61 protein-coding genes (1 of these 61 only partly in view) are annotated in these 53,623 nt (G+C 64.4%); 29 read left to right on the top strand and 32 right to left on the bottom strand.

Annotated elements, in window-relative coordinates:
- Positions 1–257: 257 nt before the first annotated feature.
- From B015_RS0117645 to B015_RS0117635, 3 genes are read left to right on the top strand one after another with little or no spacing between them, the layout of a single operon-like run.
- On the top strand, positions 258–902 hold the full coding sequence (locus tag B015_RS0117645) for a DUF1285 domain-containing protein (protein ID WP_026227411.1): 645 nt from the start codon (positions 258–260) through the stop codon (positions 900–902).
- Positions 902–1,534, top strand: coding sequence for a CoA pyrophosphatase (locus tag B015_RS0117640; protein ID WP_018429054.1), 633 nt, complete (start codon positions 902–904; stop codon positions 1,532–1,534). Before B015_RS0117645 ends, B015_RS0117640 begins: the two co-directional genes overlap by 1 nt.
- Positions 1,531–2,796, top strand: a complete 1,266-nt coding sequence (locus B015_RS0117635; RefSeq protein ID WP_018429053.1) for a CCA tRNA nucleotidyltransferase — start codon at positions 1,531–1,533, stop codon at positions 2,794–2,796. The genes B015_RS0117640 and B015_RS0117635 overlap by 4 nt, the downstream gene beginning before the upstream one ends.
- Before the next feature lie 2 nt (positions 2,797–2,798).
- Here B015_RS0117635 and B015_RS0117630 read toward each other — a convergent pair whose 3' ends face one another.
- A complete protein-coding gene (locus tag B015_RS0117630; RefSeq protein WP_018429052.1) occupies positions 2,799–2,984 on the bottom strand; it encodes a DUF1059 domain-containing protein in 186 nt (61 codons plus the stop codon).
- Between the two features lie 115 nt (positions 2,985–3,099).
- Between B015_RS0117630 and B015_RS0117625 the strand changes: the two genes are divergently transcribed.
- Positions 3,100–3,987 carry an EamA family transporter gene (locus tag B015_RS0117625; protein ID WP_245262210.1) on the top strand — a complete coding sequence of 296 codons (888 nt, stop codon included), beginning with the start codon at positions 3,100–3,102 and terminating at the stop codon, positions 3,985–3,987.
- 223 nt (positions 3,988–4,210) lie between these two features.
- Positions 4,211–5,233 carry an SMP-30/gluconolactonase/LRE family protein gene (locus B015_RS0117620; protein ID WP_157632778.1) on the top strand — a complete coding sequence of 341 codons (1,023 nt, stop codon included), beginning with the start codon at positions 4,211–4,213 and terminating at the stop codon, positions 5,231–5,233.
- Positions 5,234–5,317: 84 nt separating this feature from the next.
- Here the strand turns inward: B015_RS0117620 and B015_RS0117615 are convergent, their stop codons facing one another.
- The 4 genes from B015_RS0117615 to hemF form a co-directional block, all read right to left on the bottom strand.
- The gene (locus tag B015_RS0117615; RefSeq protein ID WP_018429049.1) at positions 5,318–5,578 is read right to left on the bottom strand and encodes a DUF1344 domain-containing protein; all 261 of its coding nucleotides are present in this window, start codon (positions 5,576–5,578) and stop codon (positions 5,318–5,320) included.
- Positions 5,579–5,857: 279 nt separating this feature from the next.
- The gene (locus tag B015_RS0117605; RefSeq protein WP_018429048.1) at positions 5,858–7,678 is read right to left on the bottom strand and encodes a DEAD/DEAH box helicase; all 1,821 of its coding nucleotides are present in this window, start codon (positions 7,676–7,678) and stop codon (positions 5,858–5,860) included.
- A gap of 194 nt (positions 7,679–7,872) precedes the next feature.
- On the bottom strand, positions 7,873–8,559 hold the full coding sequence (locus tag B015_RS0117600) for an outer membrane protein (RefSeq protein ID WP_018429047.1): 687 nt from the start codon (positions 8,557–8,559) through the stop codon (positions 7,873–7,875).
- A gap of 139 nt (positions 8,560–8,698) precedes the next feature.
- A complete protein-coding gene (gene hemF / locus B015_RS0117595) occupies positions 8,699–9,613 on the bottom strand; it encodes an oxygen-dependent coproporphyrinogen oxidase (protein WP_018429046.1) in 915 nt (304 codons plus the stop codon).
- Positions 9,614–9,691: 78 nt separating this feature from the next.
- On the opposite strand from hemF, the gene B015_RS0117590 reads away from it, so the two are divergent.
- The gene (locus B015_RS0117590) at positions 9,692–9,949 is read left to right on the top strand and encodes a hypothetical protein (protein WP_018429045.1); all 258 of its coding nucleotides are present in this window, start codon (positions 9,692–9,694) and stop codon (positions 9,947–9,949) included.
- A gap of 287 nt (positions 9,950–10,236) precedes the next feature.
- Here B015_RS0117590 and soxR read toward each other — a convergent pair whose 3' ends face one another.
- Positions 10,237–10,677: a redox-sensitive transcriptional activator SoxR gene (gene soxR, locus B015_RS0117585; RefSeq protein WP_018429044.1), complete on the bottom strand. Its 441-nt coding sequence runs from the start codon at positions 10,675–10,677 to the stop codon at positions 10,237–10,239.
- A 103-nt stretch (positions 10,678–10,780) separates the two neighbouring features.
- Entirely contained in the window at positions 10,781–11,257 is a 477-nt protein-coding gene (locus B015_RS0117580; RefSeq protein WP_018429043.1) for a tRNA (cytidine(34)-2'-O)-methyltransferase, read from the bottom strand.
- A 281-nt stretch (positions 11,258–11,538) separates the two neighbouring features.
- Between B015_RS0117580 and B015_RS31165 the strand changes: the two genes are divergently transcribed.
- The 8 genes from B015_RS31165 (at position 11,539) to B015_RS0117535 (ending at position 20,298) form a co-directional block, all read left to right on the top strand.
- A complete protein-coding gene (locus B015_RS31165) occupies positions 11,539–11,856 on the top strand; it encodes a hypothetical protein (protein ID WP_018429042.1) in 318 nt (105 codons plus the stop codon).
- Between the two features lie 153 nt (positions 11,857–12,009).
- Positions 12,010–13,887: an ABC transporter ATP-binding protein gene (locus tag B015_RS0117570; RefSeq protein WP_018429041.1), complete on the top strand. Its 1,878-nt coding sequence runs from the start codon at positions 12,010–12,012 to the stop codon at positions 13,885–13,887.
- Positions 13,888–14,225: 338 nt separating this feature from the next.
- The gene (locus tag B015_RS0117565) at positions 14,226–16,103 is read left to right on the top strand and encodes an ABC transporter ATP-binding protein (RefSeq protein WP_018429040.1); all 1,878 of its coding nucleotides are present in this window, start codon (positions 14,226–14,228) and stop codon (positions 16,101–16,103) included.
- A 40-nt stretch (positions 16,104–16,143) separates the two neighbouring features.
- Positions 16,144–16,452 carry a DUF6665 family protein gene (locus B015_RS0117560; protein ID WP_018429039.1) on the top strand — a complete coding sequence of 103 codons (309 nt, stop codon included), beginning with the start codon at positions 16,144–16,146 and terminating at the stop codon, positions 16,450–16,452.
- Between the two features lie 330 nt (positions 16,453–16,782).
- Complete coding sequence (gene petA, locus B015_RS0117550) at positions 16,783–17,346, top strand: ubiquinol-cytochrome c reductase iron-sulfur subunit (protein WP_018429037.1); 564 nt, start codon at positions 16,783–16,785, stop codon at positions 17,344–17,346.
- A gap of 17 nt (positions 17,347–17,363) precedes the next feature.
- Positions 17,364–18,665 carry a cytochrome b/b6 gene (locus B015_RS0117545; protein WP_018429036.1) on the top strand — a complete coding sequence of 434 codons (1,302 nt, stop codon included), beginning with the start codon at positions 17,364–17,366 and terminating at the stop codon, positions 18,663–18,665.
- Between the two features lie 25 nt (positions 18,666–18,690).
- Positions 18,691–19,554: a cytochrome c1 gene (locus tag B015_RS0117540; RefSeq protein WP_018429035.1), complete on the top strand. Its 864-nt coding sequence runs from the start codon at positions 18,691–18,693 to the stop codon at positions 19,552–19,554.
- Between the two features lie 198 nt (positions 19,555–19,752).
- Positions 19,753–20,298 carry an adenine phosphoribosyltransferase gene (locus B015_RS0117535; protein ID WP_026227410.1) on the top strand — a complete coding sequence of 182 codons (546 nt, stop codon included), beginning with the start codon at positions 19,753–19,755 and terminating at the stop codon, positions 20,296–20,298.
- A gap of 278 nt (positions 20,299–20,576) precedes the next feature.
- Here the strand turns inward: B015_RS0117535 and B015_RS0117530 are convergent, their stop codons facing one another.
- From B015_RS0117530 to B015_RS0117515, 4 genes are all read right to left on the bottom strand, one after another.
- Positions 20,577–21,035: a MaoC family dehydratase gene (locus tag B015_RS0117530; protein ID WP_018429033.1), complete on the bottom strand. Its 459-nt coding sequence runs from the start codon at positions 21,033–21,035 to the stop codon at positions 20,577–20,579.
- Positions 21,032–21,493 carry a MaoC family dehydratase gene (locus B015_RS0117525; RefSeq protein WP_018429032.1) on the bottom strand — a complete coding sequence of 154 codons (462 nt, stop codon included), beginning with the start codon at positions 21,491–21,493 and terminating at the stop codon, positions 21,032–21,034. Before B015_RS0117525 ends, B015_RS0117530 begins: the two co-directional genes overlap by 4 nt.
- 82 nt (positions 21,494–21,575) lie before the next feature.
- Entirely contained in the window at positions 21,576–22,550 is a 975-nt protein-coding gene (gene corA, locus B015_RS0117520) for a magnesium/cobalt transporter CorA (RefSeq protein WP_018429031.1), read from the bottom strand.
- A 183-nt stretch (positions 22,551–22,733) separates the two neighbouring features.
- Positions 22,734–23,528 carry an APH(3')-II family aminoglycoside O-phosphotransferase gene (locus B015_RS0117515; RefSeq protein WP_018429030.1) on the bottom strand — a complete coding sequence of 265 codons (795 nt, stop codon included), beginning with the start codon at positions 23,526–23,528 and terminating at the stop codon, positions 22,734–22,736.
- Between the two features lie 490 nt (positions 23,529–24,018).
- Here B015_RS0117515 and B015_RS0117510 point away from each other — a divergent pair, with 490 nt between their 5' ends.
- On the top strand, positions 24,019–24,576 hold the full coding sequence (locus B015_RS0117510; protein ID WP_026227408.1) for a hypothetical protein: 558 nt from the start codon (positions 24,019–24,021) through the stop codon (positions 24,574–24,576).
- A gap of 177 nt (positions 24,577–24,753) precedes the next feature.
- Here B015_RS0117510 and ychF read toward each other — a convergent pair whose 3' ends face one another.
- The 6 genes from ychF to B015_RS0117480 form a co-directional block, all read right to left on the bottom strand.
- Positions 24,754–25,857 carry a redox-regulated ATPase YchF gene (gene ychF / locus B015_RS0117505; protein WP_018429028.1) on the bottom strand — a complete coding sequence of 368 codons (1,104 nt, stop codon included), beginning with the start codon at positions 25,855–25,857 and terminating at the stop codon, positions 24,754–24,756.
- Positions 25,858–25,931: 74 nt separating this feature from the next.
- Positions 25,932–26,474 (bottom strand): dihydrofolate reductase family protein, encoded by a 543-nt coding sequence (locus B015_RS0117500; RefSeq protein WP_018429027.1) that lies wholly within the window; start codon positions 26,472–26,474, stop codon positions 25,932–25,934.
- Between the two features lie 122 nt (positions 26,475–26,596).
- On the bottom strand, positions 26,597–27,004 hold the full coding sequence (locus B015_RS0117495; RefSeq protein WP_018429026.1) for a GFA family protein: 408 nt from the start codon (positions 27,002–27,004) through the stop codon (positions 26,597–26,599).
- Positions 27,005–27,227: 223 nt separating this feature from the next.
- Positions 27,228–27,650, bottom strand: a complete 423-nt coding sequence (locus B015_RS0117490; protein ID WP_018429025.1) for a hypothetical protein — start codon at positions 27,648–27,650, stop codon at positions 27,228–27,230.
- A gap of 54 nt (positions 27,651–27,704) precedes the next feature.
- Entirely contained in the window at positions 27,705–28,442 is a 738-nt protein-coding gene (gene pth / locus B015_RS0117485; protein ID WP_018429024.1) for an aminoacyl-tRNA hydrolase, read from the bottom strand.
- Between the two features lie 27 nt (positions 28,443–28,469).
- On the bottom strand, positions 28,470–29,081 hold the full coding sequence (locus B015_RS0117480; protein WP_018429023.1) for a 50S ribosomal protein L25/general stress protein Ctc: 612 nt from the start codon (positions 29,079–29,081) through the stop codon (positions 28,470–28,472).
- A 281-nt stretch (positions 29,082–29,362) separates the two neighbouring features.
- On the opposite strand from B015_RS0117480, the gene B015_RS0117475 reads away from it, so the two are divergent.
- From B015_RS0117475 to chrA, 3 genes are all read left to right on the top strand, one after another.
- Positions 29,363–30,127, top strand: coding sequence for a sulfite exporter TauE/SafE family protein (locus B015_RS0117475; RefSeq protein WP_018429022.1), 765 nt, complete (start codon positions 29,363–29,365; stop codon positions 30,125–30,127).
- 112 nt (positions 30,128–30,239) lie between these two features.
- Positions 30,240–31,052: a chromate resistance protein ChrB domain-containing protein gene (locus B015_RS0117470; RefSeq protein WP_026227405.1), complete on the top strand. Its 813-nt coding sequence runs from the start codon at positions 30,240–30,242 to the stop codon at positions 31,050–31,052.
- 1 nt (position 31,053) lies between these two features.
- Entirely contained in the window at positions 31,054–32,385 is a 1,332-nt protein-coding gene (chrA, locus tag B015_RS0117465; protein WP_018429020.1) for a chromate efflux transporter, read from the top strand.
- 67 nt (positions 32,386–32,452) lie between these two features.
- Here chrA and B015_RS0117460 read toward each other — a convergent pair whose 3' ends face one another.
- The 6 genes from B015_RS0117460 to lgt all read right to left on the bottom strand — a co-directional run bounded on the left by B015_RS0117460 (position 32,453) and on the right by lgt (position 38,352).
- Positions 32,453–33,388: a ribose-phosphate pyrophosphokinase gene (locus B015_RS0117460; protein ID WP_018429019.1), complete on the bottom strand. Its 936-nt coding sequence runs from the start codon at positions 33,386–33,388 to the stop codon at positions 32,453–32,455.
- A 245-nt stretch (positions 33,389–33,633) separates the two neighbouring features.
- Positions 33,634–34,194 (bottom strand): hypothetical protein, encoded by a 561-nt coding sequence (locus B015_RS0117455; RefSeq protein ID WP_026227404.1) that lies wholly within the window; start codon positions 34,192–34,194, stop codon positions 33,634–33,636.
- Positions 34,195–34,268: 74 nt separating this feature from the next.
- Positions 34,269–35,420, bottom strand: coding sequence for a Xaa-Pro peptidase family protein (locus B015_RS0117450; protein ID WP_018429017.1), 1,152 nt, complete (start codon positions 35,418–35,420; stop codon positions 34,269–34,271).
- Between the two features lie 4 nt (positions 35,421–35,424).
- A complete protein-coding gene (gene pgeF, locus B015_RS0117445) occupies positions 35,425–36,216 on the bottom strand; it encodes a peptidoglycan editing factor PgeF (RefSeq protein WP_018429016.1) in 792 nt (263 codons plus the stop codon).
- Positions 36,217–36,415: 199 nt separating this feature from the next.
- A complete protein-coding gene (locus B015_RS0117440) occupies positions 36,416–37,501 on the bottom strand; it encodes a class I SAM-dependent methyltransferase (RefSeq protein WP_018429015.1) in 1,086 nt (361 codons plus the stop codon).
- Positions 37,498–38,352: a prolipoprotein diacylglyceryl transferase gene (lgt, locus tag B015_RS0117435; RefSeq protein WP_018429014.1), complete on the bottom strand. Its 855-nt coding sequence runs from the start codon at positions 38,350–38,352 to the stop codon at positions 37,498–37,500. The genes B015_RS0117440 and lgt overlap by 4 nt, the downstream gene beginning before the upstream one ends.
- Before the next feature lie 225 nt (positions 38,353–38,577).
- On the opposite strand from lgt, the gene B015_RS0117430 reads away from it, so the two are divergent.
- The 3 genes from B015_RS0117430 to B015_RS0117420 all read left to right on the top strand — a co-directional run bounded on the left by B015_RS0117430 (position 38,578) and on the right by B015_RS0117420 (position 40,080).
- Positions 38,578–38,892, top strand: a complete 315-nt coding sequence (locus B015_RS0117430) for an accessory factor UbiK family protein (RefSeq protein ID WP_026227403.1) — start codon at positions 38,578–38,580, stop codon at positions 38,890–38,892.
- 317 nt (positions 38,893–39,209) lie between these two features.
- Complete coding sequence (locus B015_RS0117425) at positions 39,210–39,710, top strand: YbjN domain-containing protein (RefSeq protein ID WP_018429012.1); 501 nt, start codon at positions 39,210–39,212, stop codon at positions 39,708–39,710.
- A gap of 10 nt (positions 39,711–39,720) precedes the next feature.
- Positions 39,721–40,080 (top strand): tRNA-binding protein, encoded by a 360-nt coding sequence (locus B015_RS0117420; protein WP_018429011.1) that lies wholly within the window; start codon positions 39,721–39,723, stop codon positions 40,078–40,080.
- A gap of 154 nt (positions 40,081–40,234) precedes the next feature.
- Here the strand turns inward: B015_RS0117420 and B015_RS0117415 are convergent, their stop codons facing one another.
- Positions 40,235–41,239, bottom strand: coding sequence for a glycosyltransferase family 1 protein (locus tag B015_RS0117415; protein ID WP_026227402.1), 1,005 nt, complete (start codon positions 41,237–41,239; stop codon positions 40,235–40,237).
- 310 nt (positions 41,240–41,549) lie between these two features.
- On the opposite strand from B015_RS0117415, the gene B015_RS0117410 reads away from it, so the two are divergent.
- The 3 genes from B015_RS0117410 to B015_RS0117400 all read left to right on the top strand — a co-directional run bounded on the left by B015_RS0117410 (position 41,550) and on the right by B015_RS0117400 (position 44,286).
- Positions 41,550–42,395, top strand: a complete 846-nt coding sequence (locus B015_RS0117410) for a MetQ/NlpA family ABC transporter substrate-binding protein (RefSeq protein WP_018429009.1) — start codon at positions 41,550–41,552, stop codon at positions 42,393–42,395.
- Between the two features lie 177 nt (positions 42,396–42,572).
- Positions 42,573–43,649 (top strand): methionine ABC transporter ATP-binding protein, encoded by a 1,077-nt coding sequence (locus B015_RS0117405; RefSeq protein ID WP_018429008.1) that lies wholly within the window; start codon positions 42,573–42,575, stop codon positions 43,647–43,649.
- Positions 43,630–44,286, top strand: a complete 657-nt coding sequence (locus tag B015_RS0117400) for a methionine ABC transporter permease (protein ID WP_026227401.1) — start codon at positions 43,630–43,632, stop codon at positions 44,284–44,286. Before B015_RS0117405 ends, B015_RS0117400 begins: the two co-directional genes overlap by 20 nt.
- A gap of 13 nt (positions 44,287–44,299) precedes the next feature.
- Here the strand turns inward: B015_RS0117400 and B015_RS0117395 are convergent, their stop codons facing one another.
- Genes B015_RS0117395 through B015_RS0117385 form a run of 3 tightly spaced genes read right to left on the bottom strand, consistent with a single transcriptional unit; the run spans position 44,300 to position 47,004 of the window.
- Entirely contained in the window at positions 44,300–45,712 is a 1,413-nt protein-coding gene (locus B015_RS0117395) for an ATP-binding protein (RefSeq protein WP_018429006.1), read from the bottom strand.
- Between the two features lie 52 nt (positions 45,713–45,764).
- Complete coding sequence (locus B015_RS0117390; protein ID WP_018429005.1) at positions 45,765–46,484, bottom strand: response regulator transcription factor; 720 nt, start codon at positions 46,482–46,484, stop codon at positions 45,765–45,767.
- Positions 46,474–47,004, bottom strand: coding sequence for a MarR family winged helix-turn-helix transcriptional regulator (locus tag B015_RS0117385; protein ID WP_018429004.1), 531 nt, complete (start codon positions 47,002–47,004; stop codon positions 46,474–46,476). The genes B015_RS0117390 and B015_RS0117385 overlap by 11 nt, the downstream gene beginning before the upstream one ends.
- Before the next feature lie 240 nt (positions 47,005–47,244).
- Between B015_RS0117385 and B015_RS0117380 the strand changes: the two genes are divergently transcribed.
- The 3 genes from B015_RS0117380 (at position 47,245) to B015_RS0117370 (ending at position 49,370) form a co-directional block, all read left to right on the top strand.
- Positions 47,245–48,138, top strand: coding sequence for a branched-chain amino acid aminotransferase (locus B015_RS0117380; protein ID WP_018429003.1), 894 nt, complete (start codon positions 47,245–47,247; stop codon positions 48,136–48,138).
- Between the two features lie 150 nt (positions 48,139–48,288).
- Positions 48,289–48,582: a hypothetical protein gene (locus B015_RS0117375; protein ID WP_018429002.1), complete on the top strand. Its 294-nt coding sequence runs from the start codon at positions 48,289–48,291 to the stop codon at positions 48,580–48,582.
- Positions 48,583–48,731: 149 nt separating this feature from the next.
- Complete coding sequence (locus tag B015_RS0117370) at positions 48,732–49,370, top strand: MBL fold metallo-hydrolase (protein WP_018429001.1); 639 nt, start codon at positions 48,732–48,734, stop codon at positions 49,368–49,370.
- Positions 49,371–49,464: 94 nt separating this feature from the next.
- Here the strand turns inward: B015_RS0117370 and B015_RS0117365 are convergent, their stop codons facing one another.
- From B015_RS0117365 to B015_RS0117350, 4 genes are all read right to left on the bottom strand, one after another.
- A complete protein-coding gene (locus B015_RS0117365) occupies positions 49,465–49,917 on the bottom strand; it encodes a BA14K family protein (RefSeq protein ID WP_018429000.1) in 453 nt (150 codons plus the stop codon).
- Positions 49,918–50,123: 206 nt separating this feature from the next.
- Positions 50,124–50,336 (bottom strand): cold-shock protein, encoded by a 213-nt coding sequence (locus B015_RS0117360; protein WP_018428999.1) that lies wholly within the window; start codon positions 50,334–50,336, stop codon positions 50,124–50,126.
- A 269-nt stretch (positions 50,337–50,605) separates the two neighbouring features.
- On the bottom strand, positions 50,606–51,010 hold the full coding sequence (locus tag B015_RS0117355; RefSeq protein ID WP_018428998.1) for a hypothetical protein: 405 nt from the start codon (positions 51,008–51,010) through the stop codon (positions 50,606–50,608).
- A gap of 211 nt (positions 51,011–51,221) precedes the next feature.
- Positions 51,222–51,434: a cold-shock protein gene (locus B015_RS0117350; RefSeq protein ID WP_018428997.1), complete on the bottom strand. Its 213-nt coding sequence runs from the start codon at positions 51,432–51,434 to the stop codon at positions 51,222–51,224.
- 433 nt (positions 51,435–51,867) lie between these two features.
- Here B015_RS0117350 and B015_RS0117345 point away from each other — a divergent pair, with 433 nt between their 5' ends.
- A complete protein-coding gene (locus B015_RS0117345) occupies positions 51,868–52,290 on the top strand; it encodes a Kazal-type serine protease inhibitor domain-containing protein (RefSeq protein WP_018428996.1) in 423 nt (140 codons plus the stop codon).
- Positions 52,291–52,353: 63 nt separating this feature from the next.
- Here B015_RS0117345 and B015_RS0117340 read toward each other — a convergent pair whose 3' ends face one another.
- Positions 52,354–52,725 carry a hypothetical protein gene (locus B015_RS0117340; protein ID WP_018428995.1) on the bottom strand — a complete coding sequence of 124 codons (372 nt, stop codon included), beginning with the start codon at positions 52,723–52,725 and terminating at the stop codon, positions 52,354–52,356.
- A gap of 295 nt (positions 52,726–53,020) precedes the next feature.
- Here B015_RS0117340 and B015_RS31160 point away from each other — a divergent pair, with 295 nt between their 5' ends.
- Positions 53,021–53,623, top strand: partial view of a winged helix-turn-helix domain-containing protein gene (locus B015_RS31160; protein ID WP_018428994.1) — the 5' end (the start) only. 1,137 nt of this gene lie beyond the right edge of the window; 603 of the gene's 1,740 nt are visible here — the first part of the coding sequence; the start codon lies at positions 53,021–53,023; the stop codon falls past the right edge of the window.

Raw genomic sequence — 53,623 nt, 5'->3', positions numbered from 1 at the left:
CCTTGTTGCCAATATCGCTTCCGACATCGGCGCGAAGCAGGCGCCAACTCAAACTATCGAAGTGTTTGCCCTGAGACCATCCACCCGTCGGTCTGCTGCGCCGTCCGTATGGACGTTGCGCTTGCCGCCCAATCCCCGGAGGTCAGATGTTCCTGGGCGTCGCACTCTCCCGACTCGCACCTTGGCGAGGTCTTCGCGTTCAACTTAAATCACTCGCCTATGCTGACAAGCGCAACAACAGTGACTATTTCGTGACCATGACCGCGGAGCTCAACCATACAGACGAAGCGATGGCCCAGGCCGGGATGGCCCGCGCCGACGATGCCGCCGGGCTCGAGGCGCTGATTGCGCGCGCCGCCCGCGCCGGCAAGGGCCTGCCGCCGGTCGAGCGCTGGAATCCCGATTTCTGCGGCGACATCGACATGGAGATCCGCGCCGACGGCACCTGGTTCTATCTGGGCACGCCGATCGGCCGCGCGCCGCTGGTGCAGCTGTTCTCGACCGTGCTGCGCAAGGATGCCGACGGGCGGACCTATCTGGTCACGCCGGTCGAGCGCGTCGGCATCCGCGTCGTCGACGCCCCTTTCGTCGCCGTCGAGATGAATGTTGCGGGCGAGGGCACCGACCGGGTGCTGACCTTCCGCACCAATGTCGGCGATGTCGTCGAAGCCGGTCCGGAGCACCCCTTGCGTTTCGTCGACGAGCCCGAAACGGGCGGCCTCAAGCCCTATCTGCTCGTGCGCGGGCGGCTGGAAGCCCTGGTGGCGCGGCCGGTGATGTACGAGCTCGTCGAACATGGCGAGCAGATCGAGATCGACGGAAAGGTGATGTTTGCCGTCCGTTCGAAGGGCGAGGTCTATCCTGTGATGCCCTGGGACAGGCTGGAGCGGTTGAGCACGTGATGGTTCATGCCAAGCCAGCGCATTATTCGGCGCAGGATTTCCGCCAGCGCGCGGTGCAGGAGCATCTCAACGATGCCGCCGCAGACTATGGCGACCATGTGCTCAATCCCGGGCTGCGCGAAGTCTTCGTGCATGACCGCCTGCGCAATGCCGCGGTGCTGATCCCTGTCGTCGACCATGGCGATGCCTCGACCGTCATCCTCACCAAGCGCGCCGACAAGCTGAAGAACCATTCCGGCCAGATCGCCTTTCCCGGCGGCCGCATCGATCCCGGCGACGTGTCGCCGGAGGCTGCCGCCCTGCGCGAGACATCGGAGGAGATCGGGCTCGCCTCCGGCTACATCGACGTCATCGGCCGGTTGCCCGACTACGTCACCGGCAGCGGCTACCGCATCGCGCCGGTGCTCGGTGTGGTCCGTCCGGGTTTCCAGCTGACGGTCAATCCCGACGAGGTCGACGACATTTTCGAGGTGCCGCTCGGTTTCCTCATGGACCCCGCCAACCACAATCGCGCCAGCCGCACCTGGCAGGACCAGGAGCGCTTCTTCTACGCCATGCCCTATGAAGAGCGTTACATCTGGGGCGTGACCGCCGGGATCATCCGGGCGTTGTATGAAAGGCTTTACGCGTGAGCGTTTCGATTGCCGGCAAGGCCCCCTGGCTCGACGAGCCCGATCTCCAGACCCTGCTTGCGGCGCTGAACGCCAATGGCGAGCAGGCGCGCATCGCAGGTGGGGCGGTGCGCAACGCGTTGCTGGGCGAGCCGGTCGCCGATGTCGACATCGCCACCACCAACCTGCCTGACGAGACGGTGCGCCGCGCCGAGGCCGCCGGTTTCAAGACGGCGCCGACGGGCGCCGAGCACGGCACCATCACCGTGATTTCAGGCGGCAAGCCGTTCGAGGTCACGACGCTGCGCGCCGATGTCGAGACCGACGGTCGCCATGCCAAGGTCGTCTTCGGCCGTGACTGGAAGGCCGACGCCGAGCGGCGCGACTTCACCATCAACGCGCTCTATGCCGAGGGCGACGGCACGGTCATCGATCTTGTCGAAGGCATAACCGATCTCGACCGCCGCATGCTTCGTTTCATCGGCGATGCCGAAACCCGTATCCGCGAGGACTATTTGCGTATCCTGCGCTTCTTCCGCTTCTTCGCCTGGTATGGTTCGGGCCGGCCCGACGCCGAGGGGCTGAAGGCCTGCGCCCGCCTCAAGGACGGACTGCCGCGGCTGTCCGCCGAGCGCATCTGGTCGGAGATCAAGAAGCTTCTGTCGGCGCCCGATCCGTCGCGCTCGCTCTTGTGGATGCGCCAGGCAGGCGTGCTGACAACGGTGCTGCCCGAGACTGAAAAATGGGGCATCGACGCCATCCACGCGCTGGTCCGCACTGAAGCCGATCTCGGCTGGCCGGTCGACCCGCTTCTCCGTCTCGCCGCCATCGTGCCGCCGGATGCGGCACGCATGAAGGCGCTTGGCGACCGGCTCAGGCTGTCGAATGCCGAGGCCGACCGGCTGGTGCAATGGGCGGCGACGCCGAAGATAGAGCCCAAGGTTACCGAGGGCGAGCTGGCCAAGCGGCTCTACCGCGGCAATTTGCAGGGTCATCTCGACCGGCTGCGCCTCGACCTTGCGGCCGCGCGCGGCCGGGCCCAGCAGGACGATAAGGCGCTGGTCGAGGCCGGCGGCTATTTCCGTCTGCTGTCTCATGCGCAGAAGTGGCAGAAACCGCAGTTCCCGCTGCGCGGCGGCGATCTTGCGCCGCTCGGCGTCGAAGGCGCCAGGCTCGGCGCATTGCTCAAGGCGCTGGAAGCCGAATGGGTCGATAGCGGTTTTTCGCTGGAAAGCGACGCACTGCTCAAGCGCGCCGCCGATAGCCTTGACAGTCAGGCCTGACGTCAGGCGACGTCGCGTACCTTCTCGATGCGCGAGCGGATCGCTTCGATCATCGTCTCGCGGATGACGGTTTCGCCATGCGTCTCGCGCAGGTGCTCTGCGACACGGCGCATGATCTCAGCTTCGTCCTCGTGGCGCGTATGCCATTGGCAGCCGGGGACGAGCGACCCGCATTGAAACTCCTTCATCGGATGTCTCCTTTCCTCCCTCCTTGGGTGGGCAACTATAACACGTATCCCCTGAAATGGTTGCGCCACGCTGGCCCTGCCGTGTAAGGGCCGTACCAAACGGTGGGGCCAGCACGTGAATTCCATATCGGCGGCGCATTTCGGCCGGGCTATGATCGTGCTCGCCGTATTCCTCCAGGCAATCGGCAAGGTGATGTTCGGCACATGGCTGTCGAGCTTCCCGTCGCCCTTCTTCGTCCTCATCAGCTTTGCGCTCACCGCGGGCTTCTTTCTTGCATTGTCGCGCCAGGGCGTGGGCGAGAAAGCCTGGGGACCGCTGCTGCTGCTCAACGCCAGCACGGCTCTCACCTTCCTGTGCTTCTTCTACGCCCTGAAGCTGATCGAACCCGCCATCGTCGGCGCCGTCGAAATCGGCATCGGTCCGCTGCTGGCGGTCGGCATCGCCTTCATCCTGACCGGTGAACGCCCGACGCGCATGCGCGTTGCCGTCTGCGGCGGCATCCTTGTCGGCTGCGCCGTCCTAGGGCTTTCGGCCATGCAGGGAAGCGGCTTTGCCACCTTCGGCTGGAACGCCTTGCTCGGACTGTCGGCCAGCGCTGCTGCCGGTGTCGGTGCCGTGCTGATCACCATCGCGTCCAAGACCCTCCTGAACCGCGGCTGGAAGTTCGGCGCCGTCCTCGCCCATCGCTTCTATCTGATCCTGCCTGTCTCGCTGGCGATGACGTGGGGCGCAGATACCGCCGGGATCGAGTGGTCCAACCTGCTCCTCGTCCAGCTGCTGGTGGTGTCCGTCGTCAGCGTTCTCGCCCCGCTCTATCTTCTGCAAGTGGGTATCGGTCGGTGCGACGCCTACACGGTCATGGTGACAATGGCCGCTCTGCCTGTCCTGACATTCATCGTCGAAGGGTTCTCGCCGGTCTATTCATGGTCGTGGCTGACGGCTGCGGGGTTGGCGGTCGTGACGGCATTCCTGCTCGTCGATGTCCTTGCCAGGCGCTCGTAACCAGAGACAGCTGCACAACGCCGGTAGTTGATGCCGGCCAGGCGGCCTTGCCAAAAGTCCGAGTCATTCGAAGGCTTTGCCGCATGACCCTCGGGCGATGATTCCGCTGCTTCAGCCATCGCTGCATGTGGGGCTGCGGCTTAGTCCGAGCGGACGATGCCTGACATTTCAGGGTTGCGGACCTTCGATCCGAAGCAGGACGAACCTGCGGAGGAGGAAACCGATGCTACGCAGCGCAGCGACACTTGCACTTCTCTTGTCATCCGCGGTCTTGCCAACTCTGGCAGCACCGGCGTCCGCGTCCGACTGGCGCATCCTGGCGCAGTTCGACGACGCGCCGGAGGGCCTGGTCTCCGATGGCGCGGGCGGCTACTTCGTCAGCCTCTACCACTCCGGCCACATCATGCGCGTCGACAAGGACGGCAAAGCAAGCCGGATCGCCGATCTGCGCAGTGTCGTCGGCAATGCCGAAGGCAGCACCGTCGGCCTCGACTGGGACCGCAAGGACACGATCTACGTGGCGTTCTCGGAGTACTCCAGGCATTTCCCGTGGCCGGCCAAGGCCAACCTCGCGGTGGAGGCTTGCGGCGATGCCACCGTCACCAAATCGGGCCTCTACAAGGTCACGATCTCGACCGGCAAGGTCGAACCGGTGGTGACGCGCGCCGACGGCTATCCGTTCTGCTTCCCCGACGATCCGGCCGTCGCCGCCGACGGCAAGGTCTATGTCTCCGACCTCAGCCTGCAGGCGATCTGGAAGGTCGATCCTGCAAGCAGGTCGGCGGAGGTGTGGTCCAAGGATCCGCTGTTCAGCCCTGGTGACAGGTCGTTGAGCGGCTATCCCGTCGGCGTCAACGGCATTGCGCTATCTGGCGACGGCAAGTCGCTGTTCGGCGTCACCGGGGGCATTCCGATGCTGGTGAAAGTGCCGATCAACGCCGACGGCAGCGCCGGCAAGGCCGAGATGCTGGCCTATGGCTACGACAACATGGATGGCCTGGAAGTGGATGCCGAAGGCAATTTCTACCTCACGGAAACCGCGCGAAGCGAGGTCTGGAAGGTCAGCGCCGACACCAAGAAGCGCCAGCAGCTGGGCAACCCGCTTCAGGCGCCGCTGGGCGCGCCGGCCAGCATCGCCTTCGGCAATGGCGAGATCTGCGTCACCAACCTGAATTTCTTCGGCCACCTGCCAGCCGAGAAGGCGAACTCGATCGCCTGCGGTAAGCTTGTCGATCCATTGTGGTGAGCGGGCGCAAACCCGACATGCGGGAACTCTGATCGCAGAAACGGGCGGAGCACCGCTCCGCCCGGTTGCATGCCGGCAGAGCCGTCAGTGCATGATCTTGACGGTTTCGGCGACCTTGTTCTTGCCGCTCATGTCCCACATGACCGAAACCTTTTCACCCGCCTTCAGGCCCGGATCCTTGAATTTCTTCGGCAGCATGAAGGTCGTGCCGTCATCGAGGATGAGGCTCATCGCCTTGGAATCGAAGGTCTTGATGGTGCCGTCTGTGTGCTGGGCGGCGGCGAGGGCAAGTGCTGACGTGGCGAGGACCGCAGCAGCGGCTGCCGGGATGATAAGCTTGCGCATGGCGTGCTCTCCGACGAGGGCGGGCGCGCCAGCATGGCGATCCCGCTTCCTGGCAAAAGGGCCGTCCGGGCGCGTCGGGTCGCGGCTCGCCTCGGGCAAACCGCCGGCGTTTCCTCGGCCCCGACGATAGAAATAGACAGGCCGTTGCGCCCGCACATTAGACGAAAAACATATTGTTGATCGCAGCGGACGCCACATTCATCGCCACGATCAGGCGCTTTGTGGCGCGATCGTGCAAGGCCCGGACCTTACGAAAATGTATTCCGGGCCCGCGCGGGATTATTCGCCGAACTTCTTTTTCGGCTTGAACTTCTTGGCCGCGCCGTCTCCCTTGGGCTTGCCGCCCCAGGGCTTGTCGAAGCCCGGCTTGTCGCCCTTGGGCTTGTCGTAGGGCTTCTTCTCGAAGGCCTTTTTCTTGAAGGGCGGCTTGTCCGAAGGATCGTACTGGCCCTTGCGGTGCTGCTTCTTCGGCTTGGGGCTGGTGTTGCCAGCGCCGGGCGCGCCTTCAAGCCGCCTGATGTCGACGCCTTTTTCGCCCGATCCGTTCTGCTCGACCGTTCGTGCGTAGTTGTCGGCGCGGCTGGCCACCACTTCGAATTGCGTCTCGGTGTCGAAGATGCGGATCGAACCGATCTCGTTCTTGGTGACGTGGCCCGCCTTGCACAGCAGCGGCAGCAGCCAGCGCGGTTCGGCACGCTGCTTGCGGCCGACCGAGACGGAGAACCACACGCCGTCGGTGAAGCGGTTGTCGGGACGTTCGGCCTTGGCAGCGTCGAATGTCGGGATGGGGCGGTCCGACAGCTCTTCGGCTGCCGGGCGCGACGCCATCTGCTGGCGCAGCCAGGCCAGCGCGATCGCCTCGGGCGAGTGGGCGGCGAGGATCTCGGCGACCTGTGCCGCCTCGTCCTCGGCCGGAGCTTCGGCATTGGCAAGTTCGGCCAGCATGCGCTCGCGGTTGCGGGCGTCGATCTCGGCGGGGCCGGGGGCTGCCTGCGTGGTTGCCTCGAGTTTCGCCAGCTTGAGCAGGCGGGCAGCGCTGCCGCGACGGTGGAACGGCACGACCAGCACGCACACGCCCTTGCGGCCGGCACGCCCGGTGCGGCCCGAGCGGTGCAGCAGCGTGTCGGGATTGGTCGGCAGGTCGGCGTGGATCACGAGGTCGAGATTGGGCAGGTCGATGCCGCGGGCGGCGACGTCGGTCGCCACGCAGACGCGGGCGCGGCCGTCACGCATCGCCTGCAGCGCATTGTTGCGCTCGGCCTGGCTCAGCTCGCCCGACAGGGCCACGACCGCAAAGCCGCGATTGGCGAGACGCGCCGAGAAATGCTTCACCGCTTCGCGCGTTGCGCAGAACACCATCGTGCTCTGGGCGTCGAAATACAGCAGCGTGTTGATGATGGCGTTTTCGCGCTCCGGCGGCGCGACGAGAACCATGCGGTACTCGATGTCGTCATGCTGGCGGCTTTCGCCGGCGGCCGTGATGCGCAGGGCGTTGCGCTGGAAGCGCTTGGCCATCTGGGCGATCTGCGGCGGCACGGTGGCCGAGAACAGCAGCGTGCGGCGTTCCTGCGGCGCTGCGGCCAGGATGAACTCGAGATCCTCGCGGAAGCCGAGGTCGAGCATCTCGTCGGCCTCGTCGAGCACCACGGCGCGCAGGCCGGAGATGTCGAGCGAGCCGCGGGTGATGTGGTCGCGCAGGCGGCCCGGCGTGCCGACGACGATGTCGGCACCCTCATCGAGGGAGCGGCGTTCCTTGCGCATGTCCATGCCGCCGACACAGGAGGCGATGCGGGCACCGGTGCCGGCATAGAGCCATTCGAATTCGCGGCGCACCTGGATAGCCAGTTCGCGCGTCGGCGCGATGATCACGGCACTTGGCGCGGCTCCGGGCGCGAAGCGCTCGCGGCCGTCGAGAAGCGTCCGCGCAATGGCGATGCCGAAGGCCACCGTCTTGCCCGAGCCGGTCTGCGCCGAAACCAGAAGGTCGACGCCTTCGGCCTCGGGAGCCAGCACCGAGGTTTGCACCGGGGTCAGCGTTTCGTAGCCACGCGCGGCGAGCGCCCCGGCCAGTGCCGGAACCATGTTGTCGAAAATCGTCACGAAAGTCTTCCAATGAGAGCAAGGCCCGTCACATCGGGACGAGGGCCAAGGAAAACGCGCTCTCTAAAGGCTTGCTGCCCGCGCGTCAATGCGACGAGTGGGCAGATCAGCCATGCGGCCGATACATGCCGCCCGCATCGGACGGCGGCGTGCGCATCTGGGCGTGACGGTCTGAGCTCCGCAGCCCGAGCGGTCTAGAAGTGGTAGTTGACGCCCATCCGCACCGTGTCGAACGTCAGCTTCGACCCATCGAATTGGCCGGCGTCGTTCGGCACGATTCCCGGATTTCCCAGGTCTATCCGCAGATATTCGGCCTTGAACGACAGCTTGTCGTTCATTGCCCACTCGACACCGCCGCCGAGAGCCCAACCCGCCTTGGTCCTGTCGTAGCCACAAGACGACATGGAATCGCACGCTCCGAAATCGGCCGTACCTTTGATGCCGCCAATTGCCAAGCCGCCGGTTACATAAGGAAGCAGGTTGCCGAATTCGTAACCGGCACGTACGCGCGCAGTTCCATACCAGTTGAGTTCGCTTGAGCATGCTTGACCGAAGGTCAGGCATGGGGTCGTGTCGGTGAAAATGCCGCCATCGACGTTTGCGATGCTCAGATCGCCTTCGACACCCAGCACAATCCGATTGCGCTGCCAGTTGTAGCCGGCGGTCAAGCCGCCGATGAAGCCATCGCTGTCAAATTTCGTCGTGCTCTCAGCAAGATTGTAGTTGTAGGATGCATTGCCCCAGCCATATCCAACCTGGGCGCCCACATATGCGCCATTCCACCGTCCTGCATCGGTGGCTGATTGACCAACGGAGTCCGCAGCAAAGGCCTGCCCACCAAAGGCGGCAACGAGAGCCGCCGCCAAAAGCATCTTGCGCATGTGTTCCTCGCCTACATTAGCGATTCCAACTCTAGATGTGGCGCAGATGAGGGACAAGCGGTTGTCCGCGAGCAAGAACTGATCTCAATCCATAGTTGCAGCTCTGCAACAGCATATGAGTGCAGAGGCACAGCTTCGCTTACGGCCACCGAACTTCGGGCGGCATGCTCGACAGGATCGACGCGATATTGCCGCCGGTCTTCAGGCCGAAGATCGTGCCGCGATCGTAGAGCAGGTTGAATTCGACATAGCGGCCGCGGCGCACCAGCTGTTCGTCGCGATCACCATCGGTCCAGTTGGTGTTGAAGTTGTGGCGGACGAGATGCTGGTAGGCGACGAGGAAGGCGCGGCCGACATCCTGCACGAAACGGAAGTCGGCGTCCCAGCCGCCCTTTTCTTCCTGAGAATGCTGCCAGTCGAAGAAGATGCCGCCGGTGCCGCGCGGCTCGTTGCGGTGCGGCAGGAAGAAATATTCGTCGCACCAGTCCTTGTATTTGCCATAGTCGGCCACGCCGGGATGCTTGGCGCAGGCAAACTGCATCGCCTTGTGGAAGGCGACTGTATCGGCGTCTTCCTGGCTGCGGCGGCGGTCGAGCACCGGCGTCAGGTCGGCGCCGCCGCCGAACCACCAGCGCGACGTCGCCACCATGCGCGTGTTCATGTGCACGGCCGGCACGTTCGGGTTTTGCGGATGGGCGATCAGCGAGATGCCCGAAGCCCAGAAGCGTGGGTCTTCCTCTGCGCCCGGCATCTGCTTGCGGAATTCGGGCGAGAACTCGCCATGCACGGTCGAGGTGTGTACGCCGACCTTCTCGAAGACGCGGCCATGCATCATCGACATGATGCCGCCGCCGCCCTTGCCCTCGTCGCGCTGCCACGGCGTGCGTTCGAAGCGGCCCGGCGCCCAGCTTGCCAAGGGACCCTGGACCTCGTCCTCCAGCGCCTCGAAGGTCTGGCAGATGCGGTCGCGCAGTTCCTCGAACCATGCGCGGGCGCGCGCCTTCCTGTCTTCGATGTCGGCCGGCAGTCCGGCCGGAATTTCGGGACGCTGCAATTTAGGCTCCGCACAAATGACTCGTAATTTTCCGCGCGATCCCTAATCTCCCTGACGACAGGGTCAAGGAGTTCTTTGATGGGCACCCCGACCAGACCGCCGCTGGATGATCTCAGGAAGCGGCTGCATCGAAGCCGGGCCGAACGCGCCGACAAGCCGCGCGACGGGTTCCTGCGCGAGACCTTCGTGCTGCCGCGCAACGATGCCAGGGCCAAGGCGCAGGAATGGTTCGCGCGCTGGCCGAAGCAGGCCTACTGGACCGAAATCGAAAGCTGGTTCGAGCGTCCCGGCGACGTCATCGAGTTCACCATCCGCCGCCTGCCGACATCGGATTAGGGCCAATCCTGCATTGCCGTCCTGCCGTGAGCGCAAAAGCAAGGGCGCCGAAGCCGCTCCGCTGTCTCACCAGTTTCCGCTCTTGCCGATTCGACTGGCGATGTGGATGCCGGACGGCGGCGCGATGGCGAAGCCGCAAAAGAGCCGCATTAGCCGCCCCTTCGGCACCACCGGCCTGGTGAGGCCAGCGAGGTTGGCGAGCGTCCCGGCGACGGCGGACGCGATTGCAAGCAGCCGGGTCGTGGTGACCGCCGGCGGGCAGTTCCTGCTCCGCGGTCAGGGAGGGACTAATCCTTCACCAGCAACCTCTGCGGCCCCGGGCCCTGGCGCGCCAGCCTGTCTTCGCGGTTGCGCAGCGGGCATTTGTCGATCGACATGCAGCCGCAGCCGATGCAGTCGGTCAGCCCGTCGCGCAGCTTCTTCAGCTGTTCGATGCGGTGGTCGAGGTCGTGGCGCCAAGCTGTTGAAAGCAGACTCCAATCCTCCCGGTTGGGCGTGCGCCCGTCGGGCAGGGTGGCGAGGGCCGCGGCAATGTCGGCAAGCGAAATGCCGACATCTTGCGCGATCCTGATCACGGCCACCCGGCGCAGCACGTCGCGCCCATAGCGCCGCTGGTTGCCGGCTGTCCGGTGGCTCTGGATCAGCCCGCGCGTCTCATAGAAATGCAGCGCCGAAACAGCCACGCCGCTGCGCCGCGCCACCTCGCCGACGGTGAGTTCCTGAGCCATGAAAATTCCCGCTTGACCTCAATATTAGTTGAGGTTGTACGAGCTTGTCCGTGACATTGCAACGCAAGGAATTCAGGCCATGTTCGATGGACGCCGGATCGACCTAACCAGCCTCAGGCGCCTGGCCGAGCTGGCGCAGCGCCTCGCCGGTGACCATCGCCGCACTCAGAGCGACGTTGAGGCTGCGGCCGCCGCCGGGCATCGGGATGATCAGCCGCTCGAAGGCGAGATCGTGGACGTGGTCGGGCACGCCGGCCGATTCGCGGCCGACCATGACGATGTCGCCTGGTTCGAAGCGGAAATCCGTGTAGGGCAGGGCGGCTTTCGTCGACAGAAGCACCAGCCGTCGCGCTTCGCTGTGCCGCCAGTCCTCGAAACGATCGAAGTCGATATGCCGGGTCAGGGTCGCCATTTCGAGATAGTCCATGCCGGCGCGTTTGAGCGCCCGGTCGGAAATGTCGAAGCCGGCCGGCTCGATCAGGTCGACGGCGACGCCGAGACAGGCAGCCATGCGCAGGATCGTGCCGGTGTTGCCGGCGATATCTGGCTGGTAGAGGGCGATGCGCAGGCGATGGTCCATGTCGATGTCCTAATCTGTGGCTGCAAGGCAACAGCAAGTCGTGCCAAAGCAAAAAGTGCAGATGATGCTGTGGCGTTCTGCCGCGAAGGGGAGTATACGGCCGTCATTGTCAACTCGAACCGATGGAGGGGTACATGATGCTGCTTGACATTCACCGCCCCACCTGTGGGCGACGAACTGCCTGACGGCGGTACCGGTTCGACGATCTCCCTGACATCTTCAGGCCTATTCGTATCGCGGTCCGCCGAAGCCTACCCACGGTTTTTCGAAGGACAATTCCGATGTTTGTCAACATCCCCGGCGGGCACGATGCCCGCAACGAACACGACTCCGTATTTTTTGCTCACCGCAACGACATAGCCGACGCCAGGCACCACGCCATGATGCTGGCGCTCGGCGCGCATCAGCCCAAGGCGGACCCGGTCGCGCGGCAGCGTCCGCACCGCGGCATGCTGCCCGACGTCGACCTGACCAATGTCGTCGTCGATCCGAACCACCGGCCGCTGATCGGCCGCCTGGTTGCCCTGATCGGTCGGCTTGCCGGCCGGTCGGAGCAGGCCAAGCCTGCTGCCGGAACCATGTCAGGAGGCAGACGCTGAGGATTCGCCGAATCCTCAGCAGTCCCCTACATTCGGAAGGCCCCCGCAGCAGTTTACGACAAGGATCCGGCCAGCCATGGCCGTGCCAATGCCCACCAACATACGTCCCACGCGGAATTCGCCGCGTGCCGCATACCGAACTGAGAGACTGAGATGTTCCGCTGGTTTGAAAACAGACTGAATCCGTTCCCGTCGGAGGAACCGGTCGAGCCGCCCAAGACGCTTGTGGCGTTCTGCCTGCACTATACGAAAGGTGCATGGCTCTACATCATCGTCGCCGCGGTGCTGACGTCGCTGATCGCGCTCGCCGAAGTGTGGATGTTCGGTTTCCTCGGCAACATCGTCGACTGGCTGTCGGCCCAGAACCGCGAGACTTTCCTGCAGAATGAAGGCTGGAAGCTCGCCGGCATGGCCTTCATCGTCATGGTCGTCCTGCCGGGCATGGTGGTGCTGCAGTCGCTGGTCAACCAGCAGACGCTGATGGGCAATTATCCGATGCGCATCCGCTGGCAGGTGCACCGCTACCTGCTCAAGCAGTCGATGAGCTTCTACCAGGACGAATTCGCCGGCCGCATCGCCACCAAGCTGATGCAGACCGCGCTCGCCGTGCGTGAATGCGTGGTCAAGCTGATCGACGTGCTCAACTACGTCATCGTCTATTTCATCGGCGTGCTGATCATCGTCGGCTCCGCCGACCTGCGCCTTGCCGCGCCCCTGATCGTCTGGCTCGTCTGCTATGTTTTGTTGCTGCGCTATTTCGTGCCGCGTCTCGGCAAGCTCGCCGAGGAGCAGGCCGATGCACGCTCGACCATGACCGGCCGCGTCGTCGACAGCTACACCAACATCCAGACGGTCAAGCTGTTCTCGCATTCGCGCCGCGAGGCGTCGTTTGCCAAGGAAGGCATGTCGCTGTTCATGAACACCGTCTACCGGTCGATGCGGCTGGTGACCTCGCTCTACGGCGTCCTCTATCTGCTCAACTCGACGCTGCTGCTGTCGGTCGGCATCCTGTCGATCACGCTTTGGCTCAACGGTGCGGTTTCCATCGGCGCGGTCGCGGTCGTGCTCGGCCTGGTGCTGCGCCTGTGGGGCATGTCGCAATGGATCATGTGGGAGGTCTCGGGCCTGTTCGAGAGCATCGGCACCGTGCAGGACGGCATCACCTCGATCTCGATGCCGCGCGTGGTCGAAGACAGGACCGACGCCAAGGCAATCGTGGTCGGCAAGGGCGCGATCTCGTTCGACCAGATCGGCTTCCACTATGGCAAGCAGAAGGGCGTGATCGAGAACCTCACCCTCGACGTCAAGCCGGGCGAGAAGGTTGGCATCGTCGGCCGCTCGGGCGCGGGCAAGTCGACGCTGGTCAACCTGTTGCTGCGCTTCTACGACATCGAGAAGGGCCGCATCCTGATCGACGGGCAGGACATTTCTGCGGTGACGCAGGACAGTCTGCGCGCCCAGATCGGCATGGTCACGCAGGACACGTCGCTGCTCCACCGCTCGGTGGCCGACAACGTGCTCTATGGTCGCCCCGATGCATCGGAAGCGATGATGGTCGAAGCTGCGCGTCGCGCCGAGGCGCTCGACTTCATCGGCAATCTCGCCGATCCCAAGGGCCGCAAGGGCTTCGAGGCCCATGTCGGCGAGCGCGGCGTCAAGCTGTCGGGTGGCCAGCGCCAGCGCATCGCGATCGCGCGCGTCATGCTCAAGGACGCGCCGATCCTGATCCTCGACGAGGCGACCTCGGCGCTCGATTCCGAGGTCGAGGCGGCGATCCAGGAAAACCTCTATCGCCTGATGGAGGGCAAGACCGTGATCGCCATCGCCCACCGCCTGTCGACCATCGCTGCGATGGACCGGCTGGTCGTCATGGACAAGGGGCGCATCGTCGAACAGGGCAGCCATGACGAGCTGGTCGCCAAGGGTGGGCTCTACGCCTCGCTCTGGCAGCGCCAGTCCGGCGGCTTCCTGCCCGACGACATGACCGACGCCGCCAACGACGCCGAGGCCAAGGGCCAGGCGGCCGAGTAGGGCACGTCGCACGACCTGGATCGAGGCCTCCCTTGGGGAGGCCTCTTTCGTTTTCGGGGAGGTGCATTTCGGGGCAGGGGGGCGGGAGCCGTGCTGCGCGTTGCGATGGCGTCGGCGGCATTCGACAGGGACAGCGGCTATCAGGAGGTCGATGCCCGCATCGGCCTGTTCCCGCATCCTCCTGTTAATGTGAACGTACCGCCCAACAATCGCCCGGGTTGCAGGCAGGCTCCTGACAGGCGGCGGTTGCCTCGTCGCCCCGTTTGGGCCGACAATCGCGAGTCGGCGCCTCGGTCTTCTCGAGGCATCAGATCCATCTGGCTTGGTCCCGGGCGCGCATGAACAAGATCTACGACTGGTTCGAGAACTGGGTCTTTCCCTTCCGGGAGCCCAAAAACCTCAGGCCGCCGTCGTCGGTGTGGGGCTTCATCTGGCACTATGTCGGCCAGGCGCGGGTCGCCTTCTTCGCCATGCTGGTCATCGGCGGCATAGCTCCGCTGGTCGAGGCCGGGCTGTTCTATTTCGTCGGCCGCCTCGTCGACATCCTCGACCAGATGCCCGCCGACCGCAACTGGGCGTCGCTGTGGGCCCATGCCGGACCCGAGCTGCTGTTCATGGCGGTGACCGTCCTGGTCATCCGCACCATCGTCGTCGGCTTGTCGGCGCTGGTCGACGAGCAGACGATCACGCCCGGTTTCTACAATCTCGTGCGCTGGCAGGCCCACCGCCATGTCTCGCGCCAGTCCTATTCTTTCTTCCAGAACGATTTCGCCGGCCGCATCGCCACGAAGGTCTGGCAAGCGGGGCAGGCGACCGGCGACCTGATGGAAAGCTTCATCGAGGTGGTGTGGTTCATGATCGTCTATACGGTCACCACGCTTGCGGTCGTCGCCGGCCTCGACTGGCGGCTGGCCGCACTCGTCGTCGTCTGGATCGTCGCCTTCGGCTTCCTCGCCCGTCGCTACCTGCCCACCATCCGCAAGCATGCCGAGGCAACCGCCGAGGCCGGCTCGATGATCAACGGCCGCATCGTCGACAGCTATTCCAATGTCCAGACGCTGAAGCTCTTCGCCTCCGACGGCGACGACCGCTACATCCGCTCGGGCTTCGACATCTATCTCGGTGCGCTCCGGCCCTTCACCCGCAAGCTGACAGGCGTGCGTATGGCGCTGACGACGCTGTCGGGCGTGATGATCACGGTCATTGCCTGGTATTCGATCCATCTCTGGGTCGAGGGCGCGATCTCGGTCGGCGCGGTCGCCTTCACGCTCAGCCTGGTGCTGCGCCTCAACATGCTGCTCGGCCGGCTGATGATGCAGCTCAACGGCATCCTTCGGAACCTCGGCGTGCTCGAGAACTCCAAGGCGCTGATCTCCCAGCCGCTCGGCCTCGTCGACAAGCCCGGCGCTGCCGAACTCGTGGTCAAGGGCGGCGAGATCAAGGTCGACCATGTCGTCTTCCATTACGGCAAGGGCGGCGGCGTGCTCGACGGCATCGAGCTGACAGTCCGCCCTGGCGAAAAGGTCGGCATCGTCGGCCCCTCGGGTGCGGGCAAGACCACGCTCGCCAACCTCATCCTGCGCCTCTACGACCTCGAGGGCGGACGCATCCTCATCGACGGCCAGGATGTCGCCGCCGTGACGCAGGACTCGCTGCGCGGCCAGATCGGCGTCGTCAGCCAGGATACCGCACTGTTCCACCGCTCGCTGCGCGACAACATCAAGCTCGGCAAGCCCGAGGCCTCCGACGCCGAGGTGTTCGCCGCCGCGCGCCGGGCCGAGGCGCATGAGTTCATCGGCACGCTCCAGGACAATCGCGGCCGCGCCGGCTACGACGCCTATGTCGGCGAGCGCGGCGTGAAGCTGTCGGGCGGCCAGCGCCAGCGCATCGCCATTGCGCGCGTCTTCCTCAAGGACGCGCCGATCCTGATCCTCGACGAGGCGACCTCGGCGCTGGACAGCGACATCGAGGCGGCAATCCAGGAAAACCTGACCGCGCTCATGCAGGGCAAGACGGTGCTGGCCATCGCCCACCGTCTTTCGACCATCGCCGCGCTCGACCGGCTGGTCGTGCTCGAGCAGGGCCGCATCGTCGAGCAGGGCACGCATGACGAGCTCATCGCGCTCGACGGCCTCTACGCGCGGCTGTGGAAGCGCCAGTCCGGCGGCTTCCTCTTCCATGAGGAAAGCGTGCTCGATGAATCGCGGCCGGCGTGATCAGGTGGCCCCGAGGCGCCCAGCGGAGTAAGCTACTGACATGTCGGTCCGCCCGCCCAGCATTTTCTCGAACCGTTCCGAGCAGGTCCTCAACGTGCTCGAATACGAGTTCATGGCCGAAAAGGCGGCAGCGCTGGGCCGCGCCGGCGAGCGGGTCGGGGAGGCGATCGCGAGGCTCGCGGCGTATGAGGGGGATCCCGAGGCGCGCCGCATCCTGCTCAAGGCGGCGTCCGACGCCGTCTACGCCTACTTCATCCAGCGCGAGCTTTGCGGCCACCGCCGCCATGACGACGCCATCCGCGAGTACGCCATACCGCGGGAAGTGCTGGTGCGACTCGGCGCGGCATAAGCCAACAGGGGCCGAGCCGCGGCAAGGTCGGCCATCGCCGCCCGGGTCCACGGCACTTGTTAGAAGCTCCGTCCGGCGCTCGCCCGGCTGGCCGCAAACCCGCGGAATTCGGCGTCTTCGCGATGGTTTTCCACCGGCTAACGTTAGCCCCGCGACAATCTGCCCATATGCCCCGTGCCGACTGGACAAAAACGGGCTTCACGCATAAACCGAAATCCAAATGCCGGAGGAATTCGCTAGCCTGGTAGCCATGCGCCGTCGGGCTCGCATCATTGAGCGGGGACAAGTGCTCAGCCTCCGGTTGGAATTGAGGCAAAAGGATCAGGTCCCGTGAGCGCAACCGATACGAGCGAGCCCAATCGCCGCGATTTTCTCTATGTGGCCACTGGCATGGCCGGTGTGGTCGGCGCTGCCGCTGTGGCTTGGCCCTTCATCGACCAGATGCGTCCGGACGCTTCGACGCTCGCCGCTTCGTCGATCGAGGTCGACGTCTCGTCGCTGACGCCGGGCATGTCGCTGACCGTCAAGTGGCGCGGCAAGCCGGTCTTCATCCGCAACCGCACGCCTGAAGAGATCAAGGCCGCCCAGGACGTGGCGCTGGCCGATCTCAAGGACGCCAACGCCCGCAACGCCAACCTCCCTGGCGATGCTCAGGCCACCGACATCGACCGCACGGCCGGCAAGGACAAGGAAAACTGGCTGGTCATGGTCGGCGTCTGCACCCATCTGGGCTGCGTGCCGCTCGGTCAGCAGGGCGATTTCGGCGGCTGGTTCTGCCCGTGCCACGGCTCGCACTACGATACGGCGGGCCGTATCCGCAAAGGTCCGGCGCCGGAAAACCTTCATATTCCGACATTCCAGTTCATTTCCGACACGAAGCTTCGGATAGGCTGAGCAGGGGACATAATTCCATGAGCGGTGGACACTCGACCTATTCGCCCAAAACCGGCATCGGCCGCTGGATCGACGCACGCATGCCGCTGCCGCGGCTGGTGCACGATTCATTCGTCTCCTATCCGGTTCCGCGTAACCTGAATTACGCCTACACCTTCGGCGGCATCCTTTCGATCATGCTGGTGGCGCAGATCATCACCGGCGTCGTTCTGGCCATGCACTACGCCAACGACACCACGCTGGCCTTCCAGTCGGTCGAAAAGATCATGCGCGACGTCAACTCCGGTTGGCTGCTGCGCTACATGCACTCCAACGGTGCGTCGTTCTTCTTCATCGCCGTCTACATCCACATCATGCGCGGTCTCTACTACGGCTCCTACAAGGCGCCGCGTGAGCTGCTCTGGATCCTCGGCTGCATCATCTATCTCTTGATGATGGCGACCGGCTTCATGGGCTACGTTCTGCCCTGGGGTCAGATGTCCTTCTGGGGCGCCACCGTCATCACCGGCTTCTTCACCGCCATCCCCCTGGTCGGCGAGTGGATCCAGCAGCTGCTGCTGGGCGGCTTCGCCGTCGACAATCCGACGCTGAACCGCTTCTTTGCGCTGCACTACCTGCTGCCGTTCATGATCGCCGGCGTCGTCATCCTGCACGTCTGGGCCCTGCACGTCACCGGCCAGACCAACCCGACCGGCATCGAGGTGAAGTCCAAGACCGACACCGTTGCCTTCACGCCCTATGCGACCATCAAGGATGGTTTCGCCATGGTCGTGTTCCTGGCCGTGTTCGCCTACTTCATCTTCTACATCCCGAACTATCTCGGCCACCCCGACAACTACATCATGGCCGACTCGCTGAAGACGCCTGCGCACATCGTCCCTGAATGGTACTACCTGCCGTTCTACGCGATCCTGCGCGCCATCACCTTCAACATCGGACCGATCGACTCCAAGCTGGGCGGCGTGCTCGCCATGTTCGGCTCGATCGCGGTGCTGTTCGTCGTGCCGTGGCTCGACACCTCGAAGGTCCGTTCGGCGGTCTATCGTCCGTGGTACAAGCTGTTCTTCTGGCTCTTCGTCATCAACGCCATCTTCCTGGGCTGGCTCGGCTCGCGTCCTGCCGAAGGCGCCTATGTGGTGATGTCGCAGATCGCAACGCTCTACTACTTCGCGTTCTTCCTGGTCATCATGCCGGTGCTCGGCCTGATCGAGACGCCGCGTCGCCTGCCCAATTCGATCACCGAAGCGGTGCTCGAAAAGAACAAGGGCGGCTCGGCTCATCCCGCAGGCGCCACCGCCGCCCCGGAAACCCGTGGCTGAACGAGAATCTGAGAGGAATTCCGGAATGAAAAAGATTCTCCACAGCCTGGCGGCCATCGGCTTCCTTCTCGTCGGCACCGCCGGCGCGGCGGTTGCCGCCGAGGAAGCCAACCACGCTGCCGAGCCGACGCACTTCCCGATCCACAAGCCGAAGGAAATGGACTGGACCTTCGCCGGCCCGTTCGGCACCTTCGACAAGGCCCAGCTCCAGCGCGGCCTGAAGATCTACAAGGAAGTCTGCTCGGCCTGCCACTCGATGAACCTGGTGGCGTTCCGCACGCTCGAGGACCTCGGCTACTCGGAAGCGCAGGTCAAGGCCTTCGCCGCCGAGTACGAAGTGCAGGACGGCCCGAACGGCGATGGCGAGATGTTCACGCGCAAGGCGCTGCCGGGCGACCACTTCCCGTCGCCCTTCCCGAACTCGGCTGCTGCCGCCGCCGCCAACAATGGCGCTGCTCCGCCCGATTTTTCGCTGATCGCCAAGGCGCGCGGCGTCGAGCGTGGTTTCCCGACCTTCGTCTTCGACATCTTCACGATGTATGCGTCGAACGGTCCTGACTACATCCACGCCCTGCTCACCGGCTATGACGAGCAGCCGCCGGCCGGCATGGAAATCGCCGAGGGCACGCACTACAACCCGTTCTTCATCGGCGGCAAGTCGCTCGCCATGGCCAAGCCTCTGTCGGATGGCCAGGTGACCTACGAAGACGGTTCGCCCGAGACCGTCGAGCAGTATTCGCGCGACGTCGCGGCCTTCCTGATGTGGGCTGCCGAGCCCCATCTGGTGGTGCGCAAGCAGACCGGTTTTGCGGTCATGATCTTCCTGGTGCTGTTCGCCGGTCTCGTCTACGCGACCAAGCGCCGGGTCTGGGCCAACGTCGCCCATTGATCGGGCACGATCCAAAAGAAATCGAAGGGGCGCCGAAAGGCGCCCTTTTCTTTTGCTGCCCAAGCCGTCAAAAGTGACGGGCATTGTCCTTGGGCCGGATTGGACTTCCGGTTCGGGCTTGCACAGATTCACGGTTCTACAGTGTGGTTGCGCGTCCTTGCCGATGACGTGCCGGCTGGAGACAACGGAGCCCCGCCGATGAGCACTTCCCTCGAGCAGACGCTGATCTCCTCGATCCGCAATATTCCCGACTATCCCAAGCCCGGCGTCATGTTCCGCGACATCACCACGCTGCTCGGCGATGCGCGCGCCTTCCGTCGCTCCATCGACGAGCTGGTCCATCCTTATGCCGGGACCAAGATCGACAAGATCGCCGGCATCGAGGCGCGCGGCTTCATCCTCGGCGGCGCCATGGCCCATCAGATGTCTTCCGGCTTCGTGCCGATCCGCAAGAAGGGCAAGCTGCCGCACGAGACCGTGCGCATCGCCTACAGCCTTGAATACGGCCTCGACGAGATGGAGATGCACAAGGACGCGGTCGCGCCCGGCGAGAAGGTCATCCTGGTCGACGACCTCATCGCGACAGGCGGCACCGCGGAAGCCGCCGTCAAGCTGCTTCGCCAGATCGGCGCCGACATTGTCGCCGCCTGCTTCGTCATCGATCTGCCCGACCTCGGCGGCCGCAGGAAGCTCGAGGCGCTCGGCGTCGATGTGCGCACCCTGATCGCTTTCGACGGGCACTGAGCGGCGGTTTCAGGCGGCATAGCGGGCCGCTGCGCCTGGAGTATTGGTAGTGCGACGAGGCGGGGAATTTCCTCGCCTCGTTGCGTTTGGCGGGCAGGCACGTTCCTCGCTGCATTTCGCGAGGCCTATTGATGTCTCGAGCGGGGTGAGCGTTTCCGCGGCCAGAGGATTTCTTGGGCGGGCCAGAGGAGGCCGAAGGAGTTCTTTGAAAATGGCCAGATCGTTGGCTTTTCCTGATCTTCGGTCACCACTCCTCACCCGACAAGGGAGAGGGAAGGCTAGCCCACCTTCACCAGCACGGCGCTGTCAAACTCAAGCACCTTGTCGCCGGTCGAATCGAAGGCTTCGGAGTGGATCGTCAGCATGCGCCAGCCGGGCCGTGAGGCGAGGGGCCGATGGTCGAGGCCACGCCGGGTGAATGTCACGGTCTCGCCGGCAAAGACCGGCTTCAGCCATTTCAGGTTCTTGAAGCCGGGTGAGGGGCCGAACTCGGGCTTTGGGCCCTCGCCGTCCCAGGCGCGGCCGCGATGCGCCAGGTTGAGCTTCATCCACACCGCCGTGGTGTGCCAGCCCGAGGCGCAGAGACTGCCGAAGACGCTGTTCCTGGCCGCGTCCTCGTCGGTGTGGAAGGGTTGGGGATCGTATTTGCGGGCAAAGTCCTTGATCGCCTCGGCGCTGAAATGATGGCTGCCGAGCGTGATGGTTTCGCCGATGCCGAGATAGTCGTCGAGGGTCATCGAGTGGCCTCGCGGGTCAGGAACATGCAGGTGTTGACCAACTCGAACACCGTCTCGCCCTTCTGGTTGACGAGCTCGGCGCGCCAGCTGACGAAGCCGAGCCCCGGCTTCGACCGCGACAGGCGGCTGGACAGGACCGTCAGCCTGCCGCCGAGCGTGTCGCCTGCCAGCACCGGCCGTTTCCACTTGGCGTAGTCGATGCCGGGCGCGCCCTGCGATGTCGAGTCGAGCAGGACGGCGTCGCACAGCATGCGCATGAACATCGAGCAGGTGTGCCAGCCAGACGCCGACAGCCCGCCGAGAATGCTCGCCCTGCCGGCCTCTTCGTCGAGATGGAAGGGCTGGGCGTCGAATTCCGAGGCGAATTCGATGATCTCTTCGGCCCGTACGACCTTGGTGCCGAGGTCGATGACGACGCCCTCGGCAAGGTCCTCATAGGCCCATTTCCTGACGCTCATCGGATATCCTGTTCAATCTTGTACGATCACCATGAGCCGGTTTCGCGTCATGGGCAAGACCCGGACCGGGCGACCTGTTGGCTCAGAGCCAGCCGCGGCTGCGGAACCACCAGAATGGAAGGATGGCCGAGACGATCATCAGGCCCAACGCGAAGGGGTAGCCGAACAGCCATTTGAGCTCCGGCATCAGCTCGAAATTCATGCCGTAGATCGAGGCGACGAGCGTCGGCGGCAGGAAGACGACGGCGGCGACCGAGACGATCTTGATGATGCCGTTCTGCTCGATGTTGATCATGCCGAGCGTGGCGTCGAGCAGGAAGGTGATCTTCTGCGACTGGAACGAGGCGTGGTCGGCGAGCGATGTGATATCGCGCGCCAGCGTCTTCACCCGCGCCTTGGCATCCTTGCCGTTCTTGGTCTGGCCGGTGGCGTTGGCGAGGAAGCCGGCGAGGCGCTGCAGCGAGGTCAGGCTGTCGCGCATGTTGGCGGTCAGCGATTCCTTGCGGCCGATGTCCTTGAGCAGCTGCTGGAAGTCGCGGTCGCGCTTGGAGGCCTTCTTGGCCGTTGGGTTGAAGATGCCCTTTGACAGGCTCTCGATGTCGCGCGAGACGCGCTCCAGAACGTCCGCCAGCCGGTCGACGATCGCTTCCAGAAGGCCAAGCAGGATGGTCTCCCCGGAGGTGCAGCCAATCGACGCCTTCTCGGCCCGCATCGGGAAGGTCTGGAAGGCGCGCGGCTCGTGATAGCGGATGGTGACCAGCAGGTTGCGGCGTAGCACAAAGGTGACGGGCGACATGATCGGGTCGTCGCTGTCGGCCATCGACGGCAGCGTCGCGGTCATGAAGTAGGCGCCGTCCTCGACATAGAGGCGCGAGGAAATCTCGATCTCCTCCATTTCCTCGCGGGTCGGAACGCCGACGCCGAGCCATTGCTCGATCGTCGCCTCTTCCTCGCGTGTCGGATTGAGCAGGTCGGCCCAGACGATGCGGTCCTTGTCGGCCTCGATGCCGTCAGTTGACCGCAACCGGTCATTGTCCACGACGAATGCCTTGATCATCGCCGGGTCTCCCTTGTTCGAGGCGCGATTTGCCCGTCTGGGGGCGGGCGCAGGATAGCGTCAAAACGGGCCCTGGGAAGCCCGGCCGGGATGTGCCGTCGGTAGCCGGCGCAGTCAAGCCAGCAGTCGGTAGGAGCGTGGCGTGACAGGACTATGACGTTCCGGCCGGAATGCAGCGATGGCTCAGAAGAACTCGTCGAGCAGACGGTAGTAGGCGAGCTTGCCGGCATCCGCGTCCGGCATGCCATAGGCGGCAAGGAACGGCTCGACCCAGGCTTTGCCGAGATTGTGGGTGATGCTCCAGCAGGCCAGAGCGAGGTCCTGGTGGCGATCGGCAACGCCCAGGCGGGCGCAGTCGATGAAGCCCGCGAAACGTCCGTCAGCGGCTATGTAGTTGGGCTGGCAGGCGTCGCCATGGGTGACGACAAGGTCCTCGCTTGCGGGGCGGGTCGCCAAAAGCTCGGCGAAGGCGCTCTCGGCCGTGCGGCCTTCGCGTTCGTCGTCGAAGTCCTCTTCGTCGACCTCACCGGCCTCGACGCGCCGTTGCGCCAGCGCGATGCGGTGTTCGAGGCGATGATCGAAGGGGCAGGAGGCGATGTCGAGCGCATGGAGCCGCCGCAGCGCACCCGCCATGACGGCAATTGCCCCGACGGCGGGCATCTCCTGCGAAACGAGATCGCCGCCAGGCAGCGCGCTCATCAGCAGCCAGTGGTGCCCGCCATGGGTTTCGAAGCGGAGCGCTTCGGGGCAGGGGATGCCCTGGCTGGTCAGCCAGCTCAGTCGCGTCACCTCATCGGGAAGCTCGGCGAAGGGGCCGGCCTCCTCTGTCTTGAGGAACAGCACAGGCTGGCCTTCTGCCTCCAGCCTGAAGACGCCGGCATTCGAAGCGCCGATCGTCTGCCGGCTCCAACCGTAGCCGGACAACGCGTCCCGCAACGAGCCGGGAAGATCGATCTCGATAGGCACGTGCTGCGTCATCTGTCCCCCTAGAGCTTTGCCTGTTGCGCCGACAGCATCGCAGCCGTCCTTGCTTGCAGGGCAGATAGGTGTTCGAAGTGGAGCCGTCGAGAACAATCTGGTTGGTCGTGCGTGAGAACATGCGAACGATTTGTGCCTGTGCCCTCGATGCTCGAAGCAGAGAGGGCGGGCGAAACAAAAAAGGCCGGGGTGAACCCGACCTTTCTCTAGCGCCTCAACATCCTGTGCCAGTACATCCGTGGTCAAAGGTGGAGGCGATCTGCAATCTCCATGCCTGAGTACAGCGGGATGGTTAATGGAAGATTAAGGGCGAGGCCGTCTCCCGGCGTGATCGTCCGTTGTCGCGAATATCGGCGGGCGGCCTGTGTGGCGGCGCCACAGCCGTGTTCTTAACCCAAACGGGGCAGATACTTTTTCCTGGCGTCGTGCCAGTATTTTCAAGCATTGCTGGCTGCAATGATCATGTGTGTACATACGAAGGGAGGACAATATGCAGCGCATCATGTCAGTCTCTACAGTCGATGTGCATGTTCTGAAGTCAAATCCACCTATGCTTGACATATCCGCAACGGGCGAGGTTCCCACAAGCGGATGGAGTAATCCCAGCCTGACGCCTTGGTACTACATCGCGCCACCGAAGGACGGCATCCAGGACTTTGATTTTGTTGCTGCGGCGCCGACCGGCATCGTCAGCGAGGTCGTCAAGCCCATAGCGGTCGAATTGGTCGTCGATATCGATCCGACAGACTACTGGGGCAAAGGCCGGCCGCTGCAGGGCATCAGGGTCCATTCTCGAACGAACAGCCTCGAGGCGCCCCTGGGGACCACGTTATTTGCCGAGGGGGATCGATGGGTTCCTTATCCGTGGCGTGGAATGCGGGAAAAGGTCGACGTGGCGAACCTGATGCAATCGCCGATCGGAACCCTGATCGGCAGGCATGCGCGCGTCTACCATACTGGAGATATGCTTACGCAGGACTCCAGGCCAGATCGCGTCAATGTCGAGCTGGGCGCGTCCAACGACATCGTGTCCATCTGGCTTGGGTAGCAGCATGCGTGACGCTGTAGCGCCAGCCCCGTTTTTCGACGGGGCTGGCGTGCAATGAACCCGGCATGATCGCCGTTGCTCCGTCGACCCAGACTGGACCCAGCTGGAAACAGAAAAGCCCGGCGCGAGGCCGGGCTTTTGCTGAGAGCCGGAGGCGGGCTATTCGCCGGCACCTTCTCAGGTGTTGAACTTGAACAGCATCACGTCGCCATCCTGGACGACATATTCCTTGCCTTCGTCACGCGCCTTGCCGGCTTCCTTGGCCGGAACTTCGCCGCCGAGCGTGACGAAGTCATTGAAGGCGATGGTCTGGGCGCGAATGAAGCCGCGCTCGAAGTCGGTGTGGATGACACCGGCGGCCTGGGGCGCCTTGGCGCCCTTGTGCACGGTCCAGGCGCGCGTCTCCTTCGGGCCCACGGTGAAGTAGGTGATGAGGTGCAAGAGCTCGTAGCCGGCGCGGATGAGCTTATCCAGGCCCGGCTCGTCGAGGCCCATGTCGGCGAGGAATTCCTTGGCTTCCTCGTCGGGCAGCTGCGCCACCTCGGCCTCGATGGCAGCCGAGATGATGACGACGCCGGCGCCCTGTGCTTCGGCCATCTTCTGGACCGCTGCGGTGTGCTCGTTGCCGGTCGCCGCATCGCTTTCGGCGACGTTGCAGACATAAAGCACGGGGTGCGAGGTCAGCAGGTTCAGGCCCTGCAGGATGGCAAGGTCTTCGGCTGATATGCCCTTGAGCAGCAGGCGCACCGGCTTGCCGTCCTGGAGCAGGGCGAGTGCCTGTTCCATCATCGGCAGGACGGTGGTGGCTTCCTTGTCCTTGCCCTGGGCGCGCTTGCGGATCTGGACGATGCGGCGCTCGAGGCTCTCAAGATCGGCAAGCATCAGCTCGGTCTCGACGGTCTCGGCGTCGGCGACCGGATCGATGCGGCCTTCGACATGGGTGATGTCGTCGTCCTCGAAGCAGCGCAGCACATGCACGATGGCGTCGACCTCGCGGATGTTGGCGAGGAACTGGTTGCCCAGGCCTTCACCCTTGGAGGCGCCACGCACGAGGCCGGCGATGTCGACGAAGGAGATGCGGGTCGGGATGATCTCCTTGGACTTGGCGATGTTGGCCAGCTGCCTGAGGCGCTGGTCAGGCACGGCCACTTCGCCGGTGTTCGGCTCGATGGTGCAGAACGGATAGTTGGCGGCCTGCGCGGCGGCCGTGCGCGTCAGCGCGTTGAAAAGCGTCGATTTGCCAACATTGGGCAGGCCGACGATGCCGCATTTGAAACCCATGGTCTTTTGGTCCTATCGGGAAATCGGAATTTGAACAGGGCTATGGGCGATAGGGCCTAAGATCGTCAAGTCTTTCAGCGTCGCACGCGGTATTGCGCATGGACTGCGCCATTGGCCAAGGGCTTGGCAAAGGCCAGATCGAGCCAGCGGTCCGCCTGTATGCCGCCGAAAGCCGGGATGCCGGAGCCGAGGATCACGGGGATGGTGCCGATCTCGATCGTATCGAGCAGGCCGGCATCCATGAACTGCCGGGCGAGGTCGCCGCCGCCGAACAGCCAGATGCGGCCGGTGGCCCCGCGTGCGCGAAGATTGGCAAGCATTTCGGCTGGCGTGCCGGCCATTGCCTCCGCGTTTTCGGGCAGGTTTTCGAGCGGGCGCGAGGTGGCAACCAGGCAAGGGTATTGGCCGTAGGCCCATTCGTCATGCCGCCGGGTGGCTTCATAGGTGCTGCGGCCCATCACCATGCCGCTCAGCGAGGCCATGAAGCTCGAAAAGTCGTAGTCGTCGTCGGCCGGGAAATTGTCGAGCCAGTCGAACGTGCCGTCCTCGCGGGCGATGAAGCCGTCGAGCGACATTGCAAACATGTAGATGACGTCGTCTGTGCCTGTTGTCGCCATGATCTGCTCCTGTTGCGCAAGGAGCCTGTCTAACATGCCGACCGGCCGACTTATGTCAGGAGCCTTCAGCTTGCGGGCAGGACCGCGTGAAGACGGTGCGTACTCGTGTCGGGTGTCGCAAGTCAGTCAGGGTCCTTGTCATAGGCCTTGGTTCCCGGAGGCAGGACGACCCATGAGTGGCGGCGGCAGTCGTAGACGGAATCCTCGGGAGGGGGAAAATCCGGGTCGGCGAAGCCGCCGACCGCGACCGCCACAAAGGCACGCTCGGCGCCAATTTCGGTGTGGAACAGGTTGGTGCCGCAGACCGGGCAGAACCTGAAGATGTAGCGCGAGCCCCTGTCGCCGACGCGCAGATATTCGCTCGCCGTGCCCGTGGCCGTGTAAGGCGGGGCGAAGGCGGCAAGGGCGGCAAAGACGCTGCCGGTGCGACGCTGGCAGGCGAGGCAATGGCACACACCGACACCGAGCGCCGCGCCGCTAACTTCGATGCTGAGCTGCCCGCAGGAGCAGGATGCGGTTTTGGATTGCATGGTAACACCTCGCCGGACGGTTGCGTCGGACCCAAGGGCATTGCGCGCCCTTATCGCACGAACCGAGGCGGATGTCTTTGCGGCCGCTCAGTCCTTGCCGAGCAGCTTCTTCCATCGGGCCGGTCTCGGGGGGGCGGGCCTGGCGGATGTGGCTCTGGGCCTTCGGTGCCTGCGGCTCGGCGGGCTTCCGAATTCGGAGCGCAGCTTGAGAAGTTGCTTTGCTTTAGTTCGCGATCCCGTACGTGCCGCCATCACCCGGGCGATGGATCTGGCCGGCGGGAAATTCAAGAATGGTAAGTCCAAGGTCAGATCCCAACTCCACCACGTGAGGCATGACTTCGGGGCCGCTGGAAAAATTCATATCGAGCCAGGCGTGATTCCTGCCGAACATCGCCCAAACCTCGGACAGCCAAGGAGAAAACGCTGTTTCTTGCTCCTGTTCTGGCAGCGTAGTCCGACATGGGAACCGCTCTATCAGTTTCAGATACAGCGTATGCATTTTGGAGCCTGGTTCAGGCGGAATGGGGTTCGAAAGCCAATCGCCCCCATCTGCATCGAGTGAAGCGAGGTAAGTTTCGAATTCGTCCCAAGCGGTCGAATCGTCCGCGCTGAGCGAGCCGGCATAAACTCCCACATCATATCCCATGGGCGTCTCTCGATGGCGACGACCATCAAATCTAACGCTCGTTGGAGGTGCGGTCTATTCCTTGCCGAGCAGCTTCTTCAGCATCGCGGCCATCGGGCCGGTCTCGGGGACCTTGACGGCAGGCTGGTTCGGGCGGGCCTGGCGGATGTGGCTCTGGGCCTTCGGCGCCTGCGGCTTGGGCGCCTTCGGCGGCGGGGTGTCGTCAGCACTTGTCGGCTGCAGCTTGTCGCGCAGGCCGACGGTGACCTTGTTCATGAAGCCGTTGTCGTCGCCCTTGGTCAGAAGGTCGGCGTTGTCGGCCATGAGGTCGAGCAATACCTCCAGCCATTCCTTGTCGGCCTTGGCGAAGTCGCCAAGCACATGGCCATGGACCATTTCCTTGACGCCGGGATGGCCGATGCCGATGCGGACGCGGCGATAATCCTTGGCGATGTGCTGGTCGATGGAGCGAATGCCGTTGTGGCCGCCGGCGCCGCCGCCGATCTTGACGCGCACCTTGCCGGCGGCGAGGTCAAGCTCGTCATAAAAGACGGTGAGATCGGAAGGGGCGAGCTTGTAGAAGCGCATGGCTTCGCCGACCGACTGGCCGGACAGGTTCATGAAGGTCAGCGGCTTGATCAGGATGATCTTTTCGCCGGCGATGTTGCCTTCAGAAATCAGGCCCTTGAACTTCTTCGTCCAGGGCGAAAACGAATGGCGGCGGGCAATTGCGTCCGCCGCCATGAAGCCGACATTGTGCCGGTTGTTCTGATACTGCGCACCCGGATTGCCGAGACCTGCAAAGAGCAGCATGTTCGGGTCCTCCGGGTATGCTGGCGATTACGCCTCGGCGGTAGCCTCGGCCGCGCCTTCTTCCGACTTCGACGCCGAGGTGCCGGCGATCGTTGCGATGGTGAAATCGCGATCGGAGATGACGGGCTTCACACCCTTCGGCAGCTTGACGGCCGAGATGTGGATCGAGTCGCCGATGTCGGTGCCGTCGAGATCGACGGTGATGAACTCGGGGATCGCGTTGGCCGGGCAGTGGAACTCGACCTCGTGACGGACGATGTTCAGCGTGCCGCCGCGCTTGATGCCGGGCGACTTCTCTTCATTGATGAAGTGAACCGGAACCTGGACGTTGACCTCGGTGTTCTTGCCGACGCGCAGGAAATCGACATGCATCGGGAAGTCACGGACCGGGTCAAGCTGGTAGTCCTTGGGCAGGACCTGGATCTTCTTGCCGTCGACGTCGATCGTGGCGATCGTGGTCAGGAAGCCGCCGCCATGGATCTTGTAGAAGATGTCCTTGTAGGACAGGGCGATGGCCAGGGGAGGCTGCTTGTCGCCGTAAATGACTGCAGGCACTTTGCCGTTGCGACGAACTTCACGGGCGGACCCCTTACCGACCAGTTCGCGTGCTTCGGCCTTGAGCTCGTAAGTTTCGCTCATGGCATTTCCTTTCGGTTGTATGGAGCGCCTACGGCGGGCCTGAGGCCTGATCCGTAAACGTCGAAAGCCGCCGGGTGGGGCGGCCTTCCGCCGCGTTGCCTCCAAGGGTGTCTACGCGGGTGGCGGCTCTATATCGGAAGGTGGCAAAAAGTGCAACCGTTGCGGCCCGACCGTTGCGGCATTGTGGCCTGGATTGGTGCTGGTTGCGCCGTGGCTGCTCGCGCAGGCGACGCCGAGCCTGTATCACGCCGGCTCGAAACAATCACGGCGTTACCCAAGACATGCAAGATCTTCTGCCCCTCCACCTGCCGACAGCGACCATCGTGGTGCTCGTCATTGCCGCCTTCGTCGCCGGCTGCGCGCGCGGCTTCTCGGGTTTTGGCGGGGCGTTGATCTTCGTGCCGGTGGCAAGTTCGCTGATCGGGGCCAAGCTCGCGGTGCCGCTGCTTTTGATCGTCGACCTGGTGCTGACGCCGGGGCTCATTCCCAAGGCATGGCGCAATGCCGACCGCGCCAATGTCGGCGTCATGGCGCTTGGCGCAGTCATTGGCGTGCCGACAGGCACCTATCTTCTCACCCATGTCGACGGCGTGGTGATCCGCTGGGCCATCGTCGCCATCGTGGCCGGGCTGCTGGCGCTCCTGATGTCGGGCTGGCGCTATCACGGCCGCCCGCATGCCGGCCTGACTGCGGCCGTCGGCATGACCTCGGGGCTGTTTTCGGGGGCTGCCCAGGTCGGCGGGCCGCCCGTCGTGGCCTACTGGCTTGGCGGGGCTATCCCGCCGCTGACGGTGCGGGCGAACATCGTGCTCTATTTCGCCATATCGAGCGTTCTGTCGATCGCGAGCTACCTCATCGCCGGGCTTTTGACCTGGGAGACGGTGGGGCTGTCGCTGACGATCGGGCCGACCTTCGCGCTCGGCCTTTACATCGGCTCGCACCTGTTCAGCCGCGCCAACGAGGCGACCTTCCGGCGCATCTGCTACGGGTTGATCGCCGCCGCCGCTGTTATCGGCCTGCCGGCGCTGGACGGCGTGTTGAGATGATTGAAGCGGCCAGCAGTTTCAAATAGAATTCGCATATCGGGGGCATGGTGGACTCCCCGTAAGGCCGGAAGGCCCAAGCTCCGCCTTCGCAGGTTTGTGCGGAGGAAAGACCATGCCCAGAATGATCTCATTGCAGGAATTGATCCGTCTCGTCGGCACCGACAAGTGCCCGTCAATCGTCGATGTGCGCCGCAAGATGGTGTTCGACGCCGCTCCGACACGGATCGCCGCCGCCTTGTGGCGGGACCACATGAAGGTGGACGAGTGGCTGCCGCAGATGCCGGCAGGGCGGCCGATCGTCGTTTATTGCGCCCATGGCCACAATGTCAGCGAGATCGCGCTGGCGAAGCTTCTGGCATCAGGCGCCGATGCCGCCATGCTCGAAGGCGGCATGGATGCCTGGCTTGCCGCCGGCGGCCCTGTCGTGGCTCGGCAAGCGCCTGAGCTTGAAGCGGGGCTGTCGCGACCGAGCGAATGGGTGACGCGGGCGCGGCCCAAGATCGACCGTATCGCCTGTCCCTGGCTGATCAGGCGCTTCATCGACCCGCTGGCGGTGTTCCACTTCGTCACGGCTGAATGGGTGAAGGACGTCGCCGACGAGACCGGCGCCATCCCTTATGACATCAAGGACGTGCATTATTCGCATCGCGGCGACGACTGCACCTTCGACACGCTGATTGCGGAGTTCGGCCTGACCGATCCGGCACTCCTGCGTCTTGCCCGCATCGTCAGGGGAGCTGATACCGCGCGGCTTGACATCGAGCCGCAGGCTGCGGGACTTCTCGCCATATCGCTCGGCCTGTCGGCCATCGAAGACGACGATCATGCCCAACTCGAGAAGGGTATGACTGTCTACGATGGCCTCTATGGCTGGTGCCGCTACGCGACCGACGAAACCCACAACTGGCCAGCAAGGGCGGTTTGACATGGATGCCACGCCGCCAAGAGCCGCGCCCTCCTTCGGGGAGGCGACGCGGACCTTCGCCAAAATCGGCCTGCTGTCCTTCGGCGGGCCGGCCGGGCAGATCGCGCTGATGCACAAGATACTGGTCGACGAGAAGCGCTGGCTCGACGAGCCGCGTTTCCTGCATGCGCTCAACTATTGCATGCTGCTGCCCGGACCGGAGGCGATGCAGCTCGCCACCTATGCCGGCTGGCTGATGCACGGCACCAGGGGAGGGCTGGTGGCGGGACTGCTGTTTGTGTTGCCCGGGGCCATTGTTATCACCGCCCTGTCGGCCATCTACATGACCGTCGGCCACATCACGCTGGTGCAGGGCCTGCTGTTCGGGCTCAAGGCGGCCGTGCTCGCGGTCGTGCTCGAGGCGCTGATCAAGGTGTCGAAACGGGCGCTGAAGAACGGCAGCATGGTCGTTCTCGCCATTGCCGCCTTCGTGGCAATCGCCTTTCTCAAGCTGCCGTTTCCGCTGATCGTGCTCGCTGCGGCGGCCATCGGTGCGCTGTTGCATCTGGCCGGGCTCGCGCCATCGGGCGCGAGGTCTGCCGACGAGGACGGCGTCGCCTATGAGATGCCGGAATGGACGAGGCCGAGCGCGCGGCGCTTCTTCACCACGCTCGGTGTCTGGCTGGCGATCTGGTTCCTGCCGATGATCGTGCTGTGGCAGGCGCTCGGGCCGACCCATGTCTTCACGGCCGAAGCCGCGTTCTTTTCCAAGATGGCGGCGGTAACGTTCGGCGGCGCCTATGCGGTGCTGGCCTATGTCGCCCAGCAGGCGGTGGAGGTCTATGGCTGGCTGAAGGCGGACGAGATGCTGACGGGCCTGGGCCTGGCGGAAACAACGCCCGGGCCTTTGATCCTGGTGCTGGTCTTTGTCGGTTTCCTCGGCGGCGCGCGCCTTTCGACGCTGGCCCCGCTGGCCGGCGGCATGGCGGGCGCCGCGGTGACGCTGTGGTTCACCTTCGTGCCGTGCTTCCTGTGGATCTTCGTCGGCGCGCCCTATGTCGAGACGGTGCGCAATGTGCGCTGGCTGGCGAGCGCGCTGGCGGCGGTGACGGCGGCCGTCGTCGGCATCATCGCCAATTTGGCCGTGTGGTTTGCCCTGCATGTGCTGTTCGGCAATTTCAGGGACGTGGCGTGGGGGCCGCTGATGCTGCCGGCGCCCGATCTCGGCCGGTTCGACTGGGTCGCGGCAGCCATTGCGGTTGGTGCCGGTGTGGCCTTGATCCGCTTCAAGGCCAACATGATCCTGGTGCTGGCGATCTCGGCGCTTACAGGCATGGCGTGGCAGCTGGCATGAGCCCATGAAAAAGGCCCGCCCCGGATTTCGGGACGGGCCTTGAAGCGGTCAGCCGACGGCCGGGAGCCTAGTCGAACAGGCTCGACACCGACTCTTCGCTGGCCGTGCGCGAAATGGCTTCGCCGATCAGGTCGCCGATCGAAGCGACGCGGATGTTGTGCGCGTCCATGACGGCCTGGGTCGGCTGGATCGAGTCGGTGATGACGAGTTCCTGCAGCTGCGAGCCGGTGATGCGGGCGACAGCGCCGCCCGACAGCACGCCGTGGGTGATGTAGGCGGTGACCGAGGTGGCGCCCTTGGCGAGCAGCGCGTCGGCCGCGTTGCACAACGTGCCGCCGGAATCGACGATGTCGTCGATCAGCAGGCAGTCCTTGCCGGCGACGTCGCCGATGACGTTCATCACCTCGGACTCACCCGGACGCTCGCGACGCTTGTCGACGATGGCGAGCTGGGCGTCGAGGCGCTTGGCCAGCGCACGGGCGCGCACCACGCCGCCGACGTCAGGCGAGACGACGGTGACGTTGCCGAGCTGCTTGTACTTGGCCTTCACGTCACGCGCCATGACCGGCACGGAGAACAGGTTGTCGGTGGGGATGTCGAAGAAGCCCTGGATCTGGCCGGCGTGCAGATCGAGCGTGAGCACCCGGTTGGCGCCGGCGCGGGCGATCATGTTGGCCACGAGCTTGGCCGAGATCGGCGTGCGGCCCGAAGCGCGGCGATCCTGGCGCGCATAGCCGAAATAGGGAATGACCGCCGTGATGCGCCGTGCCGAAGAGCGCATGAAGGCATCGATCATGATGAGCAGTTCCATCAGGTGATCGTTGGTCGGGAAGGAGGTGGACTGGAGGATGAAGACGTCCTCGCCGCGGACGTTCTCCTGGATTTCCACGAAGATTTCCTGGTCGGCGAAGCGCCGGACGCTCGCCTTGCCCAGGGGGATGTTGAGATAACGTGCGACAGACTCTGCCAGCACCCGGTTGGAATTGCCCGCGAAGAGTTTCATACGTTGACCCTGGGAAGTGAATATGAGCGGGCTTTTAGCGGCCTTGGCCCGTATTGCAAGCGGACTCGCCCCCAGAACCCCAAAAAAGCGACATGCGTAACGGAATGTCGCGGTTGGGAATGCCCTTCAGCTTGCATCGGCACAGGGCTCCATTTTTGTCATTGAGAATGATTTTGTGACAATGATCTTGTCCCCGATCGGTTCCCGTTTGCAGGAGATGGAAGCCTTCGGGCCGAAATCAAGCTTCAGCCGGCACGTGCAGCGAGCCAGTCGACGAGCTGGTCGATGGTGGAATCGGCGATCGCCTGCATTGTCGTTGGAGCGACAGTCGGCCAGCCTTCGCCCGTGCCCGTGGAGGCCGCGCTCTGCTGGCCGTTGATGCGGTGCAGCCGCGTGCCTGCCGGGTCGTAGACGTCCCAGACATAGACGACTGTCGTGTTGGCGCCTTCGGTCATGGCGGAGAAGTAGCCGCGCATGATGATGCCGGGCGGGGTGGTGTCGGTGCTTCCGGCGAGCGTGATGCCGCGGGTGCGGGCGCGCAGGTTGAGCCGCTCGGTCAGAGGCGTCGCCGCCTCGACCGGCGTGCCGACGATGGGGGCGAACTGCACGCGCGTCTTGGCGACGATGGCCGCCGTCTGGGGCGACAGCGGCGCGGGTGTTGCGGGGGCGGGTGCAATGGCGGGGGCGCCAGCGTCGGTGCCTTCGGCGCTGGCTAGGGCATTCGACTGTTCGGTCGGCTTGATCGAGGACGGATCGAGCGCATCCCTGGGGCTGTTGCACGCCGCCACCACTGCAAGCGCGGACATGCCGGCTGCGGCTCCCAACCAACGTCTCATCTGACGTGAACTCCCTGCAAACGCCCCTCAGCGCTCATCGCCAGTCACCGTACGATCAAGTCGAGATCATGGCGGGAAAGTGGCTTGGGCACAGATTCCGTGGTGAGGTAGGTACGACCCAGCGTCATCGCCGTCTCGGTCTCGGAGTCCATGATGATCATGTGGGCGAACAGCGTCATATTGGGCGCGATGGGCTCGGGATTGCCCTGGTAGAACATGGGCATATCCATCCAGGACGGCGTGAAGCGGGCGCCGACCGAGTAGCCGCAGGCGTTGAGGCGGTGCCGGGTCAGGCCATGGGTCTCGAGCGTACGGGCGTGGGCGTCGAAGACGTCGCCGAACGTGTTGCCCGGCACCATCGCCTTTTCGACCGCCAGCAGGGCGGCAAGCGATGCGTCGTAGAGCTCCTGGTGGCGCTTGGAGGCCTTGCCGGTCAGAACCGTGCGCATCATCGGCGCATGATAGTGGTTGTAGACGCCGGCCCATTCGAGGGTCAGCTGGTCGTTCTTGTTGAGCTTGCGGCGGCCGGACTTGTAGCGGCAGAGCAGGGCGTCCGCGCCGGAGCCGATGATGAACTCGTTGGCGGGATAGTCGCCGCCGCCGGCAAAGATGGCGCCCTGCATGGCGGCCAGGATTTTTGCCTCGTCTCCGCCCTGCTTGATCAGCGGCAGGGCAGCGTCGAGTGCGTCGTCGCCGAGAGACGCCGCCTTCTCGGCTTTCTCGATCTCGGCCGGGCTCTTGAACAGGCGCAGCCGGCCGACGATGCCGGAGGCATCGACGATCTGTCCGAAGGTCTGCAACTGCTCGTCGAGGCGACGGCCGTTGAAGGCGGTCAGGCCATGGGTGTCGTATTCGACGCCGATGCGCATGCCGAGCAGATCGAGATCGTTGAGCAGGTTGCGCAGGTCGAGCGTCGGATTGGCGCCGTCGCGGTCGGTCCAGACGACGATGTTGTCGATGGTGGAGGTCTGGCGCGCCTGGCGCAGGTCGGCCGAGCGGGTGAGCAGCGTCATCGCGCCGTCGGCCTTCATCACCAGCGACTGGAAGAAGCAAAAGCCGAAGGTGTCATAGCCGGTGAGCCAGTACATGCTCTCCTGCGCGAACAGCACGATGGCATCGAGCTTCTTTTCGGCCATCTCGATCATCAGCCGGTCGCGGCGGGCGTCGAATTCGGATCGTTCGAAATGCAGCGCCATGCAGTCAGTCCTCCAATGCAATTGCCGAAATCTGCCGCCCGTAATCAGCTTCCTTGCGGTGCGTGGTGCGCCGGTAGGAGTAGAAAAGGTCCTCTTCCGCATAGGTGCAGCGGTTCAGCGCCTCTGCAGTCACGCCGGCGCGTCGCAGCCGGTCGACCGTGTAGAGGTTGAGGTCGAACATGTGGTGGCCTGAATTGATCGACGGCGAGAAGTAGCGCGTATTGTCGGCGTCGGCCTCGACGAAGCGGGCGACGAATTCGGGACCGACTTCATAGTTGGCCGCGCTGATCGACGGGCCGAGCACGGCGAGGATGCGCTCGCGCCTGGCGCCCAGGCCTTCCATGGCGGTGACGGTGTTTTCGAGCACGCCGGTAAATGCGCCCTTCCAGCCGGCATGGGCCGCGCCGATGACGCGCGCCTGGGGATCGGCGAACAGCACCGGTCCGCAGTCTGCCGACGATGCGCCGAGCGCGATGCCGGGGCGGTTCGTCACCAGCGCGTCGGCCTTGGGACGGCCGTCCGGGAACGGGCCTGACGCGACGACGACATCGGGCGAATGGACCTGGTAGAGGCTGAGCAAATGGTCTGCCGGAACGCCCATCCATGCGGCGACGCGGCGGCGGTTTTCAGCAACATGGGCCTGGTCGTCGTCGGAGCCGACGCCGATGTTGAGACCCTTGTAAATGCCCTCGGAAACCCCGCCTGCGCGGGTGAAATAACCGTGGCGGATGCCCTGGGCTTCCGCGCCGGCGAGCAAGGTGGAGCGGACCGGATCCGGTTTCGAAACGTTCAGCATTGCCGCTCTTGTCATCTCCGGAGGCGGTTTCGTCAAGGCTCGCAGCCGCCACGGCAGGCTAAGCCCAGGAGCCCAGTTCCATTCCGAACCGGGCTCAGTTTTTCCTGATTGAGCATGACCTTGTCCGAAAAACGGTCCCCAGTTTTCGGGGGCATGCTCCGTCGCGAGGGCGGACAGTGGGGCAGGCGCAAGCCGCCTGTCAACTGACTATCGGGAAGGGGACTTTGGTGCCCGTCGGCGTCACCGCCAGCACCTTGAACAACTCGCCCATGGCGTCGGGGCCGGCGATGCGCTCGACCTCGGACCGGATCTTTTCGCGGCCGGCCTCGTCGGCGGAAGCGCCGAGATTTCCGGCGCGTTCAAGCAGCCCCATGGCCAGCAGGAACGCACCTTGGGTGGCTGTTTGGGCAGCAAGGCCATGTGCGCGGGCCGCTGCGGCAAGGGCTGCGAAATCGACATGCGAGGTCAGGTCGGCCTCGCCGGGGCTGGCCAGCACGTCCTCGTATCTGTGGCGGCGCAGCGCCTGCAGCGTGTCGCCGATGCCAGCCAACAGGTGGCCATAGTCAAGGAACAGCCCAGCGCCGCTTGACGCCGCGATGCGTTCGGCGATCTGCTCCATGGTGGCGCTGCGCGCCGGAGCGAATTCGAAAACGGCTCCTTCGGGCGCGGCAGCGGCCCCCTTCGGTAGAAGCGCCGGCTCGATGGTCGCCGGGCCGGCGACGAAGGCGAGTTCGCCCGGCTCGTCGAGCCCGACCAAGCGCTCGTGCCAGGCATTGTCGAGCTTGACGAACTGGCGCGTGGGGATGGCATCGAACAGTTCGTTGCCGACGATGAACAACGGCGCCGGGGCCAGCGCGGCGACGCTGTCGTGCCAGGCGATCTCAAGGCCGCTCTGGCCGAGCGTGGCCTTCTGCACCTCGCGCAGGCGCGGGCTGGTCTCGATGAGGGCAAAGGACGCGCCGGCGATGAAGGCGGGGTCGAGCCGCTTCAGGACCCTGAGCATGTCCTTCATCAGCGTGCCGCGTCCGGGGCCGATCTCGGCCAGCACAGGCGATGCGGGGCGGCCCGCCGCCTGCCATGCGGCGTAGAGCCAGACGGCGACGAGTTCGCCGAACATCTGGCTGACTTCAGGGGCGGTGGTGAAGTCGCCCGCCGCGCCGAAGGGTTGCCTTGTCGTGTAGTAGCCCTGTTCAGGATCGAACAGGCAGATCGCCATGTAGTCGGATACGCTGATCGGGCCCGATGCCGCGATCAGGCCCGTAATCCGCTGTTTCAGGCTGGTCATGCCGGCTTGGCGACTGGCGCTGCGGGCTTCGCCGCCAGCATCGCCCAGACGCCGATCAGCACCATCGGCGTCGACAGCACCATGCCCATGGTCAGCCAGTTGCCGGCGAGATAGCCGATCTGCTGGTCGGGCTCGCGGAAGAATTCGGCGAAGATGCGCGACAGGCCGTAGCCGCAGACGAAGGCGCCGGCGATGAAGCGCGGCGTCTTGAGCCTCAGCCTGGAGTGGGTGAGGAAGCGCAGCACGAAGAACAGCACCAGGCCCTCGAAGAAGGCTTCGTAAAGCTGGCTCGGATGGCGCAGGAACGGCCCGCCGGTGGGGAATTCCATTGCCCACGGCACGTTGGTGACACGGCCCCACAGCTCGGAATTGATGAAGTTGGCGACGCGGACGAGGCCGAGGCCGACAGGCACGCCGGCGGCCACCGTGTCGATGAGCGACCAGACCGGAATGCCGCGCCTGCGGGCAAACAGCACCATGGCCAGCGTGACGCCGAGCAGGCCGCCATGGAACGACATGCCGCCCTGCCAGACGGCGACGATGTCGAGCGGGTTCTGGATGTAGCGGGCGAGGTCGTAGAACAGCACGTAGCCGGTGCGGCCGCCGAGCACGACGCCGATCGCCGCCCAGACGAGGAAATCGTCGAGGTCTTCAGGCTTCATTGGAGCCGTGCCGTCCTGCCAGAGCCGTGGCGTGGCCAGCAGGCGCTTGCCGTACCACCAGGCAAACAGGATGCCGACAATGTAGCCGAGGCCGTACCAGTGGATGGCCAGCGGCCCGATCTGGACGATGACCGGATCGATGTTCGGAAAGGGCAGCGCGGCCAGCGGCAAGGCGAGATATTCGGACAATTCGGTCTCCGGTCGAAGCAATGGCGCGGACCATGGGGCAGGGCTTTGGCAGGGTCAAGGCAGGGTTGCGGTCTCTCACCGAGATGTCATTGGTTAGACTGGGGGGTAGACTGGGATTTGGACTGGGCATTTTTGCCGCGGTGTTTGGCGGTTGGATCGCATCACGATATCCTTGCAATCTACGCCTTGCCCCACTACGTCGAAACCACAATGCGAGGGTTTGCCATGACGACCGGACCGAACCGTATCCTGGATGAGTTCGCCAAGCTGATGACCGATGCCGCAGGTGCAGCGCAGGGCGTCAAGCGCGAGGTGGAGACCGCATTTCGTTCGCAGGCCGAACGGGTGATGAATTCGCTCGAGGTCGTGCAGCGCGAGGAATTCGAAGCCGTGCGCGACATGGCGATCAAGGCGCGCGCCGAAAACAAGGCGCTGACGGCCCGCATCGAGGCGCTGGAAGCGCAGCTTGCGGCGCTCGGTGGCAGTGCCGCTGAGGCAGCCTCACCTGCGGCTTCGCCCAAGCCCCGTTCGAAGAAATAATTCGTTAACTTTTCCACAAAGCGCCAAACGAAAAAGTGCTTTGTCGTGAATCGTTTACCGGCGCTTGATGAGCCTGCGCCGCAGCCTGTTTCCACACCCGAATGCGGCAGTGCGAAAAATTGGGCTGTTCACGAGAGTCACGATCAATACACTGAAATTACTGCACGATTCGAAACAGCGTCGTGCACCGGATGGCGCGGTCCGGCTGGGGGGTATTGAGTCCGGCAGCGCTGGTCGTCCGAGTTCAAGAATTTAGTTCGTCGTGTGTGTCCCCCGCGCGGAGCGCGATGACGCGCCCGGAACGACAGGAAGCATTTATGGAACTTCTCGAACTCGAGTTCTCCCGCGAGATCCACCCGGTGGATGTCATCGAGCAGGTGGCTCACAACAACGACTGGTCGTTTGAGCGGGCCGGCGACGACGAGATCTCGATTTCGGTCGTGGGCAACTGGACCGAATACCAGGTCTCCTTCTCGTGGATGGAAGACTTCGAGGCGCTGCATCTCGCCTGCGCCTTTGACATCAAGGTGCCCGAGAACCGCACGCTCGAAGTGCTGCGCCTGCTGTCGATGATCAACGAGCAGATGCTGTTCGGCCATTTCGACCTGTGGGAGAGCGAAGGCGCGATCATGTTCCGCCAGTCGCTGCTGCTCGCCGGCGGCGTCGAGCCCACCAGCCAGCAGGTCGAAGTGCTGCTGTCGTCGGCGCTCGAAGCCTGCGAGTGCTACTTCCAGGCCTTCCAGTTCGTCGTCTGGTCGGGTACGTCGGCCAAGGACGCGCTGGCCAGCGTGTTGTTCGAGACGCAGGGCAACGCCTGAGACTTCCAAGATGAGCGAGCATGGCGGGCGCAAGCCCGAGATCACCTTTGCCGACTTCGACAAGGTCGACATCCGCACCGGCACGATCGTCGAGGCCGAGCCGTATCCGGAGGCGCGCAAGCCGGCCTTCAAGCTGAAGATCGACTTCGGCCCTGAGATCGGCGTGAAGCGCTCGTCGGCGCAGATCACCAAGCACTATGCGCTGGAAGAGCTTGTCGGGCGGCAGGTGTTTGCCGTCGTCAACTTCCCGCCGCGCCAGATCGGCAAATTCATGTCGGAAGTGCTGACGCTCGGCTTCCCCGACGAGGAGGGCAACGTCGTGCTCGGCGCCATCGAGCGCAAGGTGCCTGACGGCTCGCGCCTGTTTTGAACTGTATCGATATTCAGGTGATGCCCGTCTGCAAAGGCTGATACCTGCGCTTCCGGTACTCACGTACCCAGATGTACGTTCCGTTCCGGTTCTCAGAATCCACCATTTTCGACTGGGCCTGACCTGAATCTCGATACAGTTTGGCTGTCTGGATTCATGCAGCGTAGGCGGCCCGCACATTGTCCAAAAACATCTCGGCACATGCCGCCCATGTGTAGCGCATGGCGCGCTCGCGTGCTTCGGCGCGGTCGATGTTGAGCGCGGCGAGCGCTGCTTCCCGCAGGTCGTCCGACACCACGCCGCCGATGCCGTCGCCGACGATGTCGATCGGACCCGTCACCGGATAGGCCGCGACCGGTGTGCCGCTGGCGAGCGACTCGATGATGACGTTGCCGAAGGTGTCGGTGCGGCTGGGGAAGACGAAGACGTCGGCCGAGGCGTAGATCCGGGCGAGCTCGTCGCTTGGGCGGCGTCCGAGGAAATGCGCCTTGGGGTATCTGGCGCGCAGCCGCTCGATCTCGGGGCCGTCGCCGACCAGCACCTTGCTGCCTGATAACTCGAGATCGAGGAAGGCGGGCAGGTTCTTTTCCACGGCGATGCGGCCGACGCACAAAAAGATCGGGCGTGGCAGGTCCATCTCGACCTTCTTGTCGGGATGGAAATGGTTGATGTCGACGCCGCGCGTCCATGGCCTCAGCTTGTCGAAGCCGCGCGACGCCAGGTCGTCGGCCAGCGACTGGGTCGCGACCATGCAGCCCTTGCCGGAATTGTGGAAGTTGCGCAGCAGCCCGTAGGTCCAGCTTTCCGGCAGCGGCAGGCGGGCGCTGACATATTCGGGGAAACGCGTGTGGTAGCTGGTGGTGAAGGGGCGGTTGTTGGTGAGGCAGTAGCGCCGCGCCATCATGCCGAGCGGCCCTTCGGTGACCAGGTGGATGTGGTCGGGCCGGCGCTGCTCGATGATGCGGGCGACATTGCCGGGCGTGGTCAGCGCCAGCCGGATGTCGGGATAGGTCGGCATCGGCAAAGTGCGGAAGATCTCAGGGGTGAGGAAGTCGGCCTCGGCGCCATAAGCGACAAGCGTCTCGGCGAGCCGTTCCAGCGTATGCACGACGCCATTGATCTGCGGACGCCATGCGTCGGTGACCATCAGGATGCGCACAAATCGTCTTCCCATCAGGCCGCGTCCGACGGCTTTGGAGCCTGCCGGAATCAGCGGCGGTCGCGTTCGTTGCGGCTGCCTTTGAACAGGGTTCGATGACGTGGCGATGACGACCGGTCTTCTCGCAACTGCGAAGACGAGGTTGCTTCTGCCCCGGCTGGCGTTTTCTTTGTGACGATTTTTCCCGCGACGGGGGCTGGCGTGAAAACAGGTCCTTTGCCGAAAGGGGGGCGTTTGCCGACGATTGGGGCAAGCTTCGCATGTCGCGGGGCGAGCCAATCCTCCCAACAGGCTCTCAGCGAGAATTCATATGACCGAGATCACCAAGTCGCTTTCCCTTTTCGCCACCAGCCGGCGCGGCGCCCTCGCTGCCCTGTTTGCTTCCGTCGTCACGGTTGCCGGCCTGACCGTGCCGCACCAGGCCTTCGCCGAGGACAAGACCGCCATCAAGGTGGGCATCATCAGCGGCGAGGACGAGGATGTGTGGCGCGTCGTCACCTCCGAGGCCGCCAAGCAGGGGCTGAAGATCGAGACCGTCGTGTTCAACGACTATACCCAGCCCAACGAGGCGCTGGAGCGCGGCGAGATCGACGCCAACGCCTTCCAGCACCAGCCCTATCTCGACAACCAGATCAAGTCGCAGGGCTACAAGATCACACCCGTCGGCTTCACCGGCCTGTGGCCGATCGGCCTCTATTCGAAGAAGCACGGCAAGGTCGAGGACCTGCCGGAAGCAGCCGTTGTCGGCGTGCCGAACGATCCGTCCAATGAAGGCCGCGCGCTGCGCGTGCTGGAAGGTGTCGGCCTGATCAAGCTCAAGGAAGGCACCGGCATCCTGGCGACCGTCGCCGACATCGCCGAGAATCCGAAGAAGCTCGACGTCAAGGAACTCGATGCCGGCATCGTCGGGCGTTCGGTCGACGATCTCGATGCAGCCGTGGTCAACACCGACTGGGCGCTGAAGAGCGGGCTGACGCCGGCGCAGCGCATCGCCCAGGAGGCGGTGGCCGACAATCCCTATCGCAACTTCATCGCGGTCAAGACCGGCAGCGAGAACGAGCCATGGGTGAAGAAGCTGGTGGCCGCCTACCAGAACGAGACCGTCAAGGCCGAGTTCGACCGCGTCTACAAGGGCACCGGCATCAGCGCCTACTGAGCGGCGTTTCATTTTCCGTCCATGGCGGCCCGTCCAACCGACGGGCCGCCATACGCGTTTCGGGCACGATCCCCAAAGTGGGAAGCGGTTTTCGGCAAAGATCGTGCTCAGGCAAAAATTGGAGGTCGCTCCACGTCGACATCGTCGAAGTGGAGCGGGCTCAGGGAAAGGGACTTCATGAACCAGCATGTTTCCTGGGCCGAGGCAGGCGCGGCGGAGGCGAGGGGCGGCGACGTCGTCCGCATCGTCGACCTCAAGCGCCGGTTTGGCGGGACGGCGGCCGTCGACGGCATTTCGCTGTCGGTCCGCAAGGGCGAGATCCTCGGCATCATCGGGCGCAGCGGCGCCGGCAAGTCGACGCTGATCCGCTGCCTGAACGGGCTGGAGCGGCCCGACGAAGGCCAGATCTTCGTCGAGGGGCGCGAGATCACCGGGCTTGGCGAGCGCGACCTGCAGCCGCTCAGGCGGCGGATCGGCATGATCTTCCAGCATTTCAACCTCCTGTCGGCGAAAACAGTCGAGGAAAACGTGGCGCTGCCGCTGAAGATCGAAGGCAGGCCCAAAGCTGAGCGGCTGGCGCGCGCGGCCGAACTGCTCGATCTCGTCGGGCTTGCCGACAAGGCCAGGGCCTATCCGGCGTCGCTCTCCGGCGGCCAGAAGCAGCGCGTCGGCATTGCCCGGGCGCTTGCGGCGCGGCCGGCGCTGCTGCTCTCTGATGAGGCGACCTCGGCGCTCGACCCCGAGACGACGCGTTCGATTCTGTCGCTGCTCAAGGACATCAACCAGCGGCTCGGCCTCACCATCCTGCTCATCACCCACGAGATGGAGGTGATCCGCACGGTCGCCGACCGCGTCGCTGTGATCGACGCCGGCAAGATCGTCGAGGAAGGCCAGGTCTGGTCGGTGTTCGCCGATCCACAGGCCGATGTGACCAGAAGCCTGCTCGCCGGCATTCGCCCGCAACTGCCGGAGGCGATTGCAGCGCGGCTCGGCAAGGCAGGGCGCGAGGCGATCCTGCGTGTCGACGTTGCCGGCGAGGCGGCGCGCCGGCCTCTGCTTCAGGAGCTTGCGACGGCCATTCCCGGCCGCTTCCGGCTTGTTCATGGCGGCATCGACCATATCCAGGGCGAGCCTGTGGGCACGCTGTTCGTCGGCGTGCAGACGACCGACGGGCGCGTCGCCGAAATCATCGACTTCCTGAATGCCCGGGATACCCGGGTCGAGGTGCTTGGCCATGTCTCAGACGATGTTTGACCTTTTGCTGCGGTCCCTGTGGGAGACCGTGGTCATGACCGGCGCGTCGGGCCTGATCTCGCTGGTCTTCGGCCTGCCGCTCGGGCTGGCGCTGGTCGCCACCGATCGCGGCGGCATTGCCGAGCAGCTGTGGCTGAACCGCATCCTCGGCGGCATCGTCAACGGCTTCCGCTCGGTGCCGTTCATCATCCTTCTGGTGGCGCTGATCCCGCTGACGCGGCTGATCGTCGGCACGTCGATCGGCACCTGGGCGGCGATCGTGCCGCTGTCGATCGCGGCCACGCCCTATTATGCGCGCATCGCCGAGGTGTCGCTGCGCGAGGTCGACCGCGGCCTGATCGAAGCCGTGCGCGCCATGGGCGGCGGGCGCTGGGCCATCGTGCGCGAGGTGCTGGTGCCGGAGGCGTTGCCGGGCATCGTCGCCGGCTTCACGGTGACTTTGGTGACGCTGGTCGGTGCCTCGGCCATGGCAGGCGCCATCGGCGCCGGCGGCCTGGGCGATCTCGCCATCCGCTACGGCTACCAGCGCTTCGAGACGTCGGTGATGGTGGCGGTGGTGGCGGTGCTGATCGTGCTCGTCTGTGGCATCCAGTGGATCGGCGACCGGCTGATGGCGCGGCTCGACCGTCGCGCCTGACCCCTTGCGGGCCTCAGGCCGGCACGCGGATCATCGCGCGCAGGCCGCCCAGCGGGCTGTCGCTGAGCTTGATGTCGCCGCCATGGCTGCGGGCGATGTCGCGGGCGACCGCCAGGCCGAGGCCGGTTCCGGTGGAATCGAGGTTGCGCGCCTCGTCGAGGCGGAAGAAGGGCTTGAACACCTCCTCGCGCTTTTCCTCGGGAATGCCGGGGCCGTTGTCGTCGACCATGACCACCAGCATGCCGCGGTCGTGGACGGCCTTGACCTCGACCTCCTTGGCATAGCGGAAGGCGTTGCCGACGACGTTCTGCAACAGCCGGGAGAAGGCGTTGGGGCGGACATGCACCTCGGGTTCGCCGACAAGCGTGACCTTGAGCTTGCGTTTCCGGAGCTTGGCCTCGTCGCCGATCTTGTCGAGATAGGCGCCGAGGTCGAAGCGGCCCGGATCCTCGAGCGCTTCGCCGCGGGCGAAGGCGAGGTAGGCTTCCAGCATCGACTGCATGTCGTCGATGTCCTGGCTCAGCGCCTCGCGGTCGATCTTGTTGCCCGACAGAGCTAGCTGCAGCTTGAAGCGGGTCAGGATGGTGCGCAAATCGTGGCTGACGCCGGTCAGCATGGCCGTGCGCTGGTCGATCTGGCGCTCGATGCGCTCGCGCATCTGGATGAAGGCGAAGCCGGCGCGACGGACTTCCTCGGCGCCGCGCGGGCGGAAATTGGGCGGCATCGGCCGGCCCTTGCCGAAGCTTTCGGCGGCCTCTGCCAGCTGCAGGATCGGCCTGATCTGGTTGCGCAGGAAGGGGATGGCGATGGTGAGCAGCACCAGCGACGTGCCGACCATCCACAAAAGGAAGATGTGCGTGTTCGAGGCATAGGCCTGGCTGCGGCGGACGAAGACGCGCAGCACCTTGTCGTCGAGCTGGACGCGCACCTCGACGATGTTGGAGTTGCCGACCGTGTCGAGCCAGAACGGCTTGTTGATCTGCTTCCTGATCTCGGAAGACAGCGCCTGGTCGAGGATCGAGAAGAACGGCTTCGGGCCGGGCGGGGGCAGGGGCTCGGCCGGCAGGAGGTCGATCTTCAGCGACATCCGCTCCTGGGCGATGCGGATGATCTGGGCGTAGTTGTCCTGTGCCGGAAAGGTGTCGAGCAGGTCGATGATGGCGGCGATGTCGCGCGTCACCGCCTGCGACAGGCGCACGGTGACCGTCTGCCAGTGGCGCTCCATGAAGACGAAGGCCACCACCGACTGCAGCAGGATCATCGGCGTGATGACGATGAGCAGCGAGCGGGCATAGAGCCGCTTCGGCATGTAGAGCGACACGCGGCGCCAGAAATGGTGCCAGCTGCGCGGCACGGCCGTCAGCGCACGCCAGATGCGTGTGCCGAGACTGCCTCCGCCAGGCCGTTCCATGTCTGTGGTTGCCATCCGTCCTTCCGTGCGCGGCCCCTGATGCTACATCAAGTCAGCCGCGACGATCCTATTCCACGCTCAGCCGATAGCCAATTCCGCGCACCGTCTGCAACCAGACGGGATTGGCGGGATCGCGCTCGATCTTGCGGCGGAGGCGGTTGATCTGGACGTCGATGGTGCGCTCGCCAACTTCGGAGTCCCCCGTCACCAGCTCATGGCGCGGGATGGTCTCGCCGGCGCGGGCGGCGAAGATGGCCAGGATTTCCTGCTCGCGGTCGGTGAGCTTCAGCGCTTCGCCGCCACGCTTCAGTTCGCGGCGAGCGATCTGGAAGGTGTAGGGGCCGAACACCAGCTGCTCGACCTTGGGCGTGGCCGCCGGGCCGCCGCGGCGCAGGATGTTGTTGATGCGCAGGATCAGCTCGCGCGGGTCGAAGGGCTTGGGCAGGTAGTCGTCGGCGCCGGCTTCGAGCCCGGTGATGCGGCTGTCGGTCTCCGACAGCGCCGTCAGCATCAGGATCGGCACTTCCTTGTCCTCGCGCAGCGACTTGGTCAGCTCGACGCCGGTCTCGCCCGGCATCATCACGTCGAGGATGAGCAGGTCGAAATCGAGCCCCTTGAGCTTGCGCCGGGCTTCGTCGGCATTGCCGGCCACGGTGACACGAAAGCCGTTCTCGCTGAGATACTGCTTCAGAAGGTTGCGGATGCGGGTGTCGTCGTCGACGACGAGCAGATGCGGAGCATCGTCACCCAGGGCCGCCGGATTTGCCGTCTTTTCGTTACTCTCCATGGTCCTTCCCAGGTGTGTTTCCGGGCAGATGGTCAATCTGCGCCCTCAGTTCGGGATTGACCATGGCCTTGAGGAACTTCTCGATCCAGGCACGCTCGGTCTCACCTGCGCCCTCCAGTGCCGCATGGATGCGGCGTGACTGTGGCCGAGCCAGCGCCAGCGTCAGGGTGCGGCCCTTGGGGGTGGGATAGAGCTCGCGCTGGCGACGGTCGCGCGGGCCCTGGACCTGGACGATGTAGCCGGCGTCGATCAGCTGCTTGAGGACGCGCGCAAGGCTCTGCTTGGTGATCTTCAACACGTCGAGCAGCTCGGCGACCGTCAGGCCGGGCATGCGGTTGACGAAGTGCAGCACGCGGTGATGCGCACGGCCGAAACCGTATTCCGAAAGAATCTGGTCGGGGTCCGAAGTGAAGTCGCGATAGGCGAAATACATCAGCTCGATGATCGAGAAGTCGATGCCTTCGTCTGCCGTCACGGCGGTACGGATCGGATGTGCGGCGGCGCCGCTTCGTTGGGCCATAGAAATCCTGCTCGTCAATTTATGTCAGCACTGTTGACATAAATTAGGTGCGATGGTAATTTTTGACAAGCTTTTCGCCGGATTGCGAACGAAAAGGCAAGGTACGGTGGTTTTTTCCGAAACATCGTAAGTTTGCTTTGATATTCTCAGGCGCCTACGCTTTAGCAGCCGACCCCCCTGAGGGGCCAATTAGAAAGATACGAAACGATAGGCAGGCCCCGGCCTGCGGGAAGGTTTTCCATGGCATCCGTTCCTTTCGACCAGCTCGATGGATTTATCTGGATGAACGGCGAGTTCGTCCAATGGGCCGACGCCAAGATTCACGTACTAACCCATGGTCTGCACTATGCAAGCGCGGTGTTCGAGGGCGAGCGCGCCTATGGCGGCGAGATCTTCAAGCTGACCGAGCACACCGAGCGCCTGCATGAGTCCGCCCGCCTGCTCGGCTTCACCGTTCCCTACTCGGTCGAGGTGATCGACGATGCGTGCCGCGAACTGCTGAAGAAGCAGGGCTTCAAGGACGCCTATGTGCGCCCGATCGCCTGGCGCGGCAGCGAGGAAATGGGTGTCGCCGCCCACAAGAACCGCATCAATGTCGCCGTCGCCATCTGGCAGTGGCCGAGCTATTTCGATCCGGCGCAGAAGCTGAAGGGCATCCGCTTGGACATCGCCGAATGGCGCCGTCCCGACCCGCGCACGGCACCTTCGAAGTCCAAGGCTGCAGGCCTCTACATGATCTGCACGCTGTCCAAGCATGCGGCCGAGGCCAAGGGTTATGCCGATGCGATGATGCTCGACTGGCGCGGCCAGGTGGCCGAGGCGACCGGCGCCAACATCTTCTTCGTCAAGGACGGCAAGGTGCATACGCCGAAGGCAGACTGCTTCCTCGACGGCATCACCCGCCGCACGGTCATCGGCCTTGCCAAGGATCGTGGCCTCGAGGTTGTCGAGCGGGTGATCATGCCCGAGGAACTGGAAGGTTTCGAGCAGTGCTTCCTGACCGGCACGGCGGCCGAAGTGACGCCTGTTTCCGAGGTCGGCCCGTACCGATTCGAGGTCGGCGAAATCGCCAAGACGCTGATGAACGACTATTCGGCCGCGGTGCAGCCCAAGCATGCGATCGCTGCTGAATAATCAGCAAAATCAAACGATTAAGTTCGGCAAGGGGCGGTTTTCGGACCGCCCCTTTTGCTTGGGTGGGGGCTGATTTGACTTTCGTCGAATTCGGCGTCTGATGGTGACGTCGGCTGGCGGGAGCTGGCCTGCAATTTGGAGGGAATTGTCATGGAATCGCTTCTTCCGATCATCATTCAGATTGTAACCGGCGTAATCGGTGGACAGGCAGTAGGTGCAGCCGTCAAACAGGCGGCGATGGGGCAGGTGACGAAGCTGCTCGCCGGCGGCATCGGCGGTATCGCCGGTGGCCAGATTCTGGGCAGCCTGCTGGGTGGCGCTGCAGCCGACCCGGCAACGGCGAGCGCGATGAGCGGCATGCTGAGCAACGTTATCGGCGGTGCCGGCGGTGGCGCCATCCTGACGGCAATCGTTGGCGCCGTCATGGGCGCCATGAAGAAATAAGCACCTGGCAAAACGAGTTATCGTATTGGGCGGCCTTGGCCGCCCTTTTCCGTTCTGGTGCCGGTCAGTTCACCGATCGCCGGTGCAAATTGCGTGGACGCGCGCGTCGTCTGTGCCTATGTCCGGAGCAAAGTTGTGAAAGGACAATCATGGGACAGCTCAACGCAGGGATCGTGCCGGTCACGCCCTTCCAGCAGAATTGCACCATCCTCTTCGACGTCGAGGACAAGACGGGCGTGGTCGTCGATCCCGGCGGCGACGTCGACACCATCCTGTCGGTGCTCAAGGACAACGGCATCAAGGTCACGGCGATCTGGCTGACGCATGGCCATATCGACCATGCCGGCGGGGCGATGGAGCTCAAGGAAGCGCTCGGCGTCGACATCATCGGGCCGCACGAGGCCGACAAGCCGCTGCTCGACAACCTTGTGACCCAGGGCCAGAAATTCGGCATGAGCGGCGTGCGCAACTGCACCCCCGACCGGTTCCTGGCCGATGGCGAGACCGTATCTTTCGGCAGCCACGTCTTCGAGGTGCTGCATTGCCCGGGCCACGCGCCCGGCCATGTCGTCTACTACCACCGTGACGCCAAGTTCGCCCATGTCGGCGACGTGCTGTTCCGCGGATCGGTGGGCCGCACCGATCTCTATGGCGGGGACCACGACACGCTGATCCGCTCGATCAAGGAAAAGCTGCTGCCGCTGGGCGACGATATCGGCTTCATCTGCGGTCATGGGGCGGGCAGCAAGTTCGGCGACGAGCGCCGCGGCAATCCCTACCTGGTCTGATCGCAGCCGGCCGGGGCCTGAAAACGAAAGCGGCGCCATCGCTGAGATGGCGCCGCTTGTCATTTGAAGGGCAGGGAACCCTTGTAAATGCGTGTCAGTTGGCGGTGCAGAAATGCTCCTGGCCGTCATAACCGGTGAAGGTGCCGCTGCGCGGCTTGAAGCTGCGGTAGCGATCCGAGCAGTAGCTGTACCATTCAGGCGTCCACGGCTCGACGGCATAGCTGTCGCGGTAGACGACGCGGCGCTGCACCGGGGCGGGACGATAATAGTCCTGGCCATAGTAGTCCTGGCGGTACACGCGGCGCGGCTGCGGCTGGTAGTCGTCGTAATAGTCGTCATAGACCGGCTGCTGGCGGTTGGCGCTGCCGGCGATGACGGCGCCGGCGATCAGTCCGAGCGCGCCGGCTGCGACGATCGCGCCGGTGTTGTCGCGGCGACCATGGTCGTAGCGGCGCCAGCGTTCACCAGCCTCTGCGGCGGGCAGGGCGGCAAGCGTTGTGGCGGCAACGGCTGCCGACAGGACAAGGGTTTTGAAGATGCGGTTCATATCGGTCTCCTTCGCCGTCCGGCCCGTATCGAAGGGCTGAATATTGGCGTCGACTATCTGTCTAAGGGACCCAGCCTGAACGCAAGCTGAACGGATTTACCGACGTTAACGGGGCTTGCCGAAAGCCAAAGCATGCCTGTCCGGCATACCGGTTCGGACGCTTACAGACAATCGGCCGGCGCCATGGGCTCCGGCCGCCCCGGGGTTCAGCCAACCGTCAGATTGACGGCCTTGGGACCCTTGCCGCGCTTGTCCGGCTCGGTGTCGAAACTGACTTTCTGCCCATCCTCAAGACCGGGAAGGCCCGACGCCTGCACGGCGGAGATGTGTACGAAAACGTCCTTCGCTCCATCGTCCGGCGTAATGAAGCCGAAGCCTTTGGCATGATTGAAGAACTTGACGGTGCCGGTCTGCGGCATGGGAAACTCCTCTGATCCCATCAATTTCAGTCTTCGGGCCGGCAAATGCCCGAAGTGGAAATTTGTCGTTCATTTTTGGGTGATCGGCAAGCGAAACTTTCAGGCTAGATCGCTGCCCGAAATCGGTCCGTTTGCCTGTTTTTTCAGCCGTCGCGCGGGCTGTTCCGCACAATCGGCAGCCATGTGCAGGGGCATTTTGAGACCGGCGCGCGGCCGGCAAGCCGGCTCCGGTTTTCAGGCCGCGCGCAGCGAAAATTCACCTGTCCGGCTCAGTACTCGCAGTAGCGGATCGGGCCGATCTGGATGCAGGCGCCGGGCCGGGGGCGCTGCGGGTTGTACCTGGTGTAGATCCTGGCGCGGCAATCGGGACCGATGTGCCGGTGCGGGACGTTGCCGTAGCGCGGCAGGAAATGCCGGCGCACGTCGCGGTGGCAGTCGCGTATCTGCTGCTGCACCGGGATCGGGCGACAATCGGGCCGGCGGTGGCGATGGTACATGGTGCGGCCGAATTCGGGGACGAAGTGCCGCTGGATGTCGGCATGGCACCCCCTGACCTGCACCACCAGTCCGCCGTCGACCTGAGGCAGGTCGGTTGCCGGCATGGCTTGTGCCGGGCCGCCATAGCCAAGACCGGCGGCGAGCAACGCCGCCGCGAGGGACTTCAGGAAAATCATGTCGTGCCTCCTCTCGCATCGGGGCAGGGATACGCGCGCCCCACGACCGGACCATGTCATGGACTTCGGAGCCTGGCCATATCGGCGAGGGTCAGGCGTTCGGCCAGGCCGTCGATCCCGAGGGATGAAGAGGCGCGGGCGGGCAGCGCCAAAAGCAAAGGGCGCGACGGTTGCCCGTCGCGCCCTTCGTTTGGTTCACAACCGGCTGATATCAGGCCGCGCGAAGGTTGACTGCCTTCGGGCCCTTGCCCATGCGGTCCGGCTCGACGTCGAACGTGACCTTCTGGCCGTCGACGAGCGTGCGCAGGCCCGAGGCTTCGATGGCGGAAATGTGGACGAAAACGTCCTTCGCGCCGCCGTCTGGCGTAATGAAGCCGAAGCCCTTGGTCGTGTTGAAGAACTTTACTGTACCGGTCTGGGCCATTGGGAGAACTCCTTCACCCGTTCTTTGGTCTGGACTGCCATCCGCCTGGCGTCGGTGGCAAGTCGGTGGTTTGCTTGGCGGTCGTGCATTCGCGCACACTAAAACCCCCCGCCGAGTCACGGGGCCGTCGAAGATTCACAGTATCGGGGAAAGGGTCGTGCAAAAAACGTTCCAGTCTCCGGGACAGCAAATGCCCGAACAAAGCCTGTATTGCATGGAAACGTTTAGGTTGCAAGATGTCGCAGGCAATGGATGCGATGCTCGTCAAGATAGTATGAGTACAAACAATCCACCGGACTGTCATCTCTTCAGATGATGTCAAAGACAGGCAATGTCGTGGCGGCGGGGATTGATTTCGCGCCAAGAATTGCAAGGATCGATTCGGCGGCAAGCGCGTTCTTCCGCCTGGGGCGGCGCGATAGGGAAGACATCCATGAGATTTTCGGCAAAATCCTTTGCAAGCAAGGCGGCGTTGACTTCGCTGCTTGCTGTCGTGCTGGCGTCGTGCACGGTGGTCGTGGATGAGGGACCAGGCCCTCGTCCGCCGCGTCCGGGACCGGGGCCGCAGTTCTGCACGCGCGAATATGACCCTGTCTGCGCGCGTCGCGGCAACGACCGCCAGACATTCGCCAATTCCTGCATGGCCGAGGCGTCCGGATACCGCATCATCCGCGGCGGCGAATGCCGTGGCAGCGGCTGGGACAATGGCGGTGGTCCGGGCGGCGGCAACCAGCAGTTCTGCACCAGGGAATACCGCCCGGTCTGCGCCCAGAGGGGCGGCACGCTCAGGACCTTCCCGAATGCCTGCGAAGCGGATTCAGCCGGCTTCCGGGTCGTCGACCGCGGCCCCTGCTAGGCCGGTGAACTGAAACGTCTGCACGGGGGATCGCCGGAGGCCGCAAGGCCTTCGGCAAGCGCCTCAGAATGGCGCGGGCTCGTTGACCTGCCTGACCTCGCGCACGCGGCAATCGTCGCCGACATGGCGATGGCGCAGCATGATGCCGTCGATGCGATGGGTGCGCACGTCGCGATGGCAATCCACGATCTGCCGGCGCTGGTTCTGGCGCGGCGCAGAGACGATGACCGGCTCGCAGGTGCCGCGCTGGTGATAGTGCGGGACGCGTTGGCCGACCTCCGGAACATAGTGGTCGCGCACGTCGCCATGGCAGCCGCCGACCTGCACGACCAGTCCACCCGCTGCGGGGACAGCCGGGGGCACGGCGGGTGCGGCCGTGGCCGGCATGACGGACGCGGCCATCAGGGCGGCGAGCGAAACGGCCTTGAACTTCATCCGAGATCTCCATGAGACGAGGTCGCGAGCAGCGAGCACGTAGATTGCGCCGCCGCCCCGATGTTTCAATGCAGGCGGGCGGCTGGCCCGGGCATTTCGACATGGCAGGGTTACCGCTTCCTTGCGTCCGCATCGCTTGACCACAAATCCCGGGCAGCCGGATTGCTGGCCGGTTCCGCAGCTGCGTGTTAGCCTGTGGTGATGGGGCCGGGCGGCCCGGGGCCAGCACCCCTTCTACGCCGAAGGTGGGGAACTCGCCGTGATATCGATGCCAGCCTTGCGGATGTGAGGCGCCATGGCTGCGGAGCAAACGGTCTTTGACTTCGCCGGCCACAAGCTCGACCTGGCAACGGGGCGTCTGCTCGGGCCGGGTGGCGAGATCGCGCTGCGGCCGAAATCCTTCGATCTCCTGGTCTATTTCCTGCGCAATTCCGGGCGCGTCATCGCCAAGGGCGAACTGCTCGACGCCATCTGGCCCGATGTCACCGTCACCGAGGATTCGCTTGCTCGATGCGTGCACGAAATCCGAACGGCGCTTGGCACAAGCGGGCCGCCGCTGCTGCGAACCGTGCCGCGCCGGGGCTATCTGTTCGTCGCCGCGCAGGAGCCTGCCGGCAACGGCGACAAGCCCGATGTCCTGGAGCTGTCCGGTTTGGAAGCCCGAGGTCGGGGACCGCGCGGTTGGGGCACGCTGGGGCTGGGAGCCGCAGCACTCGTGCTCGTGGCATCTGCCGGACTTGCCGCCTGGTTGTTCGCCTCGGGGCGGCCGCTGTCGACAAAGGCGTCGATTGCGGTGCTGCCGTTCCAGAACATAGAGGGCGACGCCGCGACCGGCCGGCTCGCCAATGGCATGACCGAGGACATCATCACCGACCTGGCGCGGTTTCGCGAATTCGAC

The sequence above is a fragment of the Hoeflea sp. 108 genome (genome assembly GCF_000372965.1).
Classification (GTDB): Bacteria; Pseudomonadota; Alphaproteobacteria; order Rhizobiales; family Rhizobiaceae; genus Aminobacter.
The sequence above is the reverse complement of the archived record's forward strand: the minus strand, read 5'-3'. Positions and strand labels throughout refer to the sequence as shown.

What these genes read in the sequence shown, in the direction of transcription:
- B015_RS0117440 (WP_018429015.1), bottom strand. Translation starts at nt 37,501, where the DNA reads ATGACCAGCCTGAAACAGCGGATTACGGGCCTGATCGCGGCATCGGGC.
- chrA (WP_018429020.1), top strand. Translation starts at nt 31,054, where the DNA reads ATGGATGCCACGCCGCCAAGAGCCGCGCCCTCCTTCGGGGAGGCGACG.
- B015_RS0117565 (WP_018429040.1), top strand. Translation starts at nt 14,226, where the DNA reads ATGAACAAGATCTACGACTGGTTCGAGAACTGGGTCTTTCCCTTCCGG.
- B015_RS0117590 (WP_018429045.1), top strand. Translation starts at nt 9,692, where the DNA reads ATGGGCACCCCGACCAGACCGCCGCTGGATGATCTCAGGAAGCGGCTG.
- B015_RS0117480 (WP_018429023.1), bottom strand. Translation starts at nt 29,081, where the DNA reads ATGAGCGAAACTTACGAGCTCAAGGCCGAAGCACGCGAACTGGTCGGT.
- B015_RS0117620 (WP_157632778.1), top strand. Translation starts at nt 4,211, where the DNA reads ATGCTACGCAGCGCAGCGACACTTGCACTTCTCTTGTCATCCGCGGTC.
- B015_RS0117455 (WP_026227404.1), bottom strand. Translation starts at nt 34,194, where the DNA reads ATGTCCGCGCTTGCAGTGGTGGCGGCGTGCAACAGCCCCAGGGATGCG.
- B015_RS0117355 (WP_018428998.1), bottom strand. Translation starts at nt 51,010, where the DNA reads ATGATTTTCCTGAAGTCCCTCGCGGCGGCGTTGCTCGCCGCCGGTCTT.
- B015_RS0117385 (WP_018429004.1), bottom strand. Translation starts at nt 47,004, where the DNA reads ATGGCCCAACGAAGCGGCGCCGCCGCACATCCGATCCGTACCGCCGTG.
- B015_RS0117600 (WP_018429047.1), bottom strand. Translation starts at nt 8,559, where the DNA reads ATGCGCAAGATGCTTTTGGCGGCGGCTCTCGTTGCCGCCTTTGGTGGG.
- B015_RS0117425 (WP_018429012.1), top strand. Translation starts at nt 39,210, where the DNA reads ATGGAACTTCTCGAACTCGAGTTCTCCCGCGAGATCCACCCGGTGGAT.
- B015_RS0117340 (WP_018428995.1), bottom strand. Translation starts at nt 52,725, where the DNA reads ATGAAGTTCAAGGCCGTTTCGCTCGCCGCCCTGATGGCCGCGTCCGTC.
- B015_RS0117395 (WP_018429006.1), bottom strand. Translation starts at nt 45,712, where the DNA reads ATGGCAACCACAGACATGGAACGGCCTGGCGGAGGCAGTCTCGGCACA.
- B015_RS0117370 (WP_018429001.1), top strand. Translation starts at nt 48,732, where the DNA reads ATGGGACAGCTCAACGCAGGGATCGTGCCGGTCACGCCCTTCCAGCAG.
- pth (WP_018429024.1), bottom strand. Translation starts at nt 28,442, where the DNA reads ATGCTGCTCTTTGCAGGTCTCGGCAATCCGGGTGCGCAGTATCAGAAC.
- B015_RS0117460 (WP_018429019.1), bottom strand. Translation starts at nt 33,388, where the DNA reads ATGAAACTCTTCGCGGGCAATTCCAACCGGGTGCTGGCAGAGTCTGTC.
- B015_RS0117645 (WP_026227411.1), top strand. Translation starts at nt 258, where the DNA reads ATGACCGCGGAGCTCAACCATACAGACGAAGCGATGGCCCAGGCCGGG.
- B015_RS0117360 (WP_018428999.1), bottom strand. Translation starts at nt 50,336, where the DNA reads ATGCCGCAGACCGGCACCGTCAAGTTCTTCAATCATGCCAAAGGCTTC.
- ychF (WP_018429028.1), bottom strand. Translation starts at nt 25,857, where the DNA reads ATGGGTTTCAAATGCGGCATCGTCGGCCTGCCCAATGTTGGCAAATCG.
- B015_RS0117470 (WP_026227405.1), top strand. Translation starts at nt 30,240, where the DNA reads ATGCCCAGAATGATCTCATTGCAGGAATTGATCCGTCTCGTCGGCACC.
- B015_RS0117475 (WP_018429022.1), top strand. Translation starts at nt 29,363, where the DNA reads ATGCAAGATCTTCTGCCCCTCCACCTGCCGACAGCGACCATCGTGGTG.
- B015_RS0117545 (WP_018429036.1), top strand. Translation starts at nt 17,364, where the DNA reads ATGAGCGGTGGACACTCGACCTATTCGCCCAAAACCGGCATCGGCCGC.
- corA (WP_018429031.1), bottom strand. Translation starts at nt 22,550, where the DNA reads ATGATCAAGGCATTCGTCGTGGACAATGACCGGTTGCGGTCAACTGAC.
- B015_RS0117380 (WP_018429003.1), top strand. Translation starts at nt 47,245, where the DNA reads ATGGCATCCGTTCCTTTCGACCAGCTCGATGGATTTATCTGGATGAAC.
- pgeF (WP_018429016.1), bottom strand. Translation starts at nt 36,216, where the DNA reads ATGCTGAACGTTTCGAAACCGGATCCGGTCCGCTCCACCTTGCTCGCC.
- B015_RS0117490 (WP_018429025.1), bottom strand. Translation starts at nt 27,650, where the DNA reads ATGGGATATGATGTGGGAGTTTATGCCGGCTCGCTCAGCGCGGACGAT.
- B015_RS0117535 (WP_026227410.1), top strand. Translation starts at nt 19,753, where the DNA reads ATGAGCACTTCCCTCGAGCAGACGCTGATCTCCTCGATCCGCAATATT.
- B015_RS0117375 (WP_018429002.1), top strand. Translation starts at nt 48,289, where the DNA reads ATGGAATCGCTTCTTCCGATCATCATTCAGATTGTAACCGGCGTAATC.
- B015_RS0117500 (WP_018429027.1), bottom strand. Translation starts at nt 26,474, where the DNA reads ATGGCGACAACAGGCACAGACGACGTCATCTACATGTTTGCAATGTCG.
- B015_RS0117560 (WP_018429039.1), top strand. Translation starts at nt 16,144, where the DNA reads ATGTCGGTCCGCCCGCCCAGCATTTTCTCGAACCGTTCCGAGCAGGTC.
- B015_RS0117345 (WP_018428996.1), top strand. Translation starts at nt 51,868, where the DNA reads ATGAGATTTTCGGCAAAATCCTTTGCAAGCAAGGCGGCGTTGACTTCG.
- B015_RS0117430 (WP_026227403.1), top strand. Translation starts at nt 38,578, where the DNA reads ATGACGACCGGACCGAACCGTATCCTGGATGAGTTCGCCAAGCTGATG.
- soxR (WP_018429044.1), bottom strand. Translation starts at nt 10,677, where the DNA reads ATGGCTCAGGAACTCACCGTCGGCGAGGTGGCGCGGCGCAGCGGCGTG.
- B015_RS0117540 (WP_018429035.1), top strand. Translation starts at nt 18,691, where the DNA reads ATGAAAAAGATTCTCCACAGCCTGGCGGCCATCGGCTTCCTTCTCGTC.
- B015_RS0117580 (WP_018429043.1), bottom strand. Translation starts at nt 11,257, where the DNA reads ATGGACCATCGCCTGCGCATCGCCCTCTACCAGCCAGATATCGCCGGC.
- B015_RS0117350 (WP_018428997.1), bottom strand. Translation starts at nt 51,434, where the DNA reads ATGGCCCAGACCGGTACAGTAAAGTTCTTCAACACGACCAAGGGCTTC.
- B015_RS0117630 (WP_018429052.1), bottom strand. Translation starts at nt 2,984, where the DNA reads ATGAAGGAGTTTCAATGCGGGTCGCTCGTCCCCGGCTGCCAATGGCAT.
- B015_RS0117640 (WP_018429054.1), top strand. Translation starts at nt 902, where the DNA reads ATGGTTCATGCCAAGCCAGCGCATTATTCGGCGCAGGATTTCCGCCAG.
- B015_RS0117525 (WP_018429032.1), bottom strand. Translation starts at nt 21,493, where the DNA reads ATGAGCGTCAGGAAATGGGCCTATGAGGACCTTGCCGAGGGCGTCGTC.
- B015_RS0117420 (WP_018429011.1), top strand. Translation starts at nt 39,721, where the DNA reads ATGAGCGAGCATGGCGGGCGCAAGCCCGAGATCACCTTTGCCGACTTC.
- B015_RS0117405 (WP_018429008.1), top strand. Translation starts at nt 42,573, where the DNA reads ATGAACCAGCATGTTTCCTGGGCCGAGGCAGGCGCGGCGGAGGCGAGG.
- B015_RS0117450 (WP_018429017.1), bottom strand. Translation starts at nt 35,420, where the DNA reads ATGGCGCTGCATTTCGAACGATCCGAATTCGACGCCCGCCGCGACCGG.
- B015_RS0117400 (WP_026227401.1), top strand. Translation starts at nt 43,630, where the DNA reads ATGTCTCAGACGATGTTTGACCTTTTGCTGCGGTCCCTGTGGGAGACC.
- B015_RS0117510 (WP_026227408.1), top strand. Translation starts at nt 24,019, where the DNA reads ATGCAGCGCATCATGTCAGTCTCTACAGTCGATGTGCATGTTCTGAAG.
- B015_RS0117530 (WP_018429033.1), bottom strand. Translation starts at nt 21,035, where the DNA reads ATGACCCTCGACGACTATCTCGGCATCGGCGAAACCATCACGCTCGGC.
- B015_RS0117410 (WP_018429009.1), top strand. Translation starts at nt 41,550, where the DNA reads ATGACCGAGATCACCAAGTCGCTTTCCCTTTTCGCCACCAGCCGGCGC.
- B015_RS0117615 (WP_018429049.1), bottom strand. Translation starts at nt 5,578, where the DNA reads ATGCGCAAGCTTATCATCCCGGCAGCCGCTGCTGCGGTCCTCGCCACG.
- B015_RS0117390 (WP_018429005.1), bottom strand. Translation starts at nt 46,484, where the DNA reads ATGGAGAGTAACGAAAAGACGGCAAATCCGGCGGCCCTGGGTGACGAT.
- B015_RS0117495 (WP_018429026.1), bottom strand. Translation starts at nt 27,004, where the DNA reads ATGCAATCCAAAACCGCATCCTGCTCCTGCGGGCAGCTCAGCATCGAA.
- B015_RS0117570 (WP_018429041.1), top strand. Translation starts at nt 12,010, where the DNA reads ATGTTCCGCTGGTTTGAAAACAGACTGAATCCGTTCCCGTCGGAGGAA.
- B015_RS0117515 (WP_018429030.1), bottom strand. Translation starts at nt 23,528, where the DNA reads ATGACGCAGCACGTGCCTATCGAGATCGATCTTCCCGGCTCGTTGCGG.
- B015_RS31165 (WP_018429042.1), top strand. Translation starts at nt 11,539, where the DNA reads ATGTTTGTCAACATCCCCGGCGGGCACGATGCCCGCAACGAACACGAC.
- B015_RS0117365 (WP_018429000.1), bottom strand. Translation starts at nt 49,917, where the DNA reads ATGAACCGCATCTTCAAAACCCTTGTCCTGTCGGCAGCCGTTGCCGCC.